The sequence below is a fragment of the Jannaschia sp. 2305UL9-9 genome (assembly GCF_041403465.1).
In the GTDB taxonomy this organism is placed as follows: Bacteria; Pseudomonadota; Alphaproteobacteria; order Rhodobacterales; family Rhodobacteraceae; genus Jannaschia.
In genome coordinates, this window is the sequence record NZ_JBGEHM010000008.1 from 1 (window position 1) to 52,716 (window position 52,716).

A 52,716-nucleotide genomic window follows, 5' to 3' on the forward strand; every position below is an offset into this window, starting at 1 on the left:
CTTGTAGGTATAAGGGATTATACTCGTGCGGTGGATCATACAGGCGATCTGCGTGCTCGCGGCGACGGAATGGCATCAGGACATGGTGCGCGGCCTCGCGCGCTACACACTCGCGGCAGGTGGCGGCAACGCGATGCTCGTCTGCGATCCGGATCGCGTCTTCGGCGCGACCTCCAACGCCTCCCTCGTCGTAACGATGCCCGAGGATGCGGATGCGACCCTCGTCGTGCTGCTCTCCGCGACGGGCGAGCAGGCCGCCCTACCCCTTGTCGAGAGGCGCGCGGCCGAGAAGGACGTCGACCCGGCCGAGTGGCGGCAGATGGTCGAGATCGTCCGGGCGGGCGGGAGCTTCGCCTTCGTGACAGGCGAGGACGCGATGCGTCTCGACGACGTCGCGCCCCTACCCAGCCTCTACTGCTAGCGCACGAAGCTGCGCGCCATCGCCTCGATCTCGACGGCGAGGAAGGGCCGCACGAGCGCGGCCATCTTCTTCTGGCCGAGCGGGTCGTCCATGATCCCGCGCAGATGGTCGAGGTCGGGATCCGAGAGGCGGACGTTGACCTCCAGCCGTTCCTTGCCTTGGGGCTCCTCCACCGGGCCGGTGAGGTCGCGGGCGCGCACGCGGTCGCGGAAGGCGAGCGGTGCCTTCAGGCGCAGCACGTCGAGCACGTAAGCGTCGTCCTTGCCGATCTTCTCGGCCGCCGCCTGGATGGCGCGCAGCGCCTTCGGCGTGAGCGGGACGGCGACGCGGACCTGCGCCTCTTTTGCGGCGGGGCGCCTCCGACGCTCCTGCCCCTCCGGCGCGGTAGGCTCGACTTTCGGCTGCGGCTGACGGCGGGCCTTCTTGGGTGGATCGACGACGGCCGGTGCCTCCGTGACCGGGGGCCCCTGCCCTTCCGGCTCCGCTTTCGCCGGCTCGGGTGTCGCCGCCGTAGCCTCGGCGGCGGGCTTCACCTCGCGCGGAGCGTCGTGCTTCGGCACGACCCGCGCTGCGAGCTCGGCGATGGCGTCGGGATCGGCCTTGGGGCCGAGCGTGTTCGCGGCCGCGAGACGCGGATCGGTCTGGGCCGGCGTCGGGCGGACCATCTTAGGCGGTGTGCGACGGGCGCGGGCCATCACGCGGCCTCCCGCGCGTCGAGGGCCTGCACTTCGTCGTAGAGGCTCGTGAGGAACATCAGCTGATCCTCGACGGGCCCGACATGGAGCCGCCCTGCCCTCGACGCCTTGCGCATCTCGATGGCCGTCGTGAGCGGGCCATAGTCGGCGAAGTCCTGCAGGATCTTCGATTGCGGGATCATCGTCTCTAGGAACGGCAGCTGCGCGAGCTGATCGAGCAGATGCCTCTCGTTCGCCGTGAGGTCCGAGAACGGCACCGCCTTGCGCGCCGAGGCGACGATCTTCTGCGGCACGTTGGTGAAGACGGCGCGCAGGTCTGGCGCGTCCGATTGGTCCTCCAGCCCGTCGAAGAGCTGTCGCATCCATTCGAAAGTCGCGATGGCCTGACGCCACTCCCCGGCCACGGGCCGCGTCGGCACGAGGACGAGGTCCGCGGCGAGGGCGAGCGTCTCGCTGTCGCCGCCCGTGCCGCCGCGCGTATCGATGATGACGAGGTCGACGCCCTCATCCTCCAGCGCGCCGATCCGCTCGTAGAGCTCGTCCGTCGAAGTCGGGCACGACTCGACGGTCAACGCCTCCGGCCACGCCTTGGGCTCAATGCCCTTCCACATCGCCTGATCGAAGGCCTGCCGCCAGCCGATCACCTGCCCGTTGGAATCGCCGTCGATCAGCGCGGTGCGATGCCCCGCCGCCAGGGCGGCGGAGGCCAAACCCATCACCGTCGTCGTCTTGCCCGACCCGCCCTTGGTCGAAACGACCGAGATCACTTTCATGCCTGCCTCCTGCCCGCTTGTCTCGTTTTGGTGCCACCCTACCGCATCCCCGCGACCTCACCAGCCCGCAGAGCAGCAGGACCGCAGATTCACGCTGCCGCGTTGCAAACGTGCCAAAGATCAAGTTCAGCGGAGTCCCAAAACCCAACACGCCAAACTCGCATAGAGGCCACATTGCAGCGTCTCATGGACACAACTAGAGCTGAGGCAGGCATGCCAAGATGGTCACGCCGCAGCGGCATCAAAAGCCAACAAAACAACAACTACGCGTCGCAAAGATAACAAATCACAAGGAAGCCGCTTAACCAGAGACCCGCGAAACAAGAAAGCAGCAAAGGTATACACCCAGAAGGTCACATATCCACGATGGGGCAATCCCTTGGTTGGGGACCGGTAAGGATCAACGATGCCCCTCTCCTACATCTAAAGATGCTCGAATGCGCGCATCATCACATGCCATCTACATCACGATCCACGTTCCCAATAACACACAGACCCAGCTGCCCAACGACAGCATGACCCCAATTCGATGTATCCCATAGTGCCCGCAAAGCCGCGTACCCACTTTGCAGCAATCGCGCACATCACCATATCCAGAAGGCAATCACGAGGTCGGCGACAGCCATGTCCGGCGGGTGCTGGGTCTTCGGCTGGCGCTGACGCGCGCCTCGGCCGCCGGGCGGCGGCCTCGGGTCGACCCCTTGCGGGGCCTCCAGCGGAGTCCCTTCGGGCTTCCGGCCTTCGCAAGCGACCCTTCTTCGAAGGAGCGAAGACCGGCCCGAAGGGACGGTTGGCTGGAACGGTATAAGGTGATATACTTTTGGCACGACGATCCTCCTGACCGGGCGATGCCATGCCGAGCCGACCCAAGATCACCGCCGCCGAACGCGCCGAGGCGCAGCGCCTTCTGGCGTCCGGTCTATCCGTCGGAGAGATCGCGCGCCGGCTGGGGCGACATCGCACGAGCATCGTGCGGTGCCTTGCGCGGGCGACTTCGAAGAACACGACATCGGGCGGGAAGCGGCTCCAGATCCTGCTCTCTGACGAGGAGTTCGCAGCCTTCCGCGCCCGCGCAACGGTCCATGGGCTTACGCTGTCGGATGCCGGGCGGCGGCTCGTGCGCCACTCCGAAGACGTTCTCGATTGGCCCAAGGAGCGCATCGCGGCGGTGGATCGGCTTCGCCGCGAGGTGAACGCGATCGGGGTAAACGTGAACCAGATGGCGCAGCTAGCGCAGTCCGGGCGTCTCGTCTGGAACGCTCGGGACTCGGCCACGATGGCGCGCCTCGGGGCGAAACTCGACGCCGTGACCGAGGAGATGATCCGCGTCGTGAGCGTCGCGCGCACTCGTGGGTTCGCGTCCGCCGTCTGGGACGAGGAAGACATCGCCGCCGAACGAAAGGCTCGGGAGCGCGCCGATGCGTAGCGGGGCGGGCCAGGGGGCGTCGGTCCAAGACGCGGTTCTCGGCGACATCCTTCCCGATCTCGCGCGCCGCCGCGGCGGGGCAGGGGCCTTTGATGCCGGCCAGCACGTCGCCCGCAGGCTCGGTTCGCCCACGCGCAGGCTTGCCAAGGCCTATGTCGGCAACGCGCAGCGGGTGCCCCAGTCGGTGGTCAAGAGAGTCTCCCAGGGCGGCACTCATACCCGCGCCGAACTGAAGCGCCAGCTCGCCTACGTCACCCGAGAGGAGGGCGTACGCGCCACATGGACAAACCAGACCGGGGTCGAGCGGGAGGTCGGCGCGCGCACCATCCCCCGCACTGTCGAGACCTGGATCGCTTCTTGGCGCGGCGCGCCGAAGCGGGGGCATACCGACCACATCATTCTGAGTTTCCCCCGCGGGACTGATCCAGAGCAGGCCGAGATAATCGCGCGCGACTGGGGCAGGGCGGTCTTCATGTCCGGAGATTTCGGCGACCGCTGGCGTTACGTCGCGGGGCTTCACCAGGACACCGACCACGTCCATGCGCATTTCGTGGTCGATAAGCGCGGCGTCGACGAAGGGCGGTTCCTGTCCATCTCGAACAAGGCCGAGCTGACCTACGGCGTCATGCGCGAGCTCCACGCCGAAATCGCGGGCGAGCACGGGCTGGCGCTCGCGGCGACGAGCCGCCTGAGCCGCGGCCATGTCGAGAACGTGCCGCGCGAGGTCGAGTATCGCGCCGCGCATGCCGAAGGGCGCGAGCCGAAGGTCGAGCCTGTCGGCGCAGTCGCGCGGATGCGCCGCGAGGCGGAGGTCTGGGCCTTCGCGCGCGCCTATCGCGATCTCGGGGCGTCGGCCGGGCTGCTCGCGGGCGGGGATCGGAAGTTCATGGATCGGCTGGCGGGGATGCTGACGGCAGCCTCCGACGCCTTGGAGGGAGGGGTGGCGCTGATGGCTTCATCGGAAACGACGGAACAGGCGGGGCAGGGGGCGCGACTGCCCTTTGAGCCTTCGGAGCGACTGGCACAGGCCATTGAGGATATGACTGCCAAGGCGCGAACGGCGTGGGACCAAGTCCAGGACATGGAGCCCGGTGCCGACAAGACGGCGTTGGAGGCCCGGTTCGCCGCGCAGGCCCGCGAGGTCACGGCCATGCCGCTCGCCGATCCCTGGCTGCGCGCCCATGCCGAAGCGGCCGAGCGCAGCGTGGATCCCTACGCCCATCCGCGCATCGCAGCGCTGCATGCTTCTCGCGATGCGGCCCCGGAGGGCTCGGAGTTCGGGCGGCGGATCGAGCGGGCTCTGGACGGCATCACAGAGCGGCTGGAGGCGCGGCTCGCCGAGGATCGCGAGCGCCTCGCCGCCTTCGAGACGAACCCCGAGGAGGTCGCGGCGCGCCATATGCTGCCTGAGCGCTCGGTGGCCCAGCTGTCGGCTTGGCGCGAGCAGTCCAACACGATCGAGACCGTCGCTTGGCTGGAAGAGGAGCGCCGTACGAGCCAGCAGGCGCAGGAGGTCTTGGCTGCCTACACGCTGCCGCGAGAGCTCGAGGAGGACCTCGCGAAGGATCAGCTCTCCCGCGCCGATGCGGGACGCCGTCTATCGGAGATCCCCGCCGTCGAGGCGCTGGTTCGCCGGGTGGGGCGAGATCTCGACCCGGAGGACCGGGATGCGGCGCTCGGCAGCGATACGAGCGCGCTGTCGAAGCAAGTCACCGATCCGACGCTGCGCGCTGTCGTGGCATCAGAATTGCGGCACGGCGCGGCGACGGGCGTGGAGCCGGAGCGGGCCCGCGCCTCGGATGCGGTCGATGACTACCAGTCTATGGCGCGCCAGGCCGATCTTCGCGTGCGAGATCGCAGTCGGACCGTCGGCACCGAGCGGGACGTGGCGGACGATTACGGCCTCTGACACGGGGCTTCCGGGTTCTGGGGTTCTTGGGTTGTTGGGTCGCGGTGTTCGTAGAGTGTGCCGACGAGGAGATGCGTGATGCTCGGACAGATGGAGAGCCGCTGGCGCTACCCGTTGGCGGCGGTGCTCGGAATCGGTGCGGGCGGGTATATCGGCGCGATGGTCGCGACGATCTACGTCGTGCTCGCCCGCCGGGAGCGGCTGGAGACGATCTCCTTCGCGGAGCCCTGGTTCCTGCGCTACGACTGGTGGCAGCTGCAGACCAACCCGGCGATGCTTCAGGCGGCAGTCGTCATCACCGGGGCAGGGGCCTTCGCGCTCGCCGTGGTCGGGCTCACCTCGGCCTATCGCGGCCGCCTCACCGAATACGACGACGCCCATTTCCAGTCGAAGGCCGAGTTGCGCCGCAATCGGATGGTCCGCGGGTTTGAGGCGAACGGCTTCGTCTATGGCAAGCTAGGTAAGCCATCCTCGAACGCGCCCTTCGTCTCGGCGCCGCCCGACCGCTTTCCGCATGCGATGATGGTCGCGCCCACGGGGCGGGGGAAGGGCGTGGGCTTCGTGCTGCCGAACCTGCTTCACCATCGCGGCTCGGCGGTCGTGCTCGACGTGAAGGGCGAGAACTTCGAGAAGACCGCGCATCGCCGCGGCACCGACCTGAAGAACGCCGTCTGGTACTTCAGCCCGTTCGCTTACGTCGACGTGCCGAAGCCGGAAGGGCAGGGGGCGGACGGCCCCGCGCCGGGTCGCACGACCCGCACGCATCGCTTCAACCCGCTCGCCCGCATCGCTGCGATGGACTCGACCGAGGAGCGCTACACCGCGCTCAACGCCCTCGCCGACCTCTTCCTCGTCGTCGAGAGCGATAGCGCCCGCGGCTTCTACCAAGCCGGCAAGCGCCTCTTCGTCGCCTGCTGCCTCTACGGCATTGAGCAGGACCGGCCAACGCTCGGTTATGCCGCCGAGGTGATGGGCGGAGGTGGCGCGCGGGCCGACGCCTATCGCCAGTTCGCCGAGCGCACCGCGATCCCAATCGTCGCGCGGACGTTCAACGAGATGGCCGGCGAGACTCAGAAGATCGTCGACAGCTACGTCTCGGTCATCATGGGCGCGGGGTTCGAGCTCTGGTCGGACCCGTCCGTCGTGCAGGCGACTTCCGAAAGCGACTTCGACTTCGCGAATTTTAGGCGCGAGGCCCAGACCCTCTACATCGCCGTGCAGCCTGAGCACCTGCGCACGCTTGCCCCGCTCGTGCGCCTCCTCTTCGCCGACGCAATCGCCTCTCTCCAGCGCGCCGAGCCCGGCCCGGATGAGCCCCACGCGGTCATGTTCCTCATGGACGAGTTCGACCAGCTCGGTCGCCAGGAGATGGTGCTGAACGCCATCAAGACGATCCGCTCCTACGGCGGGCGCTTCTTCATCATCAGCCAGACGATCCCTGGCCTCGACGCGATCTACGGCGAGGCCGGACGGCGCAGTCTCATGGGCGGCGCGGGCATCCAGATCTTCATGACGCCGCAGGACGATCGGACCGCCGAGGTGATATCCGGAGCGCTCGGCAAGCGCACGATCACGTCCAAGACCGAGAGTCAGTCGCGCATTCTCGACCTCGACGACAGCGCGAACGTCAGCCGTCGCAACGAGGAACGACCCCTGGTCAGCCCGTCCGAGCTGCTACGCTTTCCGTTGGACGAGGTGCTGATCCTGCCCGAGGGGCAGTATCCGATCCGCGCCCGACATATCCGGTATTACGACGATCGGCAGTTCGCGCCTCTCGATCGGGCGCGGCGGGGCAGGGGGCTTCCATGGCCGCCGCTCGGGGTCGAGCGGGTACGGGCGCGCGGTCCGGCGCGGATGATGCGAGCGAGCGAGCAGGCGCCGCCAGCATCAGCTGCGCAGGTCGCTAACGTGCCCCGAACGGAGAACGAGGCCGTCGTCCAGTTAGCTGCGGCCAACTGCGGGTTCGAAGCTGTTGGTACCGCTGCTGCGACGAAGAGCCGGTCGAAGCGCAGGCCCAAGATGAAGGCGGGTGCAGAGCCCGAACTGACAGGGGAAGTCGCGGAGGCGCAGGCGGAGCGGATGGGCTAAAGTCGCGCCAGCGGCTGGAGGGGTAGGGGTTAGACCGTTTCGCTAGCCTCTAGATTTGCGGCTTGGGCCGTTCCGAACTTCAGAAATGACCCCTGCAGAACGGTTTGGGCGTTTCATTGTGCCGTGCCGGATGCGTGCACCTGGCGGAACTGCCTACCGTCCTTTCCGGGCAACGCCACCCTTCTCGCCCTCGTGATCGCTCGTGCAATGCGCGTGGTCGGCCAGCGTCTCGATCACGCTGCATTCCGCGACGGCTCCGCCCTCGTTCGCATGAGCGCAGCTCTCAACCATCCGGACCAGTTCGCGGCGCAGCCCCTCCAGCCGCGCGATCCGCGTTTCGACGTCCGCAAGGTGCCGCCGCGCGATGACGTCGGCCCGGTCGCAGGGCCGGTCGGGATGGTCGGCGAGGTCCAGAAGTTCGCGCGTAGCGTCGAGCGAGAAGCCGAGGTCGCGTGCGTGGCGCAGGAAGCCCAGCCGCCGCCGGGCGGCCGCGTCGAAGAGGCGCTGATTGCCCTCGCTGCGCGCGGCGGGCGGCAGGAGGCCAATCTTCTCGTAGTGCCGTACGGTGCCCACGGCGATCCCGGTCTCGCGGGCAAGCTGGCCCACGGTGAAGCGCTCCGTCATCATTTTTCCTTTGTCCAAGTCTACATCGGGGCTTGAAGCTACAACCGTTATAGCCCCTACCTGTGGTCCCGAACAAGATTCGGGAGACGATCATGAGCGATGGATGCTGCGGGCACGGCCCAGAAATGAAGGACGCCTCGGCCCCGTTCCGGCGCGCGCTTTGGGCGGTGATCGCGATCAACGGGATGATGTTCGCCGTCGAGATGACGGCCGGCGCGCTGGCGGGTAGCCAGGCGCTCAAGGCCGACGCGCTCGACTTCGCGGCCGACACCGCGACCTACGCGATTAGCCTCGCGGTGCTGGGGGCTTCCTTGCGCGTGCGCGCCACGGCGGCGCTGGCGAAGGGCGCGAGCCTGATGCTGATGGGCCTGTGGGTCTTCGGCTCGACGGTGTGGGCCGCGCTCGGGCCGGGCCTGCCGGACGCGCCGGTGATGGGCGCGGTGGGGATGCTGGCGCTTGCGGCGAACCTCGCCTCGGTCTTGCTGCTCCTGCGCTTTCGCGACGGGGACGCGAACGTGCGCTCGGTGTGGCTGTGCTCGCGCAACGACGCCATCGGCAACGTGGCCGTCGTGGCGGCCGCCCTCGGCGTGTTCGGCACAGGCACGGCCTGGCCGGACCTCCTCGTCGCGGGGATCATGTCGGCGCTGTTCCTGTCGGCCTCGGTCTCGATCCTGCGGCAGGCCGTGGGGGAGTTGCGCGAGGCGTCCAGCACCACGAACGGCCACGAGGCCCACGGGGCGGAGCAGCACCCATGACGACGCAAGAGAACCACGCGCTCCTCCGCCCGACCCAGCTCCTCGACTACGACCACCCGTCGATCCGCGACCTGATCGCCGCGCGGGGCTGGGCGGACCTCCCGCCCTTCGAGCGGATCGGCGCGGCCTACGACTTCGTCCGCGACGAGGTGGCCTTCGGCTACAACCGCGACGACGCGGTCCCGGCCTCGGTCGTGCTGGCCGACGGCTACGGGCAGTGCAACACCAAGGCGACGCTGCTGATGGCGTTGCTACGGGCCCTGGGCGTCCCCTGCAGGCTGCACGGCTTCACCATCCACAAGGCGCTTCAGCGCGGGGTGGTGCCTGAGGTCGCCTACCGCATCGCGCCCGAGGAGATCCTGCACTCCTGGGCCGAGATTGAATGGGACGGACGGTGGGTGAACCTCGAAGGGTTCATCCTCGACGCGGCCTTCCTGCGCGCGCTCCAAACGGCCTTCGCGGGGCGGTCCTCGCTCTGCGCCTACGGGGCGGGGACGGACTGCCTCAAGGCGCCGGATGTCGCCTGGACGGGCCGGGACACCTACATCCAGCGCACCGGCATCGCGCGCGACCTCGGCCTCTACGATGACCCGGACGCCCTCTACGCGGAGCACCGGCAGTCCTTCGGCCTCGTGCGGGGTCTGCTCTACCGGCACGCTATCCGGCACTGGATGAACCGGCGCGTGGCTAAGATCCGGCAGGGGCGGGTACCGACGATCCCGGGGGAGGCAGGGTCAGTGGACGCGGGGAAGCATCCCGCGTGAAGAAGGGACGTTCCGCTGCGCACCCTACCGGAGCGCCCGTCGCCGCCCCAACTCGCGGTACAGCGCGGGAGGCGTGACACCGATCCAGTCGGCGACGCCGACCCAGCCGCCTGTTCCCGGCGGGCCGTGCAGGTCGAGATAGGCATCGAGCCGATCGCTGAGCCGACGCACGCGCAGCACTTCGATGCGGGCGCGCAGCGCCTGGACGGCATGGGCGGTCTGGGCCAAGGCGTCTGCCGCCGGAGAGGTCCCAATCCAATCGCGCAGTGCGGCGGCCGGAAGCACGGCGAGGCGCGCGTCCAGATCGCAGACGGCGTCGCAATGGGTCGTCTCCGCCCAGAGCGAGGCCGGGGCGACGGTCTCGCCCGGTCCGGCACGATGAAGCGTGAGCGCCCCACCGTCGGTCAGCATACGGCGCAGGACCACGCGGCCTTCCCGGATATGGAAGACGTGCCGCACCGGATCTCCGCGATGGAACAGAACCATACCGCTGGAAAGCGTGCGTTCGGGCGAGGCGGCGAAGGCGTCATAGAATGCGTCGGACATGATCGCGATCATGTCCGATGGGCGGACCCGCATGCAATCAGAAGCTCGATCAATCACGCGGATGCCAGCCATGCACTTCACGAGAACCACCCTTGCGATCCTGCTTCTCGCCATGCCGGTGATGGCGGACGACACCTCGAAGCATTCCCCCTATGCCGGGGAGCAGGCGCGCGAGATCGCGTCCCTATCCGCCGACGATCTCGCCGAACTGGCCGAGGGCGGGGGATGGGGCTTGGCGCGGGCGGCCGAGTTGAACGGCGTGCCGGGACCGGCGCATCTGCTGGAACTGGCGGAAGAGATCGGGCTCGATGCCAGTCAACGGACCGCCGTCGAGGTGATCCGCGATGAGATGCGCGCCGATGCCATCGCGGCGGGCGAGCGCTTCGTCGCGGCGGAGCGTGCGCTGGACGCTGCGTTCACGGGGACCGTCCCGGACGCCGCGACCCTCGAACGCCTGGTCCGGGACGCAGGCACTGCGCGGGCCGAGCTCCGCTTGGTACATCTCGCGGCACATCTGCGGACGACGCCCCTGCTGACGGCCGCGCAGGTCGAGCGATATGGCGTACTCCGCGGCTATGCCGACGATCCTTGCGACGCCGTGCCCGAGGGCCATGACCCGGAGATGTGGCGGCGCCATAATGGCTGCGGGTGATCCTCAACGTTCCGTAGTGGGAGGGCGCGGCGACCCGTCCCTTGCCGCTGCTCCATACCCTGGGTAGGTATGGGACGTGGTTCGTCTCGCCCTTTCTCTTCTCTTCGCCGCGCTTCTCGCGGTGACCAGCGCCGCCTCGGCAGCGCATGGTGTCGGGCATGGAGCGCCGAACGAACGGCATGACGCCATGTCGATGGCCGACGAACACGATGCCCGTAAGGCCGCCCTGGCCGAATGCTGCGATGCTCTCGGGGCGCAAGGTGGCGCGGGCTGTCTGCTGGACGTGACCGCACCGAATGCGCCCATCGTCCTTTCCGGCACGGCGCACATTCTTCGCGCCTTACCCGCCGACATCATCTTGACACGCGGCGTCTCCACCGCCGTCCCGACCGGTCCTCCGAAGGTCTGAGCGCCGCCCCGCCGGGGCCTTCCGCTCCAACCTGACGACAAGGACCGATCCCATGACCACCCGACGCGACTTCCTCGCCCTCTCCGCCGCCGCTCTGTCGGTCGCGGCCCTGCCCGCCCGAGCGGCCGTACCAATGCACGTCCACACTGCGCCCTCCTGCGGCTGCTGCCATGCCTGGGCCGATTTGGCGCGCGCGCGTGGCTACACCGTCACCGTCTCGGAACTGACCGACCCGCAGGCGGAGAAGGCCGCGCTCGGCGTCCCGTTGGAGCTTGCCTCCTGCCACACGGTCGAGGCGGACGGTTACGTCTTCGAAGGCCACGTTCCCTTCGAGGCGCTGGAGGCCGTGCTTCGGGACCGTCCCGCCATCGCGGGGCTCGCCGTGCCGGGGATGCCGATGGGTTCGCCCGGCATGGGCGACGATCCAAGCGCGCGCTACGACGTGATCGCCTTCGGCGGGGACGCGGGCGCGGGCCGGGTGTTCTACCGTGCGGGCACACCCGAACCCTTCGCGAGCTGACATGCGCCGTCTCGCGCTGATCGGCGCCGGCGGGCTTGTGCTGGTCGGGGCCGTCGCGGCCCTCCTGCTGCGGCCCGCCGGGGCAGAGGGGGTGCGGCTCGTACCGGACGATGCAGCGGTCGTGGCGCAAGGCACGGAGGTCTATGCCACCGAGTGCGCCGCCTGCCACGGCGCGGCCCTGGAGGGGCAGCCGGATTGGCGCGCTCCCGGCCCGGACGGCCTACTTCCCGCGCCGCCGCACGACGCCTCGGGCCACACCTGGCACCACGACGACGCCACGCTCTTCGCGCTGACGAAGCACGGGCTGGCGGGGCTCATGGAGAACGCGCCGCCCTCGGGCATGCCCGCCTACGAGGGCGTGCTGACGGACGCGGAGATCGTCGCCGTGCTCTCCTACATCAAATCGACCTGGCCCGACGACGTGCGGGCCCGTCACGACGATATCAACGACAGGGCCCGGCCATGACCGCGCCCGGAGGAAGACCGATGATCCGAACGACCATCCTTGCGCTGCCCTTTGCTCTCTTGGCCGGGGCGGCCACCGCCCACACGAAAACCGAGGGCACGACCCCCGCCGATGGGGCGACCGTGGCCGAGGTGGAGATGCTGCACATCGTCTTCGACGCGCCGATGCGGGTGATCTCCGCCGCGCTGACCCGTGACGGAGCGGAGGTCGCCATCGAGCGCGAGACGGGCGTGGAGCCGGTGGAGGCGTTCCACGCCGTGCCCGCCGCGCCGCTGGTACCCGGCACCTACCGCCTCGACTGGCGCGGCATGGCCGCGGACGGGCATCCGATGCAGGGCGGCTTCCGATTCACCGTGTCCGAATGACGAGCGCATGACGGGCCTCGCCCCCATCGACGGGCTGGCGCTGCTGGCGGTCGGCGCGAAGGCCGCGGGATATGCGGCCGCGCTGCTCGCCATGGGGGGCGTCCTCTTCGTCGCCGTCTTCCGCCGGATCGCGGACGCCGATGTCCTGCGCCTCGCGCGGCGGCTCGCGGCGGGGGCCGCGCTGGTCGGCCTCGCCGTGCTGGCCGCGCGCTTTGGCATCCGCGCCGCGCGCATCTCCGGCATGGGCTGGGACGGGGCGACGGACCCGATGATGCTCGGCTTCGTCTGGCAGAGCCCGCTGGGCGCCGCCGCGATCTGGCGAGGACTGGGGGAGGCGGCGATCCTCGCCGTCCTACTGCCGGTCGCGGGCCTGTGGCTCGCGATCGGGGGAACCGTCGCGGTGGCCGTGTCCTACGCACAGGTCGGGCACACGCTCGGCGATCCGCGCGCGGCGCTGGCCGTGCTGCTCGTCCTACACCTCCTCGCCGCCGCCTTCTGGGTCGGTGCGCTCGCCCCTCTGCGCCGGGCCGCCGGGGACGTGGACGGCGCGGACCTGCTTCACCGCTTCGGAATCGTCGCTCTTGGCGCGGTGGCTGCACTGGTGGCCGCGGGAACCGCGCTCGCCTGGATTCTGTCCGGCTCGCTTCCGGCCCTGTTCGGCACTGCCTACGGCTGGACGCTGCTCGGCAAAGTCGCCGTCGTGACGGCGCTCTTCGGCCTCGCCGCGCTCAACAAGCTGCGCCTCGTGCCCGCGCTCGCGGCGGGCGATCCGTCCGCGCCGCCCGCCTTGCGCCGGTCCATCGCGCTCGAAGGCGCGGCCGTGATCCTCATCCTCGTCGCGACCGCCACGCTCACGACCATGACGACGCCGCCCGTGAACCTCTGATCCCGGAGTCCCACCATGCCGATCTCTAGACGTGCCCTTCTCACCGCCGGCGCATCCGCTCTCACCGTACCGGCGCTGCCACGCCTTGCCTGGGCCGACGACATGCCGATCCTGCGCGCGGCGCCGTCCAACGCGCAGCTCGCGCCCGAGGGCTACGGCACCACGCCGGTCTGGTCCTATGGTGGCACGATCCCCGGCCGAGAGATCCGTGTGCGTGCCGGCGAGCGGGTCCGGCGCCGCTTCGTCAACGACCTGCCGCAGGACACGGCGGTCCACTGGCACGGCATCCGCATCGAGAACGCGATGGACGGTACGGCGGGGGTCACGCAGGACCCGGTGCCGCCGGGCGGCACGTTCGACTACGACTTCGTCGCGCCCGATCCCGGCACCTACTGGTATCACGCCCACGCGCGGTCGTGGGAGCAGGTGGCGCGAGGGCTCGCCGGGCCGCTGATCGTCGAGGAGGGCGAAGCTTGGGCCGGGCTGGAGGGCGCCGCGACGCGGGAGGCGACGCTGATGCTCGCCGACTGGCGCTTGCAGGAGGACGCCGCGCTGCACGAGGCGAGCTTCGGCGACCTGCACGACTGGTCTCACGCGGGCAGGCTCGGGAATACCGTCACGATCAACGGGGCCATCGATGCGCGCCTCCCCGTCCAGCGGGGCGAGCGGCTGCGGCTTCGCCTGATCAACGCCGCCACGGCGCGGGTCATGCCGCTGCGCTTGCCGGGCCTCGCCCCGGTGCTGATCGCCCTCGACGGCCACACGATCGCGCCGCGGGCGGCCGAAGAGATCGTTCTCGCCCCCGCGCAGCGCGCCGACGTGGTGGTGGACGTGTCCCCCGAGATGGACGCGCCGCTGCCGATCCTGATGGACGCAGGCCGGGACGAGTGGATCGAGATCGGCGCCCTGGTCGACGGCGGCGAAACGCCGCTGCCGCCGCAGGACGGCCCCGTCCGGGCGCTGCCGATGACGATGGATCACGCGCTCGACCTCACCGCCCCGCAGGAGGAGCTGCTGCGCATGGAGGGCGGCGCGATGGGCGGCCTGCGTCGCGCGCGTCTCGGTGGCGTGGACCGCGACTTCCGCGAACTGGTCGCCGCCCGACGGGTCTGGGCGTTCAACGGCGTGGCGGGAGACATGGACGACCCTGCCTTCCGCGCACCGCTTGGGCGGACCATCCGAATGCGCCTCGTCAATGACACCGCCTGGGCTCACGGCATCCACCTGCACGGGCATCATTTCGAGGTGCTGTCGCGCGGTGGTCGCCCGGACCCCCATCGCGACCGCCGCGACACCGTTATGGTGATGCCAGACGAGCCGGTGGAGATCGCCTTCGTCGCCGACAATCCAGGCCGCTGGCTGCTGCACTGCCATATGCTCGGCCATCAGGCCTCCGGAATGCTGACCTGGTTCGAGGTCGGGTGAGCGGTGTGGCCGCTGTTTGCAGGGATCGCCTCCGGGGGCGCGACGATCGGTCTGCTGCGCGCGACGGGCATGGATCGGGACCGCGCGACCGGGCCGCTCCTCCTCGCCGCAATCGCGCTGTTCTATCCGGTCTTCGCCATCGAGAACGGGACCGGATCGGAGATCGCGCTGCACGTCATCATCGCAGCCGCCTTCCTCGGGGCCGCGCTGGCGGGCCATGTGCGCGGTCTAATCGTTGTAGCCATCGCGATGATCAGGCATGGCGCCTTCGACATCGCCGCGCACGTCCTGTCGGACGGTCCCGCCCCGCGATGGTGGGGGCCATTCTGCCTCGGCGTCGATGTGGTTCTAGGCGTGTGGCTTCTGATCGCGCGGCCGTGGCGACGGGAAGGCTAGCCCCGCGCCTTGTCGAGAAGCTCCAGAAGCTCGGTGAACTTGGTCCGCTGGTCGTCCCGGTTGCCCGAAGCCAGAGCGTCCTCGATGCAATGCGCGGCGTGGTCGTCGATCACCAGCTTCTCGACGCCCTTCAACGCGGCGCGGACGGCGGCGATCTGGGTGAGGACATCGACGCAGTAGCGGTCCTCCTCGACCATCCGGGCGATGCCCCGGACCTGGCCTTCGAGGCGCTTCAGGCGCTTGAGCGCGGCATCCCGGTTCTCGTGCATGACCGGACCCTATCCGCTTCGGGCAAGGCAGTGAAGCGCCGCCCTGCGGAACCGAACGCCTGCCAGTCTTGTTCTAATACCCCAAGGGGGTATAAGGAGATCCGATGAAGACCCAAGATCACCACGCCGGATCCTATGCCCGTTTCGCCGCCATGATCGCGACCTCGACGGTCGTGATGTATGGCCTGATGTATCTGAACACCTACGCGCTGGACCATCTGTTCTTCAGCCAGACGCGCATGTGGATGGCACTCTACATGGGCGCGGTCATGGCGATTGTCATGCTCGCCTTCATGCTGGGCATGTATGCCAACCGGACGGTGAACGTCGCGATCTTCGCAGGCGCGGCCGTCGCCTTCGGCCTGTTCCTCTACCTCGTGCGCAGCCAGGACATCGTCGGCGACGTGGCGTGGATGAAGGCGATGATCCCGCATCACTCCATCGCCATCTTGACCTCCGAGCGGGCGAACATCTCCGACCCCCGCGTGCGCGAACTGGCCGACGCGATCATCGAGGCGCAGCGCTCCGAGATCGCGGAGATGAAACGCTACATCGCCGACATCGAGACGAACGGCGACGCCGCGCCCGGCACCCCCAGAACCGAACCCTGATCCGAAGGAGCCCTGACATGCCTAAGGACGCCCGCGACGTCTCAGAGGTCTCGACCGATCCTGCCACCTCCGCCACCGGCAAGAAAGCCGTACTCTACCGTATGGCGCTACCGGACCATCTGTGCCCTGCCGGACAGAAGTCCCGATGGCTCTTGGACAGCAAGGGCTACGAGGTCGACGACCGCCTTTTCCGCACCCGCGCCGAGGTCGACGCCTTCAAGGCCGAACACGGCGTCGCGACCACCCCGCAGACCTGGATCGAGGGCGAGCGGGTCGGCGGCTACACCGACCTGCGCGAACGGCTCACCGACTGGGATCCGAATGCCACGACCTACAAGCCCGTCCTCTACCTCTTCGCCGTGGCGGCCGCGACGGCGGTGGCGCTCAGTATCGGGTTCCTAGGCGGGATTGGCTGGCAGACGCTCGGCTGGGCCATCTCGATGATGATGATCCTCCTGGGCATGCAGAAGCTCCGCGACATCGAGAGCTTCTCCACGATGTTCCTCAACTACGACGTCCTCGCGCGGAAGTGGGTGCCCTATGCCTACATCTATCCGTGGGTCGAGACCTTCGCGGGCGTGCTGATGATGGGGATGCTGCTGACCTGGCTCGCGGCGCCCGTCGCGCTCTTCATCTCGACCATCGGCGCCTGGAGCGTGTTCAAGGCCGTCCTTCTCGATAAGCGCGAACTCAAATGCGCCTGCGTTGGCGGCGGGACGAACGTACCCCTGGGCTTCGTCAGCCTGACCGAGAACCTCGCCATGATGGGCATGTCCATTTTCATGCTCTGGATGCTGCTGACGTGAGGTCCTCGTCGGCGTCCGGCGCGACCGTATGAGCGGGTCGCGGCGTAGCCTACTTCTCGGCGGCCTCGCCGTCGCAGGCGCCTACTTCCTGCTGCGTGACGGTATCCCAGCCCTCCGATCGCGCTTCGCGTCCCTGGAGTTCACCGCGCTCGACCGCCCCAGCGGGTTCCGGCGCATCGCGGGCGGACAGACCAGCTCCGGCGGGTTCGATCCGTTCGTCGGGCTGGATGCGGACCCCCAAGGCCGTCCCGACACGTCGGAGGCGCAAACCGCCGTCGAAGCCAACCTCTGCGGCACCCTCTTCGCGGGATGGTCGGGCGATCCAGACGTCGTCCCGATCGCGTCCTTCTCCGACTACAACTGCCCGATCTGCCGGATCACCACACGCCGCCTCGCTCAATTGGACGACGTCGCGGAGGGCGGCGCGCGGATCACATGGCACGAACTGCCCATCCTCGGCGAGACATCCCTCCTCGCCGCGCGGGCGGCACTGGCCGCGGATCGGCAGGGCGCCTACGCCGCGTTCCACGACCGCCTGCTGCGGAGTCCCTTCCGGGCGACGCCGGAATACCTCCAAGCCGTGGCCGCTGATCTCGATCTCGACCATGATCGGCTCGCCGCCGATATGACGAGCGAGGCGGTCTCGGACCGGATCGCGCGCGGCCTGGCGCTGCGCACGCTCTTCGGCTTCGCGGGTACGCCGGCCATCGTGATCGGGCGGACGGTGATTGAGGGCGACGTCGATGAAGCGACGCTCGCAAGGCTCGTCGAGATGGAACGGGAAGAAGGACCGCCGCCAGCGTGTCTCCGCGCTTGATGGCGCTTGAGAAACGTTTCTCCGGGTATGCTTTGGAACGAATAGCGAAGAGCAACAGGGTAAGCCGCTAGCTTGTCCATGCATCCGGCATGAACGTGCCGCGGGAGGCGAAGTCGCCCGAGTTATCGGGGGTGAGCACGGCGCCTTCGCCTTCCTCAAGTGCGATGCCCGCGACCTCGGCGATGTTGGAGCGGTGGGCGACGATGACGCGGTTCGTGCCGACCCCAGGAGACTTAGTGACGAGGTCGCGGAGGAAGGCGATGCGCTCGGCTCGGCCTGCATCGTCTGACAGGAGGCCGATCAGGCGCATATCCTCGCGCGCGCGGCCGAAGCTGATCCGCGCATGGTCGGCGCAGCGGGCGAAAGGGGAGGCCCACACTTCGCCGACCGGAATGTCTAGGTCCTCCCACGCGGTGCCGATGACGCGGGCTTGGCGCTCGCCCTCTGCCGAGAGGAGGCGCTGACGCTCGCGCGGCCATTCGATGCGGTCGATGCCAGACCATCGAGTCGCAGCATGGCGGAAGTAGACGATGTGGCCACCCTTACGCAGGGCGGGAATGACATTGGAGTGGTGGGCGCGGGCGGCGCGCGGCAGAAGAGCGAGCGCAGCGGAGGCACCGAGGAAGCGCCGGCGGTCTATTTTGACGCAGCGTTTGTGGACCTGGGACATCACATCTCCTAAGGATTGAGTTTTGCGACCATGACGAACAGCTGCGCCAGGATGCATGCATATGGATCATCGAATATGGGGTTCTATCCACAGCGAGGAATGGCACCGGCTGGAGAGGAAGTGTCGCTCACTCAAGCCATAATTATGTGCGGGTATTGCAAGTAGAAGGGTCGAGCCGATTGTCAGCGAACACGCTGCTTGCCGGCGCGATCGCCTAAACTGCACCTCAAGCTCTTGGTCACTTACGTTTTCTCATGATCCTCCATTGCGTCTTCTTGAACCTCCGCGGTCCGGTCTCCTCTATCGTAGGCGTCGTCGAACGGTTGGCCTCGTTCTGCGAGGGATTCCCCGGCATCCTCGCATTCGATCACGGCCCGAACCGAGACTTCGAGGGAAAGTCGTCGTCTCACCCCTACGGCTTCGTCGTCCGTTTCAGAGCCCGCGAGGACGCGGACCGATATGCGGCGCACCCTGAGCACCTACACATTGGACGCGATCTTGTCGCCGCCTGCGTCGGAGGCGCCGAGGGTATCCTCGTCTATGACTTGGACGTTTGAGGACGAAACCGTTTCGCCTCGTTGAGCCTCACAATAGCGCGTCTCTGACGCTACTTCCGGATGCGGACGAAGGAGTTCGACCATGACCGCATCCCACCCGCTCGACGCGTCCCGCTGGATCGACCATGTCGTCCTTGCAGCGACCGACCCAGACCGCCTTGCTGACTTCTACGCGTCGTTCCTCGGCCTCGAAGTGGAGGAGTCCCGAGGGGACCGGACCCTGCGCACCCGTAACGGGCAGCCGCTCGTGAAGATCACGGAGGCATCTCGTTCTCGACCGACCGAGCGCGTTCCGGGGCTGTTCCACACGGCGTTCCTCCTCCCATCGCGCGGCGATCTCGGGGCATGGTTGGGCCGTGCTCTCCGATCACGTGCTCCGCTGATCGGCGCATCCGACCACGGGGTGAGCGAGGCTCTTTACCTGTCCGACCCGGAGGGGAACGGGATCGAGATCTATGCCGACCGCCCGGTTGCCAACTGGAACGATGCGAGCGGCGCGCTGCACATGCCGAGCGAGCCCTTGGACGTCGACGCGCTCCTCGCTGCCGAGACGGGAGCCTACGATCGCGCTCCAGATGGCACGGCAATCGGTCACGTTCACCTCTCGGTTCCCAACCTGACCCCGGCGGAACTCTGGGCTTCCGGAGCGGGCCTTTCGGTCACGACACGCTATCCTGGCGCGGCGTTCCTGTCCTGGGACGGCTATCACCACCACGTCGCGGTTAACACATGGGGCATGCGACCGGCGGCCCCGATCCGGCCGACGGGGACACCGGGCCTCGCCGGGATCGTGATCGGGGACCGCGTCGGAGCGGCGGGACCGTCCGACCTTCTCGGCGTGAAAGTCGTCTACGAAGCCGCCGACGGCGTGGGCCAGTCCGTCGAAGCCATCCACTCCGCCAGATAGTCGATCATCGCCCGCGTCTTCGGCGCGAGGTGCCTGTTCGCGAGATAGACGACATGGACGTCGAGCGAGAGCGACGCGTGCTCCGGCAGCAGCCGTACCAGTTCTCCTCGCGCCACCATGCGCGCCACGACGTAGTCGGGGCAGAGGGCCACCCCCGCGCCGTCGCGGGCTAGGTCGGCGACCACGCGCGCGCTGTTTGCGGCGATGCCTGCGGACACGCCGACGCGCCGCGTTTGCCCGTCGCAGACGAAGGGCCAAGCCCGGCCCGTTCGCAGGTTCGCATCGTGGATCGCGGGCAAGCCTGGCAGGTCGTCGGGAGTCGCAGGCGTCGAGTGGGCCGCAAGAAAGCCCGGAGAGGCTATGACCCAGAGCGCGGTCCGGGCGAGGCGCTTCGCGACAAGGCTGGAATCCGGCAGCGACCCGATCCGCACGGCGAGGTCGAACCCGTCCTCTGCGAGATCCACAAAGCGGTCACTCAATCGCAAGTCGATCTCGACATTCGGATGTCGGGCGCGAAAGCCGCGCAGCAGGGATGGCATGAAAAGATCGCCGAAGGTCGACGGGGCGGACAGGCGAAGGCGCCCCCTGAGCGCGCCGTCCTCCGGCCCGAGGTCCGCCTCCAAGGCGGCGACCCGCTCGAGCACGTCGCGCGCCCCATCGAGGTAGCGCCGACCCTCGTCCGTGAGGCTGAGCTTGCGCGTCGTTCGGTGCAGGAGTCGGGTTCCGAGCGCGGCCTCCAACTCGCCCACATGCTTGCTGACGACCTTGTTCGACGCGCCGAGCCGGTCCGCGGCCGCGGTGAACGATCCCGCCTCGGCGGAGGCGATGAAGGCGCGCATCAAATGCAGCCGATCCATTATGCCATAACCCAGAGAATATCCTTCCATCTCTATGGCAGTTCTCGGCGACGCCGGAAAGGGGCATCCTTCTCTGACCGGCGGGGCATTCCTCCCAACCCGCCCCGTCGGTCCGAAAATGGAGAGAGTCATGAAATCCTATCTGCTGACCGGCGCCGCACTTTGCGTCCTCGCGCTACCCGCCGCCGCGCAGGACGCGCCTGCCGACATCGTAAGCCCGATCGACGGCGACTACCTCGCCAACGTCGTGTCCCCCGAGGACGCCGAGACGGCGGGCGACTTCGCCTACGACCCGCCCACTCCCGAGAACAGCATCATGCTGTTCATCGATCACCAGATCGGGCTGATGGCGGGCATCCGCGACTTCACCTCGCTCGCCCAGTACAAGAACAACGTCGTGGCGCTGGCCAAGACGGCGGATGCGCTCGACATCCCCGTTCTGCTGACCACGTCGAACGCCCAGTGGCAGAACGGCGACATCCTGCCCGAGCTGCGCGAGATTTTCTCGGACGAGCCGATCTACCGTCGCACGGGCATCATCAACGCCTACGCGGACCCCACCTTCCGCGCCGCCCTGACCGACCTGATGGAAGAGACGGGCCGGACCCACGTGATCGTCTCGGGCGTGACGCTCGGCACCTGCGTCGCCTTCCCCGTGTTGTCGATGCTCAATGACGGGTTCGACAACGTCTACCCCGTCGTGGACGCCTCGGGGGCCTGGTCCGAATACGAGGCAACGGCCGCGATCTCGCGGATGGCGCAGGCCGGCGCCGAGGCGCAGTCCGTCTTCGCGCTGGCGGCCGAGCTCCAGGCCGACTGGCGGCGCGAGACCGCGACCGCGATGCTCGACCCCTTCGTCAACCATCTGCCCGAATACGGTTTCGTCCTCCAGAACTTCTGGAACAACGCGGGTGAAGAGCCGGCCGTGGCCGATCCGTTCGGCTACGTGACGAACTGATCCACATTCCATCCGCCCCGGCCTGCACGGGTCGGGGCGCATCCCCCAGGAGATAGACCCATGAACGTCGCCATTCTCGGCGCGGGCAACGTCGGCACCGGCCTCGCCCGCGCTCTCTCGACCACCCGTCACGGTGTCGTCCTTGCCGGACGCGACCCCGCGAAGGCTCGGAAGGCCGCGGACGCCGCCGGCAGCGAGACCCATCCCGTGCAGTCCGCAAGCCTCTCCGACGCCATCGCGCAGGCCGAAATCGTGATCCTCGCTCTGCCGTTCGATGCCGCGGAGGACCTTGCGAAGGATCACGGTTTCGCGGGGAAAATCGTCATCGACCCAACCAACCCGGTCAAAGACGACTTCTCCGGGCTCGCCCTCGGTTTCGACACTTCCGCCGCCGAGCGCATCGCCGCCGCCGCGCCGGAGGCCCGCGTCGTGAAGGGCTTCAACACGCTCTTCGCGCAGGTCTACGAGAACGGGCCGGATATGGGCGGCACGCCCGTGCCGGTGTTCCTTGCCTCCGACGACGATGCGGCCAAGCAGGCCGCGATGCGCATCGCGGGAGACGCGGGGTTCGATGCCGTCGACTCCGGGCCCCTGTCCAACGCGCGGTATCTCGAGCCGCTCGCCTATCTCAACATCCAGTTCGGCTACATGCTGGGCCGCGGCACGCAGATCGCGCCCGCCTGGCTGTCGCGCTGATCCCGATCAAGGAGAAGATCGATGATCGACATCAAGACCGCCCCCTATGCCGCCTTAATTCTGCGTGTGGCCATGGGCGTCATGTTCATCGCCCATGGGCTGCTCAAGCTGCTCGTATTCACGCCTGCGGGCACCGCCGGCTATTTCGTGTCCCTCGGTCTGCCGGAATGGCTCGCCTACGCCGTGATCGCCGCCGAGCTCGCCGGAGGCCTGCTGCTTATCGCCGGCATCGGCGTCAGGGTCGTGTCCCTGGCCCTCGTCCCGATCCTCGCGGGGGCCTCGGTGCTGGCCCATGGCGGCAATGGCTGGATGTTCGCCAACGAGGGCGGTGGCTGGGAATTCCCGGTGTTCTGGGGCGTGGCCCTCGTCGTTCAGGCAGGTCTGGGCGCGGGCGTCTTCGCCGTCCCGCTGCCGAAAGCCACCGCGACCCCGCGTGCCGTTGCGGCCGAGTGATCGCCTGACGTCGCGCCGTGGATCGGCGCGATGTCCCCTCCCAGAAGGATCGACACGATGCTCATTGAAGGCAAATGGTCCGGGGCGTGGCACCCGGTGCAAGCGAAGGACGGCGAAGGGCGGTTTCTTCGCCAGACCTCGGCTTTCCGCAACTGGATCACCCCGGATGGACGCCCCGGCCCCACGGGCGAGGGCGGCTTCGCGGCCGAGGCGGGACGCTACCGCCTGTTCGTCGCGCTGATCTGCCCTTGGGCCTCTCGGACGCTGATCGCGCGGGCCCTGAAGCGGCTGGAGGGGCTCATCGACGTCACCGTGCTCGAGCCGTTCCTCGCCGACGAGGGCTGGGGCTTCGGCGACTTTCCCGGTGCGGAACGCGACCCGCTTCATGGAGCGGACCGCATCCACGAATACTACACGCGGGCCGACGCTCGCTACACGGGCCGCGCGACCGTGCCAGTTCTGTGGGACACGCAGCGCGACACCATGGTCAGCAACGAGAGCGCCGACATCCTGCGCATGTTCGACGGGGCCTTCGACGGGATCGCGCCAGAGACGCCGAAGCTCTACCCCGCCGACATCGCGCCGGAGATCGAAGCGCTGGAGGCCGAGCTCTATCCGGCATTCAACAACGGAGTTTATCGCGCGGGCTTCGCATCTTCGCAGGCGGCCTATGACGAGGCCGTCGCGGACGTCTTCGCGACGCTCGAACGGTTAGAACGGATGCTGTCGGACGGACGGCCCTACCTCTTGGGGGATGGGGTAACCGGCGCGGACGTGCGCGCCTTCGTGACCCTGGTGCGTTTCGACTTGGCCTATCATGGCCTCTTCAAGTGCGACCGGGCGCGCATCGCCGACTACCCCGGCCTGTCGGCCTACGCGGACCGCATCGCCGAACTGCCGGGCGTGGCCGCGACGGTCTCGGCCGAGCACATCCGGCACGGCTACTACTCGATCCGCGCTCTCAACCCCTCGGGCATCGTGCCCGTGGGCCCGGACCGGTCCCCGGGGGTCCCGTCGTGAACGCGCCGCGCGCAATCGTCCTGCTCCATGGGTTCGGCTCCAGCCCCGATGACCTGATGCCCTTGGCCCGCCATCTGGGCGTCGCATCAGGCCTTCCGGTCTCGACGCCCGAGGGGCCGCTTTCCGCCGGGTTCGGGCGGGCGTGGTTCCCGCTTGAGGGGGTCACTGAAGCGAACCGCCCCGAACGGATCGCGGAGGCAATGTCGGCCACGCTCGGTCTCGTGCATGCGGCCATTCCCACAGGAACGACGCTGCGGGACGTCGTGATCGGCGGCTTCAGCCAAGGGGCGATCATGGCGCTTTCGGTCTTCGCCGCCGGGCATGAGTTCGCGGGTGTCCTCGCCTTCTCCGGGCGCCTCGCTGCACCTCCGACCGGCTCGTTGCGGTCGACCCCGGTCGTGCTCGCTCATGGAGAGGAGGATCGCGTCATACCGGCCGACGAGGCGCGTCGCACCGCGAACTGGCTGACCCGCGCCGGCCTGCGACCCGATCTCGTCATCGAGGCGGGGCTGGGGCATGCGGTTGGCCCGAACGGGTTCCAGGCCGCCAATCGGATGCTTGAACGATCTTTGCGGGTATCGCCCTAGACCGAACGCGGCATCGCTTCCGGGGCATGAGCCGAGGCATGATGGGCTCGACAACCGGAGTTGCCCATGCCTCGCCCTGCCGCCCAAATCGACGCCATCGAAACTCGAATCCTCGATCTGCCCACGATCCGCGGCCACGTCCTCTCGATGACAACAATGCACGTGCAGACCATCGTGCTCGTAACGCTCCGTTTCGCCGATGGCTCGATCGGTCTTGGTGAGGGGACGACCATCGGCGGACTCTCCTACGGTGCGGAGAGCCCTGAGAGCATTCGGTCAGCCATCGACACCTATCTTGCCCCTATCTTGATGGGTCAGGATGGCGACGCGGTTGCCGCGCGCATGGCTGCGATCGATGCGCATCTGGTCGGCAATCCCATCGCGCGCTGCGCGGTCGAAACGGCTCTGTGGGACGCGAAAGCCTCTCGGCTCGACCTGTCGGTGGCCGATCTCTTCGGCGGCCCGGTCCGGCACGGCCTTCCCATCGTCTGGACACTTGCCAGCGGCGATACGGCTCGGGACATTGAGGAGGCAGAGAAGATGCTGGAGGCGCGACGCCACCGTGACTTCAAGCTCAAAATCGGCCGCCGCGATGTTCGCGAGGACGTGGCGCATGTCGCGGCCATCGTCCGAGCCGTCGAAAATCGCGCGAGCGTGCGTGTGGACGTGAACCAGCACTGGAGCATAGATCAGGCCCGCTGGGGTCTGGCCGCGCTCGAAGAGGCCGGGGTGACGATGGCGGAGCAGCCGGTAGCGGCCACGGACTTGCCCGCGATGGCCGATCTTTCGCGGCAATGCCGCCTTGCGATCCTAGCCGACGAGGCGCTGCGCGGCCCTGGCGATGCCTATCGTGTAGCGCGCGGACGAGCGGGCACGGCACTCGCGGTGAAGGTCGGGCAGTCCGGCGGGCTCGTCCGAGCCCGGGAGGTCATGGCCATCGGGCAGGCGGCCGGGCTTTCACTTTATGGCGGTACGATGCTGGAGACCGGCGTCTGCACGGCCGCGGCCATGCAACTATTCTGTACGGGACCCGACCTCGAATGGGGCTGCGAGCTGTTCGGACCGCTCCTGTTGACCGAGGACATCCTCGCCCAACCTTTGCAATATACCGACTTCGAGATTCGTCTGCCGGACGGTCCAGGCATTGGCGTCGCGCTGGATCTCGACAAGGTCGATGCGTTTGACCGTGAACGAGGGAGCACCCTGCACCGTATCACCGCTTAATTTCAGCCTAACGGCCGCCGCGCGACCTGCTGGGCAATACGCAGAAAGGCATGCAAGTGCACGCCCTGCTCGTCTATTCGGTGGGCGACGGCGAGTTCGGTCGTCCCCAGTGTCGGTGACAGGGTATGGAAGCGGATCCCGTTGCGGGGCGTGTCCGCGACGGAGCCTGGCACGACGCACGACCCTTCGCCGATCGCAACCAAGCTAAGGGCAGTCTGCAGATCCATCGTATGGACCGGGTCCATCGGCTCGATCCCCACCGCTCGCAATCCCGCGAGGACGGTGTCGGCGTAGCTCGGACGCGGCCATTCAGGGTAAAGAATGAACGTGTGATCGGGCATGCGGCGCAGGTCGACCGTGGCGGGCAGGTCTACGGTATCGGGTGCCGCCAGCATCAGCGGTTCCTCGATCAGGCGGCGCGACGTGATCTCTGGATCCTCGATTGCAGGGCGCGCCAGCCCCGCGTCGATCTCGCGACGCACCAAGGCACGATGGAGCCCGGCATTGTTCATCGGGCTCAGACTGAGATGGACGCCCGGGTGGTGCGCGCGGAAGGACTTCACGATGTTTGGCAGCAGCCCGAAGGTCGAGGAGCCCACGAAGCCGATCCGCAGCCGGCCTGCAGCGCCTTCACCCAGACGGCGTGCCTCGAGAAATGCGTCATCAAGGTCCGTGAGAATGGCCGCTGCGCGGCTCGCCAGTCGTTCGCCTGCTTGGGTCAGCGAGATGGCGCTACGCCCGCGCACGAAAAGGGGCGCGCCGATATGCGCCTCGACCTGCTTGATCTGCCGCGAAAGAGGAGGCTGAGCCATTCCCAACCGCTCGGCCGCTCGGCCGAAATGCAGTTCCTCCGCCAAGGCGACGACGTAGCGAAGCTGATGTAAGGTGATGCGATCGGGTGCCATAGAACGAGAATGCGCGAATACGGCCCTGCCGGGAAGGGCAGAGCCGCAGCCTTCAGGCCGCTTCGATTGATCCGATGCTTTCGAGCAAATCCTTCTCGTCGAGTCCACCCTCGCGGAGCTTGAAGTCGAAGCTGCAATGCAGATCGGTCTCATGCTCATTGGTCGGCGCAAACTTCGCGACGAGACTTTCCTTCACCGCGAAGACGCTGTCATTATCAAGCCAATCGCTGTCAGCGTCGAACACCTGGCTCACAAGGGTTCCGTAGCCCGGCTTCGAGACTATGAAGTGGATATGTCCGGGTCGGTTCGGATGATGCCCCATCGCGCGCAGGAGCTCACCAGCCGTCACGTCGTCGGGGATCGGGTAAGGCACGGGGCGCACGGCTACGAAGGCGTAATGCCCGTCCGCATCCGTCTCGAACCGGCCACGCAGGTTATAGTCGGGCTGATCGTGGTCGTGGTTCTCATAGAGGCCGTTCGGCGCATCCTCCCAGATGTCGATGGTCGCGCCCTCGATGGGGGCGCCATTGGTGTCGAGCACCCGACCCTCGAAATACACCGTCTCCTCGTTGTCATAATGCTTGAGGATGGTCGAGGCACCCTTGGGCAGGACAGGGGGATTCTCGCGGTAGAAAGGCCCGAGCACCGTGCTCTCCGTCTCGCCGCCATCGGCGGGGTTGGTCAGCATGTCGACCAGAACCTCAATACCTAGAATGTCCGCCAGAAGGATGAACTCCTGCCGCTTGCCGTCGCAGGTCTGGCCCGCCCGGGCGAGAAAGTCGCAGGCATAAAGGAACTCGTCGTGCTGCAGCTTCACTTCGCGACAGAAGTCGTGGAAGTGCCGGATCAGGCCGCTGAGGATTTCGCGCTGCCGGTCCGAGATCGGCCCGTTTCTGCCGAGCGCTTCCGTCACGACGTCGGTTATGTTGTCTTGGGTCACGAGCTGCATGGCCCTCTCCTCCCTGATGGTTCGATCACGCCGGCTTCCCTCCCTTGGGTGATCCGGCTTGTAGACAAGGTTTCGCTCCGAGCCTCCTCCGATCCCATGCCTCTAAGGGTATCGTCCCATACCGCGCATGCCGTGGTCGAGAAATGGGTATGGCCCAATACCAAAGAGCGCATTGCGAGGGCGGCACCTTGGCAGCCACCACTTCCCAACGGTCGCAAGGCAAGCAGGAGGAAGCCATGCAGGACATATTGGAAGGCATGGCCGCCGCGCTGGAGCGACGACCGCACCTGCTCAGGCTAGGCAGGCTCGTTCAGGACACGGTGCTGATCCGGCTGGACGACGGCCGTGAATGGTTTCTGCACTACCGGGACGGTCGCATCGCACACATAGAGGAAGGGCCATCCCGGAAGACTCCATGGCGGTTCGGTATCGTCACCGACCGGGAGGCCTTGGACGCGTTCTGGCAGCAAACCCCCAAGCCGGGATTTCACGACATCTTCGGCCTCGCCAAGATTGGCCGCGCCCGGATCGAGGGGGACGTCTTGGCGCTGGTGAAAACGCTGCGCTTTCATAAGGAAGTCCTAGCGCTTCCACGGGGGGTGCGATCGTGACCGGGCCCGCGTTCGAGCCTATCCACGGTCGCTACCTCACGGTCGATACAGCCGAGGGCCCACGACGTCTCCACATCGAGACGGCCGGGCAGGGAAGGGACGTGCTACTCCTGCACACGGCTGGAGCGGATACGCGCCAATGGCGCCACGTCTTGTGTGACGAGGATCTCTGCAAGGATAACTGCTTCTGGGCCTTCGACATGCCATGGCACGGCAAATCCCTGCCTCCGGACGGTTGGCAAGAGCGGGAATACCTTCTGACAACCGAAGGCTATATCGACACGATCCTAGCGGTAATGGATGCGCTCGGGCTCGACCGACCGATCCTCGCCGGGTGCTCCATGGGGGGGCGGATTGCGCTGCAGCTGGCGCTCCGCCATCCGGATCGTTTCGCAGGCTTCATCGCGATCGAAGCTTCGGACTTCCAGCCTGCTTGGTACGACATTGATTGGTTCGACCGTCCCGACGCCCACGGTGGACAGATGGGCGCCGCTCTCGTCTCAGCGAACATATCCCCCCACGCGCCGGAGCCGGATCGTTGGGCGACGCAGTGGGGCTTCATGCAGTCGGGACCCGGCGTGTTCCGCGGGGATCTGAGCTTCTACACGCGCGATGACAGCCTCGTCGGCAAGCTGGGCGAGATCGATACGACGCGGGCCCGCGTCCACATCCTCGTCGGTGCTTACGACCTGACCTGTACGCCCGATGACGCCGAGCGCACCGCCGCCGCGATCCCGGGAGCGACCTGCACCGTGATGCCGGAGCTGGGGCACTTCCCCATGTCCGAGCACCCCACGGCCTTTCGACCCTATTTGGCCGACGCACTCGCGCGGATGGCCTAAAGCCCGCCCGCCGGGAGGGGCGGGCACTATGAGTTCAAGGGAGGAATAACCATGACGACCATGACCCGCCGCCGCTTCGGCGCATCGGCTGCCGCACTCGGCGCTGCCGCCGTCCTACCGCGACCCGCGCTCGCAGCCGGACGGACGGTTCGCATCGGCTTTGTAACGCCGCAGACCGGTCCGCTCGCCGTTTTCGCCGAACCGGACGCGTTCGTGCTCAGTCAGTTCCGCAATGGCCTGTCGGATGGCCTGGACATCGCCGGCACCGTCCACCCGGTCGAGATCATCGTGCGCGACAGTCAGTCGTCCTCGAACCGCGCGGCCACCGCCGCGCAGGAGCTGATCCTCGACGAGGGCGTGGACCTGATCCTCGCCACAGCGACGCCCGACACGACGAACCCCGTCGCCGACCAGGCGGAGCTCAACGAGGTGCCCTGCATCACGAACGACACGCCGTGGCAGCCACACTTCTTCGGCCGCCAGGGCGATCCAGAAGTCGGCTTCGACTGGACGTTCCATTTCTTCTGGGGGCTCGAAGACGTCATCTCGGTCTTCACCGGCATGTGGGATCAGGCCAATACGAACAAGGTCGTCGGCGCGCTCTGGCCCAACGATCCCGACGGCAATGCCTGGGGTTCGCCTGAGATCGGCTTCCCCCCGGTACTGGAGGCCAAGGGTTACACGCTGGTGGATCCCGGCCGCTATCAAGTCTTGTCTGACGACTTCTCGGCGCAGATTGCGACCTTCAAGGCGGCAGGCGTCGAGATCCTGACCGGCGTGGTGCCGCCGCCGGACTTCTCCACCTTCTGGCTGCAAGCGGCGCAGCAGGGGTTCGCTCCGAAGGTCGTGACCTTCGGCAAGGCCTTGGAGTTTCCGCAAGTGATTGAGTCTCTGGGCGACCGTGGCGAGGGCCTCACGACCGAGGTCTGGTGGTCGCCCCAGCATCCCTTCTCCTCCAGCTTCACAGGTCAGAGTTCCGCCGAATTGGCCGCGGCCTACGAGGCGGCGACGGGTCGCCCGTGGACCATGCCGCTGGCTTTCAAGCATTCGCTCTTCGAGGTCGCCGTGGATGCGCTGCGCCGGACGAAGGACATCGATGACCCCGCCGAGATCCGCAACGCGATCCGCGCCGGGCGATACGAGACCATCGCAGGCGGCTTCGACTTCCAGTTGGGTCCCGTGTCCGGCATTGCCAAGACGCCCCTCGTGGGTGGCCAGTGGCGCCTAACCGAGGATGGTCCCCGGATCGAGGTCGTCGAGAACGGAGATCACCCGTCCATCGCCGTCACCGCCGACCTTCGTCTGCTTGACTGAGGTGGCCCCGGCCCGGCGGTCACTCCCGCCGCCGGGCCACCCTGTCCATGGAGGCGATACGATGAAGATCCTCGAGGCGATTGACCTGCGAAAGGCCTACGGCGCACTGCAGGTGACCAACGACGTTAATTTCTCTGTCGATGCAGGCGAGGTACTCGGCATCATCGGCCCCAACGGTGCGGGGAAGTCCACGGCGTTCGGGCTGATTGCGGGTGCGATTCCCACCGATGCCGGATCAGTCTGGCTGGATGGACGAGACGTGACGCGTCTGGGTGCCGCGAGCCGGTGCAGGGCGGGAATCGGGCGGACCTACCAGATTCCCCGTCCCTTCGGTGGCCTCACGGTCTACGAGAACGTCCTGCTCGCCGCGCAAGCCGGCGGGGGCGACCCGAACGCCGTACCGGACGTGCTTCGTCGCCTTGGCCTCGCTGCGCTGGCAGGGCAGCGAGCGGGGACCCTGCGCCTCTTGGATCGCAAGCGGCTCGAGATGGCCCGCGCCATGGCGACGGCGCCCCAGGTGCTGCTGCTTGACGAGGTCGCAGGCGGCCTGACGGAACCGGAATGTGCGGTGCTTATCGAGACGGTTCGCGAGTTGCGCGGAGATGGCCTGGGCATCGTCTGGATCGAGCATGTGGTTGGTGCGCTGCTAGCCGTCGCCGACCGACTGCTCGTCCTCGACCAGGGGCGCGTCCTTGCGGAGGGAGAGCCGCAGGCGACCTTCCACGCGCCCGAGGTCCGCTCCGTCTATATGGGGATCGCGGCATGACCCTTCTGCAGATCCGCGACCTGTACGCCGGCTATGGCGACTTCGAAGCGCTCCACGGCGTCGACCTGCAGATGGCCAGGGGCAGCGTGACCGCCTTGGTGGGCGCGAACGGCGCCGGCAAGACGACATTGCTGCGAGCGATCACCGGCCTAGTGCCGACGAAAGATCAGAACATCTGGTTCGACGGCGCGCCGGTCGGCGGATGGCCGGCTCATCGGATTGCCCGCGCGGGCGTCGCGATGGCACCCGAGGGGCGGCGACTGTTCCCCTCCCTGACCGTGGCGGAGAACCTCGATCTGGGGCTCGCGACGGGACGGCGGGGGCCGTGGACCCTTGACCGCGTGAACGCGCTCTTCCCGATCTTGGCAGAGAAGGCCGCGATGCCGGCAACCCGCCTATCCGGCGGCCAGCAGCAGATGGTCGCGATCGGACGTGCGCTGATGGGGAACCCGAAGCTCCTCCTCCTCGACGAGGTGAGCCTCGGTCTCGCGCCAACGGTGGTTGCCGACATCTATGCCGCCTTGCCCAGCATCGTGTCGGAGGGCGCGACCGTGCTTCTGGTGGAACAGGATGTAGGTCTTGCCCTGCGGAATGCCGACCGCGTCGCCGTCATGCGGGACGGGCGCGTGGTGCTGGAGGATGTGGCCGATCCGTCCCGACGCGACGCAGTGGCCCAAGCCTATTTTCCCGCAGCCGAGGAGGCCGCCTGATGGATTGGATCAACGCGATCGTGCAGGGAGCGCTGCTCGGAGGTCTCTACGCGCTTTTCGCCGCCGGACTGAGCCTGATGTTCGGCGTGATGCGCTTCGTAAACCTCGCGCATGGCGACTTCATCGTCCTCGCCGCGTTCGGGGCTCTCGCTCTCGTGGAGACGACTGGCTTTTTCCCGTTCTGGACCCTCATCGCGCTCGTGCCGATGTTCGCCCTCGGCGGCTACCTCCTGCAACGAAGCGTCTTCAACCGTATCACGGGGCAGGATCTGCTGCCCGCGATCCTCGTGACGTTCGGCCTCTCGGTAATCCTGCAGAACGTAATGCTGGAAGCCTTCTCCGCGGACAGCCGCCGGATCCCCGCGGGAGCGCTCGATACCGCAGCTCTCGCGCTGCCGGGGGGCATCGGGGTGGGGATCGTCTCCCTGTTGATGTTCTTAGCCGCCGTGGTCTCCCTCGGGTCGCTTGACCTGTTCATGTCGCACACCCGGTCCGGGCGTCTTCTGCGCGCTACGTCCGACGATCAGGAGATCGTCGGCCTCATGGGTGCAAATCGGGCGCATCTCTTCGCGCTCGCAACGGCGATCGCGGGCGCGCTGATCGCGCTCGCCGGCGTCTTGATGGCGGTGAAGACGAACTTCGACGCCTCTGCCGGGCCCGTCCGTCTGCTCTTCGCCTTCGAGGCGGTCATCATCGGTGGGCTGGGATCGCTCTGGGGCACATTGCTCGGAGGAATCCTTCTTGGAGTCGCTCAAGCCGTTGGTGCGCAAATCGACCCGGGCTTCCAGATCCTCGCCGGCCATCTCGTCTTCCTCCTCGTGCTGGCGCTGCGGCCCGAGGGCCTGATGCCACGAAAGGCCTGACCCGATGATCCCTCGCTTTCTCCTTATCGGCGCGATCGTCGCTGTCCTCGCCGCTGCGCCGTGGTGGGCCGATCGCGGGACCATACGGCTCCTCGTGGAGGCGTTGACCCTCCTCGCGCTGGCGCAGCTCTGGAACCTCTTGGCAGGCTACGCGGGTCTCATCTCCGTCGGACAACAGGCCTTCGTCGGGCTTGGCGGATACCTTCTCTTCTCTCTCGCGATGTTCGCGGGCGTGCCGGTGCTCTGGGCACTTCCCCTCGTCGGAATGCTCTGCGCTTTGATCGCCCTGCCTGTCGGCGCGCTCGCCTTTCGATTAACGGGTCCCTATTTCGCGATCGGCACTTGGGTGATCGCGGAGGTCTTTCGCCTCGGCTTTGCACAGGTCGGATCGTTGGGCGGCGGATCGGGCATCTCGCTGCCCGTGGGTCTCGTGCGCGAGATAGCCGATGGGCGCGGGGCCCGGGAAGCGCTGATCTATTGGCTCGCGCTCGGGCTCGCCGTCGGCGTTACCTTGTCGGTTTGGGCTGCTCTGCGCGCACGAACTGGTTTGATGCTCGGCGCCGTTCGCGATGATGCCGAGGCCGCTGCTGCGCTCGGTGTGCGCGTCCTGAGGGTGAAGTTCGGCGTCTACGTTGCGGTCGCAGGAGCAACGGGTCTCGTCGGGGCCCTCGCATTCCTGCAACGGCTTCGGATCACGCCCGAAGCGGCCTTCTCCGTCACGGACTGGTCGGTCGTGGTGATCTTTGTCGTCGTCATCGGCGGTATCGGGGCACTGGAGGGACCGATCCTCGGGGTGGTTCTATTCTTCGCACTGCGCGAGGTGCTGTCCGACCTGGGAAGCTGGTATCTCGTGATCCTTGGCATCACCTCCATCGCCGTCATGCTCGTGGAGCCAAAGGGTCTTTGGGGGCTTCTGACCCGGCATCGCGAGGTTCGTCTGTTCCCGATTTCCGCACCTTTGCCTCGGAGCTTGCGATGACCACGCCCGCCATCATCTGCGTCGCGATCACAGGCTCCCTGCCGCAGAAGTCCGATAACCCGTCTGTGCCGATCACCGTGGCGGAGCAGGTGAAGAGCACCCGAGAGGCCTACGAAGCCGGCGCCACCATCGCGCATTGCCATGTGCGAGAGGACGACGGCACGCCGTCCTCGAATCCCGGTCGTTTCGCGGACCTCAAGGCGGGGATCGAGGCGGCCTGCCCAGGCATGATCGTGCAGCTCTCGACAGGGGGCCGCTCGGGGGCGGGCCGAGCGCGGGGCGGGATGATCCCGCTGCGCCCCGACATGTGCTCGCTCTCCGTTGGGTCGAACAACTTCCCGACGCGGGTCTACGAGAACCCGCCCGACCTTGTGGACTGGCTGGCCTCCGAGATGGCCGCCCACGACGTCGTCCCGGAGGTGGAGTGCTTCGACCTCTCCCACCTCTACCAAGCAGCCGCCATGCACGGCGACGGGCGCCTGCCGCGAACCCCCTACTGCCAGTTCGTGATGGGGGTGCGGAACGCCATGCCCGTGGACCGGGTGGCCTTCGACGCGATGCTGGCCTCCAAGCGCCACCTCTTCGGCGACGCGCCTTGGTGCGCCGCAGGGATCGGCGCGGGACAAGCAGTGCTCAACGACTGGGCGGCCGAGGCGGGGGGCCATCTGCGTACCGGGCTGGAAGACAACGTACGCCTCGACAAGCACACCCTCGCGCCGTCGAACGCGGCGCTAGTCGAGCGGGCTGTGGAGATCGCCGCCCGACACGGGCGCCGTCCGGCCACGGCGCACGAAGCGCGTGCGATCCTCGGAATCGGAGACGCGCCATGAATAAGGTCCACCCCGACGCCGCATCGGCGCTGGACGGATTGCTTTCCGATGGAATGCTCATCGCCGCCGGGGGCTTCGGCCTGTGCGGCATCCCGGAGCTGCTGCTGTCGGCCATCCGCGACGCGGGCACCAAGGACCTGACCTTCGCGTCCAACAACGCGGGCGTGGACGACTTCGGGATCGGCATCCTGCTGCAGTCGCGGCAGGTGTCGAAGATGCTGTCGTCCTACGTGGGAGAGAACGCCGAGTTCATGCGCCAGTATCTCGCGGGCGAGCTGGAGATCGAGTTCAACCCGCAGGGAACCCTCGCCGAGCGGATGCGCGCGGGCGGCGCGGGCATTCCGGGCTTCTACACCAAAACGGGCGTCGGCACGCAGGTGGCCGAGGGCAAGGAGCACAAGGACTTCCCCACCGGCCCGGACGGCGCCGACGAGACCTACATCATGGAGCGCGGCATCTTCGCGGACCTCGCCATCGTGAAGGCGTGGAAGGCCGACACGACGGGCAACGCGATCTTCCGCAAGACGGCGCGCAACTTCAACGTGCCCGCGGCGATGTGCGGGCGCACCTGCGTGATGGAGGTCGAGGAGATCGTCGAGCCCGGTGCGCTGGACGGCGACGCCATCCATCTGCCCGGCATCTACGTCCACCGCCTGATCCAAGGCACGCACGAGAAGCGCATCGAGCAGCGCACGATCAAGGAGAACGCCAATGCTTGATGCGGAGCAGATTGAAGGTTGGTGCCGTATGTTTACCGACATACAAACGACGGTCCTCCGGGAGAACGGCGAACAGGGTGCAACCGAGCCGGTCGACGGATTGGCCCTTGGGTCGGTCCCTTGTGAAGAGGACGAGCGCTGATGTCTTGGACACGCAACCAGATGGCCGCCCGCGCAGCAGCGGAGCTGGAAGACGGCACCTACGTCAACCTCGGTATCGGTATCCCGACGCTGGTCTCCAACTACATTCCCGAGGGCGTCGAGGTGACGCTGCAGTCGGAGAACGGGATGCTCGGCATGGGGCCCTTCCCCGTCGAGGGCGAGGAGGACGCGGACCTGATCAATGCGGGCAAGCAGACGATCACCGAACTGCCGCACACCGCCTACTTCGATTCCGCCACCTCCTTCGGCATGATCCGGGGCGGCAAGATCGCCATGGCCATCCTCGGCGCGATGGAGGTGGCCGAGAACGGCGACCTCGCCAACTGGATGATCCCCGGCAAGCTAGTGAAGGGCATGGGCGGCGCGATGGACCTCGTGGCGGGCGTGGGCCGCGTGGTCGTGGTCATGGACCACGCCAACAAGCACGGGCAGTCCAAGGTCCTCAAGGAATGCACCCTGCCCCTGACCGGCGCGGGCGTGGTGGACCGCATCATCACCAACCTGTGCGTGATGGACGTGGTGGAGGGCGGGCTGCGGTTCGTTGAACTGGCCCCCGGCACAACCGAGGAAGAGGTACGCGGGGTGACGGAGGCGACGCTGATTTCGATATAACAGCAGAAGCACATTGATGGTGACGAATTGAGAGTTTCCGGCACAAGAGCTCTTGTTCTTTGCGTCAGTAAGATTTGATGCCGATTACGACGAGCGAGATCGAAAGAGAGCGATCGGATCAACTTCTAAAGCGTCGGCAACCTTCTCGATCATGTCGAGGGATGCTGCGTACTTCCCGTTCTCGATCTTGCCCATGTAACCGCGGTCAACCCCAGCGGCATGAGCCAATACTTCTTGGCTCCAGCCTTTTTCTCGCCGGAGTTCTTGAATGTTGAGACCAACTCTTGTTCGCAACTGCATCTCTGATGCAGGGCAAACATGCGGTGTATCTCACCACGGCATATACTCTACAATCGTGTCCGTCCACCCGTTTTCTCGACGCCAGGTGCAATCCGTCGGCATGGTCCGAAGTGCGGAGATACCGAACCGCAGATCTCAAAATGTGTATAGGGTTATACATAGATTATTCGTGTTAACCCATGTGTCAGCATGGAAAGCGTCATCCCTACGAAGAAGCGACAACGTCTGTCACGCGAGCGTGTGCTCGACGCAGCGATCGCACTCGCTCGGTCGGACGGTCTCTCCGGCGTCAGCATGCCGAGCGTCTCACGGTCGCTCGGGACGACGCCCATGTCCCTCTACCGGCACGTCGAGAACAAGGACGCGCTTGTCCTCGGGATGCTTGATAGGGCCACGAGCATGGTAGAGGTCCCAGCTGGGCGGGACGAACCGACCGACGAGATCATAGCCGTATTCGAGGCGATCCATGGGATGCTTCGGCGAGATCCCTGGACCGTCCAGCATTTCCTGCAAGGATACGGCGGGTCTGAGCCCGTACGAACGCTTGTCTCGCGCAGCCTAGTGGCGCTGAACAGGTTAGGGCTGGAACGAGGCGATGCATGGCAGGCGCACCAAGCGCTTCTGCGCTACACGTATGGAGAGGTTCTGGCGTCCGAGGCCTCGACGAAGGAGAGCCTCCAATACGACGACGCAGATGATGCCGCTACAAAGGCTGATGAAACAATCCGCGAGTTCGAGGACGCCGTCTCACCCGAGCAGTCCGGCATGCGCTATCGGGAGACTTTGCAGCGCTATCTTCGCTCTGTGCTCGGCGAAGTCGGCTCCGACTGAACATCTCTGCCATTGGCAGGATCGCTGCCTACAATCCAGTGGCGTCCGTGAAGTGCACCTCCGCCACGCCGCGCTGTCCGTCTAGCCGCCCCAACTGGACGATCACGTCGATCGAGGTCGCACAGTATCGTCGGACCTCGGCATAGGTCATTTGCGTTCCGGTCGCCGTGACCATCAGGGCGAGCCGGTCGATCGCGCGGACGGCCGTGTCGGCGTGAATCGTCGTGAAGCTGCCGCCATGGCCTGTGTTGATTGCATCGAGGAAGGTCCGCGCTTCGCCGCCGCGCAACTCGCCGAGAATGATTCGGTCGGGGCGGAGGCGCAGCGTTGCCTCCAAGAGCTTGGCGGGCGTCGTCTCGCCCGTGCCAATGCGCTCGGCGCGCAGGCAGACGGCGTTCGGCTGGTCGGGAAAGAGTTCGTAGGCGTCCTCGATGGTGACGATGCGTTCGTCCGGGTGGACGAGGTCGAGGAGGCCGCGGGCGAAGGTCGTCTTGCCGGTCGAGGTCCCGCCCGAGACGACGACATTCAGCCGCCGCTCGACGCAGGCCGCCATGGCGTCGGCGATGTCGCCTGCGGCGGCCATTCCTCCGATCTCGGCAGCCGCACGGCGGCGGTCCGCTTCGAGGTCACGCAAGCCCCCGTAGAGCAGACCGACCGATCCGAGGTCGATCCGCCGTTTGGTATAGGCCCGAAGGGTGATCGCCGGACCGCCTTCCACCACGGGCGTAGCGACGACCTGCGCGCGCAGCGCCCGGCCCGCGAGATCGATTTTGCCGGAGACGAGGGGCTTCTTGTCGGACACCGCCGAGCCGACCTCGGAGGCGACCGACCCCGCAAGGTTCCGCGCAGCCTCGGGCGTCAGTTGCAGGCCTTCCGCCAGCGCCATGTACGCCGCGCCCTGCCGTTCGTACCAGACCCGGCCGTCCGGGTTGATAGCGACCTCGACGATCCCGTCCTCCTCGAGGAGCGGGGCGAGGGGGCGCAGGTAGGTGACGAGGAAGGAGGTGGGGGCGTTCATCGGGGATTACTTCAGAGGCAGGCCGGTCCCGAAGCCTGACGCCCCGACGAAGGCAGGGTCCAACTGCGAGAAGAGTTCGATGTCGCGGTCCACGATCACTGTCACGGCGGAACCGATATCCACGCGGATTACCGGGGGCAGGGTGGCGTACTGCTCCACGGCCGAACTGGTCGCGCCCACGAGGTTGCCTGTTACGTCCTCGCCGATCTGGACCTCGACCTCGCTGTCGGCGTTCGCCGCCGCAATGGCCGGCGCGGCGCTCACGAGGCTGATCAGGGCCGCGCCACCGAAGCGCTGGAAGAACCGGCTGTCGACGTCGCCGGTGAGGCCGGAGCGGCCCTGCGCGTCGCCGCCGAAGGCCGAGATCCGTACGCTCTGACCGTCGGGCGTGACGATGCGCTGCCAACCGACAAGGATACGCGACTGTCCGAGGCTCACGTCTGAGGAATACTGGCCAAAAAGACGCGAGCCGGGCGGCACGAGGACCTGGCTGCCGTCGAAGGACCAGATCGGCCGCGTGACCATCGCCACAACGGGGCCGGGCAGGGCGGAGTCGATGGCCGTCTCGAGCGAGGCCTCAATGAGCGTGCCCTGCAGGACCGTGTTCGACGGATTGGCGATGAACTCGGCGACGGAGGCCTCCGTGCCGCCGCCGACCGCAGAGACGAAGCCGCGTTGCAGTTCGTCGCGCGAGGGCAAGCGGCCTTGGCCGAACGGTCCGTTCGCCGCCGTCAGGCCGCTATCCGTCGCCGCGCCGGGGCTGCCGTTAGCGCTGGCGCCGATCGCGCGCTGGTCGAAGATGACGCCCGGGGACTCGATCCGGGCCTCGCGCAGCGCTTGCTGCTCGGCGCGCCGGGCCTCTAGCTCGGCACGGCGCGACGACTCGTCCGCGAGGGCGGCACGACGCTGCTCCTCCTCGATTCGCGCAAGGCGCTGCCGCTCGGCCTCCATCTGTCGCTGCCGTTCGAGGTCCAGTCGCTGCGCTTCGCGAGCCAGTTCGGCCTCCAGCGCACGAGCCTCACGGGCCGCTTCCTCCTCCCGGCGAAGTTCGGACTCGAGGCGAAGGCGGCGTTCGGTCTCGGTTGCGTCGGGGCCCGCTGGGCGGGCCTGTAGCAGCGCTTCGAGCCGCTCGTTCTGCTCGGCCAGGGATCGGATCAGCCCGTCCTGCTCGGAGGCACGGTCCTCGGCCTCGGCGGCCTGCCGGGCGAGCTGGTTCTGGAACTCTCCTGTTAGCTGCTCAATTGAGGCGGCGTTCTGCTCCTGCGCCTCGGCCAGGGCGGCGGCGAGCTGCTGAGCGAGCGTCGCCTGCTCGGCCTCGGCTGCCTCGTTCAGCCCACGCAATTCGTCCTGCAGGGCGGCAATGTTCTCCTGCAGGGCGGCGTTACGGCGCTCCAGTTCCTCCGCCTGTGCGTCGAGCTGGTCGGTGATCGGGCCGATGTCGAAGCTCTCGCGCTCGACGATCACGGTCGTGTCGCCGTCCTCCGGGGCGATGCGGCCAATGCCGCGCCCGTCGTCGCGCTCATCCTGGAACTCATCCGTGCCCGAGGTGATGATCCGAGGAGGCCCCTCGGGGAAGACGATCGGGTAGGCAAGCAGGCCGATCACGACGAGCAGCGCGAGCCCTAGCAGGCCTTTGGCCCAGGCGGGCGTGCCGCCTGTCCGGCGGCGACGATCTTCGGTCTCAGCCATCGTCAGAACTCCAGCGCGGCGAGGGTGACGACTTCGACCTCGGCGCCGGTCTGGCCACCCGCCACCCGGGCGATGCAGAGGTACTCGTCGCCGACCCGCAGCGTGTAGGACGGGTGCAGCCCCGCGACCTTCACCACGCGGCCCTGCATGGAAGAATTGGTCGTCACCTCACGGCCCGACGCATTCACACGGAAGATCGACGGCCGGATGTCAGGCGGGAACTCGAAGAACGTGTTCCGCCCGTCGTTCCAGACCCGCAACGGCCGAAATGAAGTCTCGCCTGAGAAGGCGTAGCCCGTGTCGCGAATCCCGCCGAGGCCCGCGACGCGCTGCTCACGAACCGGGCGATCGTCTGGAAAGTCTATGACCACGCGGAAGGTGTGGTTGCGGCCGCGGCCTTCGGTCAGCGCGAAGGCGATGGCGCGGCGCGAGGTGTAGATCGTCATGTTCGTCGCGGCGCCCTGGACGACCGGCTTCACCGAGACGGTGTGCCGGTTCGAAAGCACCTCGACCTCGAAGCTCTCGCTGTCGCCGAGCAGTACCTGGTTGATCCGCTCGCCGCGACCGAGTTCGATGGCGGTGTTGACGAGCACATGCGTGTCGACGCGAATGACGTCCACGGGGTTGTAGGCGACTTGGCGGACGCGGGCGTCTTGGCCTAAGGAGGTCGGCGCACGTTCGGCTAGGGCGCTGTCGCCGAACACAAAAACAGCCCCAACCGTCAATCCAATAATGTTTATTATGTAACGCAGCGTCATTTGTGTTCAGCCTCCCAGCGTCTCGGCATCGACCTGATAGGTTGTCACGCGGAAACCGAGCGGGTTCTCCCAGACGCGCTCCAGCCGCCGTTCGCGGCGCGGATCGAACTTGAAGCCGACCGTCGCGACGAAGGCGCGCGTGACCGGCTGCGACCGTGCGCGGCGGAGCGTCTTCTCGAAGCGGACTTGTGCCACCGTCGGCTCAAGGAAGTTGATCGCCCGGATGCGAACTGAGACTTCGGCACCGCTACCGTAGAGCCGTGGCGGGTAATCCGCGTTGTCGGTGTCGTCCGTCCACAGCCGTTGTAGCGAGGCCCGCGCCGGTCCGGTCGAGCGACGCTGCACGCCTTCAAGCCGCTCCTGGATCCCGGCACGGATGAAGCTCTCGCGATCCGTGACATATCCGACGAGCAGCGCCTCCTTCACCGCCGTCTCCTCGCTGATCCCGACCGGCTGGACCTGCACGATGCGCTCGGCGTCGCCGGTCGTGCGATCGACGAGCACCGTGAAGACCTCTGTCTCGCGCAGCGGCATTATCACGATGATCGCGACGGCCAGCAGTGCAGCCATCCCGGTCGCGACGCTCGCGACCGTCCAGGCGATCCGGGCACTGCGGCGCGGTCCCAGCACTAGATCGACGTCGAACCCGTAGTCCGTCATGTTCCCGTCCCCCTCTCTCGTCTCATTGGCCGCGCGCCGCACGCTCGCGCTGCTGCACCGCCAAGAGGTGCTGCACGCGCGTCGCGCCGGTATATCCGGCCTGCTGTGCCTTAGTCGTTGGTGCGTTCGCATCGCGGCCTTGCGCGGCTTGGATGACGCCGGACATGACCCCGGCGCTTGCCCCGACCCCTTTCCCGGCGGCACGGCTGCCGCGGCCCGTGGCCGCCATCGCCTGACGCTCGGTCCGCGAGGCGATGGCCCCGAGCGCAATCCCTGTCTGGGCGAGCGACTGCGCGAAGCTCGGAACGAGGACCATCAGCCCTGCGCCCAGCATCATCACGACGATGAAACCGGTAATGTCGCCGATGGTCTCGACCGAGGCGGTGTCGGGCACGATGGTCTCGCCCGCGGTGATCGTGAACCCGGCCATCGCGGCCGTCAGCATCGGCACGAAAGCGAAGCCGAGCGCGAGCTTCACGAAGGCCTCGAAGAGCGGCGCCGATTGCTTGAAGAGCGTCGTGGCGATGGCAAGCGGCGCGACCATGATCAGTACGCCAAGCATCAGCTTCGCCGCCGAGATCACGACGATGCTGACGACCGCCATGAGCGCCGCGATCACGAACATCACCACGCCCGCGATGGCGCCGGCGAGGAAGCCGCCGTTCTCGCTGACGGCGTTTCCAACGTCGAGCGCACGCTCGTAGAGCTCATCGAGTCCGGCGTAGAGGTCCGTGCCCGCGTCCCCGGTGATCTCGCCCAGGACGGTCGCCCCGAACCGTGCCGGTGCGCCGGTCAGCGCGTCGTAGACGGCGAAGAAGTTGCCAAAGCTCGAGACGAAGATGACGATCGCGACGAGGCGCACGATCAGCCCGAGTCCGTTCTGCAGCGTCATCGGGATCGCCTGGATGGCGAGGTTCAGGCCCACGAGCACCACGACGAGCACGCCGCCAATCTGCACGACGGGCAGCACGGCCGCGCCGACGGCATCGTAGGCGCTCGCCCCAATGGAGGCGACGGTCGCATCGACCGCGGTCAGGACATCCTCGATAACGGCCATCTCAGTCCTCCCGGCAGGCCGTGCCGTAGAAGTCGGCGTAGATTGCCCGCGCATCGCGGCCGGCCTCTTGTGCGAAGCGCCGTAGAGGGACGACATCGTCGGGGCCGACCTCCGCGGGCGCCTTACCGATGACCGCTTGGGTGAACTGCTCGAATGTCACGACGCTGCGGGGGCATGCGCATATTTCCTGCTCCGCCGCCGCCAGCCGCGCGAAGAGGCCGAAGGACTCGTTCACCCTGCCCCAGTGCGCCCAGTGGCTTTCGAAGACCTCGAGCCGTGGCGCTTCCTGCTCGCAGAGCGGCCCGGCCGCGGTAGCGAAGAAATGCATCCCGCGCGACCGCATCTCGCGCATCAACTCAACCAAACGGTCGCCATCACCGGCCTCGGTCACCTCGACGGCAAGGTCGGTCAGCTGGTCGGCCGAGAGCTCCGTCACGTCCTGCGCGAAACCTATCGTCGGAGCAGCGATCACTGCCGCTGCAATGAGGAAGCAGCGCATCATTCGCCTCCCTCGTAGTCGCCGCCGAAGTCGAAGAAGGCCCGCTGCCGCGCCTGCTCGGCCGCCCAGTTCACGCCGGTCTGCCCGGTCGCGAGCCCGGCCGCCGCGTTGAGCCGCCACATCTGGCCCAGCATGAAGTTCGTTTCCGCCGCCATGCGGGTGTTCAGGTCGACGCTCTCCTTCAGCGTCGCCTGATCGCCGATCGCGTCCACGAGGCCGTCGATCCGCTCCAGGCTCGCGGCCGCCTCCTCGTAGGCCATCTGCGAGGCCGCCATCGCCGTGGCGTTGGTCGCCGCCGTCTGGGCGATGATCTGGCCCTGCCCGCCCTCGTCGTTCGACAGGCCCGCGAGGGTCGGCTGGTCGAAGCCCGCCGTCTCCAGCGTCTCGCGCAGCGCCTCCTGCGCACGGCGCTCGCCCATCGTCACCTCGTCGTCGAGCAGGCTGTCGAGGATGTCGTCCCAGTCGCCGACCGAGAGGCTGCCGATCAGCCCATCGAGGTCCGCGATCTTCGCGGCGCGCGAGCGCAGATCCTCTGCGGAGTTGTAGAGGTCGGCGATCCCGTTCAATCCCGAGATCGAGCCCAGGATGCCTTCGAGGTTGGTGATCTGCTCAAGACTCAACTCGACCTGACGGCGCAGTTCCTCGATCTGAGCGAGCTGGTTTTCGGCGTCGCGCAGCGCGGCCTGCAACTGCTCGATGTTCTGCGCCAAGTTCGAGCCGTCGATAACCGGCACGCCCTGCGCGCCTACGACCGTAGGAAGGGCGGCGAGCAGCGCCGCCGCGATCGTGCCTCTGACGGTCATCCGTCGTACCTCCAGAACTGTGTTTGTTCGAGCTGGTCCGCCGCCTCGGTCAGGCCGCGCGCGGCCTCGACGCGGACGGCGGCCACGCGCTGGCGCAGGTGCAGCGCCAGGATGCGGGCCCGCTCGGCCGCCATGTACGTATTGTGGTCCACCGCCTCCTTCGCGGAGGCCGGCTCGGCCCGGCGCAGCAGCTCGTAGGAGCGGCGCATGGCGGCATCGAGCTGCCCGCCCATATGTGCGCCGTAGCCCATCGACGCATCCGCCCAGTTGCCCCAGGCGGCGTTCGCCCCGTCGACGCCGGTCAGCGTGCCGACGGTTTCGAGCGAGGTGATCTGCGACAGGTACTCGTCGTAGTACTGCCGGATGCGGACGACGTAGTTCTGCGTCTCCTCGAAGGGCGGCACGCCCCCGTAGCGGTTCACGTTGCCCGGGCCCGCGTTGTAGGCGGCCAATGCGTAGTCGATCCGCCGGTAGGTGTTCAGCTGCGTGAGGATGTAGCGGGCGCCGCCGTCGAGGTTCTCCCACGGGTCGCGCGGGTTCACCCCGAGATCGGAGGCCGTGCCGGGCATCAGCTGACAGAATCCCATCGCACCTGCATGGCTGACGGCCGCGTTGTTGAAGCGCGACTCCTGCTTGATCAGCGACTGGAAGAGGATGCGCCACGTGACCGGGTTCAGCCCGCCCGCAGCCACGCCGGGATGGTCCTGATAGCGGCGCGCAGTCTCGATGATCATCCGCTCGACGGAGGCGCCCTCGCCGAAGAGACGGTCCGCGTCTGGGTGAACGTCGTCGATCGGGTACGCCGCGTCGGCGCTCGGGAAGTCCTCCCCTGCCCCGGTTTCGAACCCCGACACGTCCCAGGTGCCCGTCGTCTCTCCGAGGAAGCGCTCATAGGCTTCGAGCTGCTGCTGCTCGAGGTCGCTTTGCTCCTCGCGCGTCTCCAGCTTCGTGCCCTGCTGGATCGCGTCGCGCGCCGCCTCCTCGATCCGCGAGAGCGCGTTCGCCAGCCGGCTGCCGTCGATCACGGGCACGCCCTGCCCGGCTGCCCCGAGCGGGACGAGCAGAAGGGCTGTCGCGGTGGCGAGGGCGAAACTGCGCGTCATTAGATCAGAACCGCTGGAAGTCGCAGTCGTCGGACGCGGCGGGTTCGCCAGACCCACGAGTGCTGACGAAGGCCAGGGCGGTGCCGCTCGACGGCTCCGCGCCGAAGCAAGGCGACCGCTTGCCGGTCGGGGTGCCCGCGCAGCCTGCGAGGGCCGCCGCGCAGGCGAGAAGCAGGAGGGCCCGCATCACGTCATCTCCTTCCAGAAATCGGGGTTCTCGCGCCAGCCGTAGGGCGCGCGGTCCTCTCCGGACCGCCCGCCGCCGAGCACCGTCAGCAGCGGTCCGAGGCCGCTCAGATCCATGTCTACGAAGACGCTGTCCGCGCCCGAGCGCACGAGCGCCGTTCGCATTCCGGCGATGCCTTCGGAGAGGAAGCCCGCCTCGCGCTCGTTGAGTCGCAAGATGCGGTAGTCCTCTGGGTTCGCCCGGGCGTTCGGGAAGAGCAGCTGTGTCGCAACGCTCTCGGCGATGATCTGTCCCACCTTCGAGCGCTCCAGGTGGCCGGTCGTCTGGGTCAGCATGACGACGACGCAGTTCTTCTTGCGCATCGTCACCAGCCAGTCGTGCAGGCGGCGCTCGAAGATCGGATCGTCGAGCATCTTCCACGCCTCGTCGATGACGATCAGCGTGGGCCGCCGGTCCTCGATCACCCGCTCCACTCGTCGGAAGAGGTAGGCCAGCGTCGCCGACCGTTCGGCGTCGAGGTCCAGGATCTCGCTCATGTCGATGCCGAGGACATCCTCCCCAATCTCGATCCGCCCGCCCTCGGCCTTCGAGAAGAGCCAGCCGTATCGGCCCGTCGCCGTCCATTCGCGAACGCGGGCGACGAGGTCGCCGTCGTCGTCCGTCGAGGCCACGAGGCTCTCCAGTCCCGCGAAGCTGCGCAGCTCCGGCTCGGCCTGCACGATCTGGCGCACAGCCTGGCTCAGCGCGACGGTCTGCGCCGTCTCCAGCGGCCGGGTGCGTGACAGGATGTCGTTGAGCCAGTCCGTCAGCCAAGCCGCCCCCCGCTCGTCGACCTCGGTCAGGAATGGGTTCAGCCCCGTCGCCTCGCCTACGCGGATGGACCCGTAGGCACCGCCCATGGCGCGCAAGGCCATCTCCAGACCTTGGTCCTTGTCGAAGGCGATGATGCGCGCGCCGACCCGCCGGGCCTGCGCCATGAGGAAGGCTGTGCCGAGAGTCTTGCCCGAGCCCGTCCGGCCTAGCACCAGCGCATGCCCCGGCGGTGGCTCGTCGCCGCGCCGTCCGGCTTCGTGGAAGTTGAAGCGATAGGCCGAGGCCGCGACCGTCGGCAGGACCGTGACGACCTCGCCCCAGGGCGCCTCGTCCCTCGTCCGCCCGGGGCGGGTGGCGTGGAAGGCGGCGGCGTCCGCGAAGTTGTCGGCCGAGACGAGAACCGAGCGCGTCCTGTGCGACCAGTTCCCCGGCGCCTGCGCGAAGAACATGGTCGAGGCCACGCCCTTCACGAAGCCGTAGTCGGCCCGCTCGCGGATCACGGTCGCGCCGGTCTCCTGCGCGGCGCGCCAGACCTCGGAGGCCGCACGCTCCAACGCCTCCTCGCTCTCGGCCGTCACCATGACGGAGAAGTGGTGGACGCCGTAGCTCTGCCGCCCCGAAGCGACGTTGTCGGCCGAGATCTCCAGCGCCTCCGCGTCCGACTGCGCTGCGTCATCCGTCGCTTTCATCTGGCGGCGCGCGAGCTTCATCTTCTCGACGACGAGGTTGCCCCGAAGCGGCGTGAAGCTGTTCGTCACGGTCAGATCGAAGGGCAGCTCCAGCCCGTCGAACATCGTCGCGGCCGTCTGCGGCATGTAGGCGTGCAGCGAGAACAGCGCGCCGAACCGCTTGCGCTGGCCGTTGTCGATCTCGACCGCCTTGCCGCGGAAGGTGAACGTGCTGTCCACGATCGCGTCTGCCACGAACTGCCCTGGCAGGGCGTAGCGCTTCTGGTAGGCCTGACCTTGGATCGCGCCGAGCAGTCCGAGCCATTCGCCGGAGGAGACCGTCAGGCGGCGGTAGCCGCCCTCGCCCACCGTCCGCTCCAGCAGCCGCATCGCCTCATCCAGGCGCTCCAATCGATCCGCCATCTCCGCCCGGAACTCCGCTCGCTCGGCTTTCGGACGGAACAGCTTCGTCACGCCCATCCGGTCGGCGATGGACGGGCGCATCAGGATGGAGACCATCAGCACGCGACGCTTCAGGTCGCGCCGCCCGATCTCGCGCCGCCAGCGCCGATCGACGGCCGCGGTGAACGGATCCTCCTCGGCGGGCGTGACGGCGAGGTCCGCCGGCACCGTCACCTTGCTTACGTAGAAGCCGAAGCGCTCCCCGAGCGAGCTGGTGAGCCGCGCGAAGTCGATGGCCTGCCGGTCGACGTCCACATCCTCGGAGGTGAAGCTGTCGAGCCCGCCGATCACGGCCGACGCCATCAGGTCGCCCTGTCGCAGGAGCAGCGCGTCGTCGGTGACGGCCGAGAGATACGGCAGGTGCGCCCCGGCAGGGTCTTCTTTCAGGATCGCCTTGCCTGCAAGTTGGGGCGCGGCCTTGTTGGGAACTTGGATCGCGGGGCCGTATGCGTCCCCGTCGTGCTCGCCCTTGTTCCGCGTCGGCGGCGTCGCGCGATAGACGACGGAGCCGATTTCGAAGAGATGCGGATTGCGGTCGGCCACGACCCAGAGGACCGGCCAACCGACGAGGAAGAGCAGCAGGAAGCGGATGTCGTCCGACAGCACGAACGGGATCACGCTGACGAAGATCAGCCCGATGAAGTAGCCGATCGGCAAGCCGAAGAACTTCGGCGGCCGGGTCAGGCCCAGGAATACCGGTGTCGTCCGCATCTGTCCCTCCCGCAGAGTGGCGGGGACGAGCGTCGCGCCCGTCCCCGGCCCGTCGATCAGTCTCCGGGTGCCGCGAAGCCGTCGATGATGGTCTCGGCCGAGAACACCAGGACGACGCCCGCGAGGATGGCGAGGAACCACTGCCAGTTGAGGCGGCCCGAGAACATCGCGAAGCCGGCCGCGACCAGCGCGAGCACGGCGACCAGCCGTCCGATCGGGCCGGTCAGCGCAGTGACGACTGTTTCGAGCATGTTCTCGACGGGATCGAGATCTTGGGCGATCGCTGGCTCGACGAGAGCGAGCGAAGCGAGGCCGCACATCGCGGCAAGCCTGAGAGAGCGCATGAAGATCATCTCCTAAGACGTTGAGGCGCTGTAGATTGCGAGGACGCGCCGCACATGCGCCTGCGTCTCGCGGTAAGGTGGGATGCCGCCATAGCGCGCGACCGCTTCGGGCCCCGCATTGTAGGCGGCGAGGGCCAGCTCGGCGGAGCCGAAGCGTTCCATCTGCGCGAACAGGTAGCGAGCGGACCCGTCGAGGTTCTCGGCCGGATCGTGGGGATCGACGCCTAGCTCCGCGGCGGTCTCGGGCATCAGCTGCCCAAGGCCGACCGCGCCGACGGGCGAGACCGCGCTCTGCCGGAAGCCGCTCTCGACGGCGACATTGGCGCGGAAGAGCGCCATCCATTCCCCGCCGCTCAAGCCAGCCCGGCGCAGGCCGGGATGGGCAGCATAGCGGAGTGCCGTGTCCGCGATCGCGGCCTCGATGTGAGCTGGTGCGCGGCGCACGATCTTCCCGCGCGTCGAGACGCTCGATACCGTCGTCTCGACGGGGGTGTTCGCGCTATCCGGCTCGGTCTCGCGTGGCGGACGGTCGAGATCCAGCACGCCCGCAACGAGACCGCTGCTCGCCCGCTCGCGATTGCCGAATTCGCCCGACGTCAAATCGAGCACGTTCGCCGCGACCGGGCTTCCGGCCGTCAGGAGAGCGAGCGCTGCCGCCTTATCCAATGTTCTCCGCGTGCACCTGTCCACGTGCCCACACCCCCATCTGTCCCTCCGACAGGGGTATCTGCGGCAGGTCGATGCCCAGATCGGTCGCGAGCCGCACAAGCCCGTGCACCGATCGAATGACCTTCGGCTCTCGTGAACGCTGCGTAACGAGCAATTCGCGCACGCTCTTCGCGTCTTCGTCGGTCGAGCAAACATAGAGCCGCCACTCGCCACACCAGACGCTCCCTTCACGCCAAGCCGAGGTCAGGCATTCGACCTCAATACGTCCCCCGTCATCGAGCGCCTCTTCGACATCACAGAGAGTTCGCACGGGTGTTTCGATCGCCATTCGCTCGCCAAACCCGACCGGACGACCGATCAGGGTCCCTCAAAGTTCGCTTGGCAATCTCCCGTCTGCGACACCTGCAGATTGCGCTCGACAGGATGTGTAAGGGGTTATACTTAGACCTGCAAGCGGAACCGATTGTCGCAGTGCCGGGCCATTTTTCATTGGGCGGGAATGCGCCTTCCGACGTCGGAAGGCGCACGATCACCCAGTGTCCGTGCGTATGGCCGGTTGACGAACACAGTTCCTGGCGAGGACAACATGAGAAACAGTCGTGCAGTCGACCTTCGCGATCCTAATCATGCTGATAGCCGCGCCGACGGCTGCTCAACCTTTCGATCGCTTCGACGGCACGCCCTACTGCCTCCCGCCCGTCCGGCCCCTCCTACCAATCTCCGCCGATCTACTTCGCGAATATCGCGTCGAGTTGGGAACCGAGTTCTCAGAGTACTTCGATCTCGCCGGAGCCTACCTGCGCTGCCTCGATGCGGCGGGGGCCGCGACGCGCCAAGAGATCGTAGCCGCCATCGCCGACTACGAGCGTCTCGAAGGGGAGAATCCGCCTTGATACGAAAATTAGCCGGTGTGGCGGGGAATAGGTGTTACAACCCGACGGCAATCACCGCCAATTGTGGTGTGGTATCGAAAGGAGTCGGCCGAGTCTGGACGAGTGCGCGCAGGCGCGTCAACGCTACCTTGGCGGCTGCGACCGTGACGCTCCTGCCAGGTACGGCATCCGCCTACCAGATCGACTGCGCGATCCTGCTCTGCCTCTCAGGCGGCTGGCCGACCTCGGCGCCCTGCGCCGCCGCGCGTGCCGAGTTCATTCGGCGCGTCACGCCTTGGCCGATCGAGCCGCCCTTACAGATCTGGCGTTGCCCGATGCGGGCGGCCTACGAGGCCGACGACACGTCGTCCAATCTCGACTGGCTGTTGGAAGCCGCGTCGGACGAACCCGAACGGCAGTCCGTCCCTGGCGATGCCCGCAACTGGTCGGCGGCTCCGATCCCCACCGTTGCTTACAGCGCGGTCGAAGACTTCGCCCTACGGCTCGCCCAAGGGGTCTCGCAGGGAGCCGACATCGACATCAGCGATCCCGCCTTCGACTTCGTCCGCTCGATCCGCGTCTACCACGTCAGCTACGCGCGACAGCGGGAGAACTGGGAAGGCGACTGCAACCGCTCCGCCTCCGTCCGCCTCGGCACCTATGGGCCGCAGGGCGAGTTCGCCTGGCGCTCCTCGACACCCGACGCGCTGCCGACCGCGCACTCTGGCCTCGAGAACTATGGGCGTCACTGCCCTCAGATCTGGTCTCATCGCTCGGTCTTCGTCGATTGGCGAGACTACGAGGGTAACTATGGCTTCGAGCAGGTGAACTACTAGGGTTGCCCCGCTAAGGCCGACCGCGCTTCTCGAACCAACGCCGGCAAAAGCCCAAGAACGCCTTGTCGGGATATTTTGGCGCATCGAGACCGCCATCCACCATCCAACCCAGCCATTCCTGCTGCAGGTGGTATACATCCCATCCAGGTGCGAGGTCGCGCGCCTTCTCGAACGTATCAGGCTCCAGATGAATCACCGGACGTGCCTCATCCGGAGCCACCTCATGCATGGAGCCACGGTTCACGAACACGACGACGTCCGTGTCTCCATTCAAAGCGACCGAATAGTCGGGCAAGTGATCGTGTTCGACGAGGTGTCTGATCGAGCGTCGGAACTCCTTCACCGAAGACTTCGACCCCGACTTCTTGTGGAGGTTCTCCAAGCTGATCGACCACGTCTGCTGACGCCCGCAGTGCTTTCTCGCGATCTCGTAAACCCTGCGCTCAATTGGCTTGCGAAGACGAAAGTAGTCCTTGTGAAGCGTCAGCACTTCCTGCGCGCGAATCGCGTTGAACACCCAGTCGGACAGCTTGACCTCGCACCAGAGCAAACGCCCATCGTTCCCGTGCTTACGCCGGATCGACGCCGCATCGATGAGACCGAAGGTATCGTACTGCTCTTCATCACCAGTCTTGATATTGGTACTGATCCTCGTTCCCGCGAGGCGATCGATCGCTTCGATAAGAGCGGCGTAGTCCTTTCCCGCAGTGCCCCGGTTCGTGAAGACCAAGAGCTCCCGCGAGTTGAGGCGTATACGGTGAGACACCGGTTGCTCATTTCGTAAAGCATGCATGATCTGACTGATACAGTAGATCAGGATGTCCTTGTCATAGATTGTCGCTAGACCCTTCACCGATGGAGTGATCTCGACCCAGTGTCCATTGTGCTCATACCGCCGGATGGCAGTCTCGGGTTTCTTCGAGAGTGAGTAGAACGGATGCTCCATCTGAGGCATCACGTCCTTCAGGACAGCCCCAGCAACGTCACAGATGAACAGGTCCTCCCGCGTATGACGCGCAGGAAGAAGCTGGTCGTTCACTTGTGGAGCATCTTGCGCCATGAACGTGATATTCGGGGTATCACACACCAAGTCAAGAGATTCGGGGAATCACCCACCGCAGGAGCGGGTTCGGGGTTTTACCCACCGAGGTGAGGTCCCCGATCAGGATTCGGGGTTTTACCCACCGCGCCAAACTTTCGGGGTATTACACACATCTTTTCGGGGCTTTGCCCACCAAGATTCGGGGTAACACACACCGATCATCACAGAAAATATAACGGGATCAAGTTCTTAACGGAGATCTTCGGTTCGTAACACCCTTTTAACACCTATATAACACCCATGATCATTTGAACTTGGACATCGAGATGCTCGGTCGGACGCGAGATGTAGCTCTACGTCGTTGCTTCAGCGGGCGAGCAGCGCCGATCCCGGATGCTAGCTTTGCCGCGGCGGCCTTCTGGCGCCGACCGTGTCTCACAACGTAATCGAAAGAGCCGAGAGCCAAAGCTTCGTCGACCGGGACGCGACGATCGCCGTCATTGCGATGAACGAGCCTAGCCGGATAACGTCAGGCCTGGCTGGTCAGTTAGAAGTGCATGCCGAAGCGAGCGGTGCGTGGCGCTTCCTCGTAATCTCGCAAGATCCGTCGAGGCCGCGTGGGTTCAGAACTGATTCCGATCCGGTTTCCTTCCTTACGAAGGTGGGGATCGACGAGATCGCTGTCCCGATGCGCAAGGGAAGCGAGTCTCGCCTCGGTGCAGAGCCGATCGGGAGCGTTCAGTTCGGACCGCTTTGCAGGGGACCGACGGATAAAGGATAGGAAGAGAGGAAAAGGCTGCCGCCTTCCCGGGTGTTCTAACACCCGGAGGAGGAGAGGCCGATGGCCCGGACCCCACGCAAGACCCGCAGCCGCAGCACCCAACCCAAGGTCGACGCGGCCCAGCTAATCACCGACGAGATCGTCGCCCTCCTTGAGAAGGGTACCCTGCCCTGGCGGCGACCGTGGCACATGGCGGGGGGCGGCGTGTCGTTGCGCCATGGGGGCGAGGGCTACCGGGGGATCAACGCGTTCCTCCTCGGCGTGCGCGCGGCGCTGATGGGCTATACAAGCCCGTACTGGATGACCTTCCAGCAAGCGCGGGCGATGGATGCCTGTGTTCGGAAGGGCGAGCGGTCGAGTGTGGTCGTCTACTACGGGACGGCTCGGGCGAGGGGGGTAGAAGGCGACGCCGGTCCGGACCGTTCCCAATCTGACGAAGGCACGGATGGCGGGGACAGCTACCGCTTCCTCAAGTCCTACCGGGTGTTCAACGCGGCCCAGATCGACGGGCTGGACGCGCGCTTCCACCCGGAGCCGGAGGGCGATCCGGCGGACGGTCCACGACCGATCCCGGCCTGCGAGGCGATCTTCGACGCCATCGGCGCGGACGTGTCCATCGGCGGCGACCGGGCGTGCTACGTCCCGGGCTCGGATCGCATCCACATGCCGCCCCTCGAGCGGTTCGAGAGCGCGGAGCGATACTACGCGACCCTGGGCCACGAGCATGTCCATCGAACGAAAGCGAAGGACCGGCTGGACCGTTCGTTCGGCGCATCGACCTTCGGCAACGAGGCCTACG

At 67.0% G+C, this 52,716-nt stretch carries 63 protein-coding genes (1 of these 63 only partly in view); 39 read left to right on the forward strand and 24 right to left on the reverse strand.

Features of this window, described 5'->3' with window-relative positions; genetic code table 11:
* The first annotated feature begins 25 nt into the window (after positions 1 to 25).
* Complete coding sequence (locus tag V6N07_RS17630; protein ID WP_371158228.1) at positions 26 to 421, forward strand: hypothetical protein; 396 nt, start codon at positions 26 to 28, stop codon at positions 419 to 421.
* On the opposite strand, the gene V6N07_RS17635 is transcribed toward V6N07_RS17630, so the two are convergent.
* A complete protein-coding gene (locus V6N07_RS17635; RefSeq protein WP_371158230.1) occupies positions 418 to 1,086 on the reverse strand; it encodes a hypothetical protein in 669 nt (222 codons plus the stop codon). The two genes, V6N07_RS17630 and V6N07_RS17635, sit on opposite strands and share 4 nt — an antisense overlap.
* A 29-nt stretch (positions 1,087 to 1,115) precedes the next feature.
* Positions 1,116 to 1,889: an AAA family ATPase gene (locus tag V6N07_RS17640; RefSeq protein WP_371158232.1), complete on the reverse strand. Its 774-nt coding sequence runs from the start codon at positions 1,887 to 1,889 to the stop codon at positions 1,116 to 1,118.
* 853 nt (positions 1,890 to 2,742) lie between these two features.
* Between V6N07_RS17640 and V6N07_RS17645 the strand changes: the two genes are divergently transcribed.
* From V6N07_RS17645 to V6N07_RS17655, 3 genes are all read left to right on the forward strand, one after another.
* Complete coding sequence (locus V6N07_RS17645) at positions 2,743 to 3,315, forward strand: helix-turn-helix domain-containing protein (protein ID WP_371158234.1); 573 nt, start codon at positions 2,743 to 2,745, stop codon at positions 3,313 to 3,315.
* The gene (locus V6N07_RS17650; protein ID WP_371158236.1) at positions 3,308 to 5,224 is read left to right on the forward strand and encodes a relaxase/mobilization nuclease domain-containing protein; all 1,917 of its coding nucleotides are present in this window, start codon (positions 3,308 to 3,310) and stop codon (positions 5,222 to 5,224) included. Before V6N07_RS17645 ends, V6N07_RS17650 begins: the two co-directional genes overlap by 8 nt.
* Positions 5,225 to 5,302: 78 nt before the next feature.
* Entirely contained in the window at positions 5,303 to 7,312 is a 2,010-nt protein-coding gene (locus tag V6N07_RS17655) for a type IV secretory system conjugative DNA transfer family protein (RefSeq protein WP_371158238.1), read from the forward strand.
* A 153-nt stretch (positions 7,313 to 7,465) separates the two neighbouring features.
* Here the strand turns inward: V6N07_RS17655 and V6N07_RS17660 are convergent, their stop codons facing one another.
* Complete coding sequence (locus V6N07_RS17660) at positions 7,466 to 7,939, reverse strand: helix-turn-helix domain-containing protein (RefSeq protein WP_371158240.1); 474 nt, start codon at positions 7,937 to 7,939, stop codon at positions 7,466 to 7,468.
* 89 nt (positions 7,940 to 8,028) lie between these two features.
* Here V6N07_RS17660 and V6N07_RS17665 point away from each other — a divergent pair, with 89 nt between their 5' ends.
* Both V6N07_RS17665 and V6N07_RS17670 read left to right on the forward strand, forming a co-directional pair.
* Positions 8,029 to 8,691: a cation transporter gene (locus V6N07_RS17665; RefSeq protein WP_371158242.1), complete on the forward strand. Its 663-nt coding sequence runs from the start codon at positions 8,029 to 8,031 to the stop codon at positions 8,689 to 8,691.
* Positions 8,688 to 9,455: a transglutaminase family protein gene (locus tag V6N07_RS17670; protein ID WP_371158244.1), complete on the forward strand. Its 768-nt coding sequence runs from the start codon at positions 8,688 to 8,690 to the stop codon at positions 9,453 to 9,455. The genes V6N07_RS17665 and V6N07_RS17670 overlap by 4 nt, the downstream gene beginning before the upstream one ends.
* A 24-nt stretch (positions 9,456 to 9,479) precedes the next feature.
* Here V6N07_RS17670 and V6N07_RS17675 read toward each other — a convergent pair whose 3' ends face one another.
* Positions 9,480 to 10,034, reverse strand: a complete 555-nt coding sequence (locus tag V6N07_RS17675; RefSeq protein WP_371158246.1) for a Crp/Fnr family transcriptional regulator — start codon at positions 10,032 to 10,034, stop codon at positions 9,480 to 9,482.
* 37 nt (positions 10,035 to 10,071) lie between these two features.
* On the opposite strand from V6N07_RS17675, the gene V6N07_RS17680 reads away from it, so the two are divergent.
* From V6N07_RS17680 to V6N07_RS17715, 8 genes are all read left to right on the forward strand, one after another.
* On the forward strand, positions 10,072 to 10,653 hold the full coding sequence (locus V6N07_RS17680; RefSeq protein ID WP_371158248.1) for a Spy/CpxP family protein refolding chaperone: 582 nt from the start codon (positions 10,072 to 10,074) through the stop codon (positions 10,651 to 10,653).
* A 76-nt stretch (positions 10,654 to 10,729) separates the two neighbouring features.
* Entirely contained in the window at positions 10,730 to 11,062 is a 333-nt protein-coding gene (locus V6N07_RS17685; protein ID WP_371158250.1) for a hypothetical protein, read from the forward strand.
* Positions 11,063 to 11,195: 133 nt separating this feature from the next.
* Complete coding sequence (locus V6N07_RS17690) at positions 11,196 to 11,582, forward strand: DUF411 domain-containing protein (RefSeq protein ID WP_371158252.1); 387 nt, start codon at positions 11,196 to 11,198, stop codon at positions 11,580 to 11,582.
* Between the two features lies 1 nt (position 11,583).
* Entirely contained in the window at positions 11,584 to 12,048 is a 465-nt protein-coding gene (locus tag V6N07_RS17695; protein ID WP_371158254.1) for a cytochrome c, read from the forward strand.
* Between the two features lie 20 nt (positions 12,049 to 12,068).
* Positions 12,069 to 12,413, forward strand: coding sequence for a copper resistance protein CopC (locus tag V6N07_RS17700; RefSeq protein ID WP_371158256.1), 345 nt, complete (start codon positions 12,069 to 12,071; stop codon positions 12,411 to 12,413).
* A gap of 7 nt (positions 12,414 to 12,420) precedes the next feature.
* Positions 12,421 to 13,299: a CopD family protein gene (locus tag V6N07_RS17705; RefSeq protein WP_371158258.1), complete on the forward strand. Its 879-nt coding sequence runs from the start codon at positions 12,421 to 12,423 to the stop codon at positions 13,297 to 13,299.
* Between the two features lie 15 nt (positions 13,300 to 13,314).
* Positions 13,315 to 14,724, forward strand: coding sequence for a multicopper oxidase family protein (locus V6N07_RS17710; protein WP_371158260.1), 1,410 nt, complete (start codon positions 13,315 to 13,317; stop codon positions 14,722 to 14,724).
* 3 nt (positions 14,725 to 14,727) lie between these two features.
* Positions 14,728 to 15,120, forward strand: a complete 393-nt coding sequence (locus tag V6N07_RS17715; protein ID WP_371158262.1) for a hypothetical protein — start codon at positions 14,728 to 14,730, stop codon at positions 15,118 to 15,120.
* Here V6N07_RS17715 and V6N07_RS17720 read toward each other — a convergent pair.
* On the reverse strand, positions 15,117 to 15,389 hold the full coding sequence (locus V6N07_RS17720; RefSeq protein ID WP_371158264.1) for a metal-sensitive transcriptional regulator: 273 nt from the start codon (positions 15,387 to 15,389) through the stop codon (positions 15,117 to 15,119). The two genes, V6N07_RS17715 and V6N07_RS17720, sit on opposite strands and share 4 nt — an antisense overlap.
* A gap of 104 nt (positions 15,390 to 15,493) precedes the next feature.
* Here V6N07_RS17720 and V6N07_RS17725 point away from each other — a divergent pair, with 104 nt between their 5' ends.
* The 3 genes from V6N07_RS17725 to V6N07_RS17735 are packed head-to-tail and all read left to right on the forward strand — an operon-like array spanning position 15,494 to position 17,623.
* Complete coding sequence (locus tag V6N07_RS17725) at positions 15,494 to 16,000, forward strand: DUF305 domain-containing protein (protein WP_371158266.1); 507 nt, start codon at positions 15,494 to 15,496, stop codon at positions 15,998 to 16,000.
* Positions 16,001 to 16,017: 17 nt separating this feature from the next.
* A complete protein-coding gene (locus V6N07_RS17730; protein ID WP_371158268.1) occupies positions 16,018 to 16,806 on the forward strand; it encodes a MauE/DoxX family redox-associated membrane protein in 789 nt (262 codons plus the stop codon).
* A 28-nt stretch (positions 16,807 to 16,834) separates the two neighbouring features.
* The gene (locus V6N07_RS17735; protein WP_371158270.1) at positions 16,835 to 17,623 is read left to right on the forward strand and encodes a DsbA family protein; all 789 of its coding nucleotides are present in this window, start codon (positions 16,835 to 16,837) and stop codon (positions 17,621 to 17,623) included.
* A gap of 67 nt (positions 17,624 to 17,690) precedes the next feature.
* Here V6N07_RS17735 and V6N07_RS17740 read toward each other — a convergent pair whose 3' ends face one another.
* Positions 17,691 to 18,293, reverse strand: a complete 603-nt coding sequence (locus V6N07_RS17740; RefSeq protein WP_371158272.1) for a histidine phosphatase family protein — start codon at positions 18,291 to 18,293, stop codon at positions 17,691 to 17,693.
* Positions 18,294 to 18,547: 254 nt separating this feature from the next.
* Here V6N07_RS17740 and V6N07_RS17745 point away from each other — a divergent pair, with 254 nt between their 5' ends.
* Together V6N07_RS17745 and V6N07_RS17750 are read left to right on the forward strand one after the other, a co-directional pair.
* Positions 18,548 to 18,850 carry a Dabb family protein gene (locus V6N07_RS17745; RefSeq protein ID WP_371158274.1) on the forward strand — a complete coding sequence of 101 codons (303 nt, stop codon included), beginning with the start codon at positions 18,548 to 18,550 and terminating at the stop codon, positions 18,848 to 18,850.
* Between the two features lie 82 nt (positions 18,851 to 18,932).
* A complete protein-coding gene (locus tag V6N07_RS17750) occupies positions 18,933 to 19,757 on the forward strand; it encodes a VOC family protein (protein WP_371158276.1) in 825 nt (274 codons plus the stop codon).
* On the opposite strand, the gene V6N07_RS17755 is transcribed toward V6N07_RS17750, so the two are convergent.
* A complete protein-coding gene (locus tag V6N07_RS17755) occupies positions 19,700 to 20,614 on the reverse strand; it encodes a LysR family transcriptional regulator (RefSeq protein ID WP_371158277.1) in 915 nt (304 codons plus the stop codon). The genes V6N07_RS17750 and V6N07_RS17755 overlap by 58 nt on opposite strands.
* Before the next feature lie 130 nt (positions 20,615 to 20,744).
* On the opposite strand from V6N07_RS17755, the gene V6N07_RS17760 reads away from it, so the two are divergent.
* The 6 genes from V6N07_RS17760 to V6N07_RS17785 all read left to right on the forward strand — a co-directional run bounded on the left by V6N07_RS17760 (position 20,745) and on the right by V6N07_RS17785 (position 25,552).
* Entirely contained in the window at positions 20,745 to 21,572 is an 828-nt protein-coding gene (locus tag V6N07_RS17760) for an isochorismatase family protein (RefSeq protein ID WP_371158278.1), read from the forward strand.
* Positions 21,573 to 21,632: 60 nt separating this feature from the next.
* Positions 21,633 to 22,268, forward strand: coding sequence for an NADPH-dependent F420 reductase (locus tag V6N07_RS17765; RefSeq protein ID WP_371158280.1), 636 nt, complete (start codon positions 21,633 to 21,635; stop codon positions 22,266 to 22,268).
* Positions 22,269 to 22,289: 21 nt separating this feature from the next.
* The gene (locus V6N07_RS17770) at positions 22,290 to 22,721 is read left to right on the forward strand and encodes a DoxX family protein (protein WP_371158282.1); all 432 of its coding nucleotides are present in this window, start codon (positions 22,290 to 22,292) and stop codon (positions 22,719 to 22,721) included.
* 57 nt (positions 22,722 to 22,778) lie between these two features.
* A complete protein-coding gene (locus tag V6N07_RS17775) occupies positions 22,779 to 23,741 on the forward strand; it encodes a glutathione S-transferase family protein (protein ID WP_371158284.1) in 963 nt (320 codons plus the stop codon).
* The gene (locus tag V6N07_RS17780; RefSeq protein ID WP_371158285.1) at positions 23,738 to 24,328 is read left to right on the forward strand and encodes an alpha/beta hydrolase; all 591 of its coding nucleotides are present in this window, start codon (positions 23,738 to 23,740) and stop codon (positions 24,326 to 24,328) included. Before V6N07_RS17775 ends, V6N07_RS17780 begins: the two co-directional genes overlap by 4 nt.
* 66 nt (positions 24,329 to 24,394) lie before the next feature.
* Positions 24,395 to 25,552: a muconate cycloisomerase family protein gene (locus tag V6N07_RS17785; RefSeq protein ID WP_371158287.1), complete on the forward strand. Its 1,158-nt coding sequence runs from the start codon at positions 24,395 to 24,397 to the stop codon at positions 25,550 to 25,552.
* Between the two features lie 2 nt (positions 25,553 to 25,554).
* Here V6N07_RS17785 and V6N07_RS17790 read toward each other — a convergent pair whose 3' ends face one another.
* Together V6N07_RS17790 and V6N07_RS17795 are read right to left on the reverse strand one after the other, a co-directional pair.
* Positions 25,555 to 26,457, reverse strand: coding sequence for a LysR substrate-binding domain-containing protein (locus V6N07_RS17790; RefSeq protein WP_371158288.1), 903 nt, complete (start codon positions 26,455 to 26,457; stop codon positions 25,555 to 25,557).
* 52 nt (positions 26,458 to 26,509) lie between these two features.
* The gene (locus tag V6N07_RS17795; RefSeq protein WP_371158289.1) at positions 26,510 to 27,406 is read right to left on the reverse strand and encodes a dioxygenase; all 897 of its coding nucleotides are present in this window, start codon (positions 27,404 to 27,406) and stop codon (positions 26,510 to 26,512) included.
* Positions 27,407 to 27,642: 236 nt separating this feature from the next.
* Between V6N07_RS17795 and V6N07_RS17800 the strand changes: the two genes are divergently transcribed.
* From V6N07_RS17800 to V6N07_RS17845, 10 genes are all read left to right on the forward strand, one after another.
* Positions 27,643 to 28,017: a hypothetical protein gene (locus V6N07_RS17800; RefSeq protein WP_371158291.1), complete on the forward strand. Its 375-nt coding sequence runs from the start codon at positions 27,643 to 27,645 to the stop codon at positions 28,015 to 28,017.
* Entirely contained in the window at positions 28,014 to 28,859 is an 846-nt protein-coding gene (locus V6N07_RS17805; protein WP_371158293.1) for an alpha/beta fold hydrolase, read from the forward strand. Before V6N07_RS17800 ends, V6N07_RS17805 begins: the two co-directional genes overlap by 4 nt.
* Before the next feature lie 51 nt (positions 28,860 to 28,910).
* Positions 28,911 to 30,173, forward strand: a complete 1,263-nt coding sequence (locus tag V6N07_RS17810; RefSeq protein WP_371158294.1) for an ABC transporter substrate-binding protein — start codon at positions 28,911 to 28,913, stop codon at positions 30,171 to 30,173.
* A gap of 61 nt (positions 30,174 to 30,234) precedes the next feature.
* Positions 30,235 to 30,939: an ABC transporter ATP-binding protein gene (locus tag V6N07_RS17815; RefSeq protein WP_371158296.1), complete on the forward strand. Its 705-nt coding sequence runs from the start codon at positions 30,235 to 30,237 to the stop codon at positions 30,937 to 30,939.
* Positions 30,936 to 31,649, forward strand: a complete 714-nt coding sequence (locus V6N07_RS17820) for an ABC transporter ATP-binding protein (RefSeq protein ID WP_371158298.1) — start codon at positions 30,936 to 30,938, stop codon at positions 31,647 to 31,649. The genes V6N07_RS17815 and V6N07_RS17820 overlap by 4 nt, the downstream gene beginning before the upstream one ends.
* Positions 31,649 to 32,512, forward strand: coding sequence for a branched-chain amino acid ABC transporter permease (locus V6N07_RS17825; RefSeq protein WP_371158300.1), 864 nt, complete (start codon positions 31,649 to 31,651; stop codon positions 32,510 to 32,512). The genes V6N07_RS17820 and V6N07_RS17825 overlap by 1 nt, the downstream gene beginning before the upstream one ends.
* 4 nt (positions 32,513 to 32,516) lie before the next feature.
* Entirely contained in the window at positions 32,517 to 33,491 is a 975-nt protein-coding gene (locus V6N07_RS17830) for a branched-chain amino acid ABC transporter permease (protein ID WP_371158302.1), read from the forward strand.
* Positions 33,488 to 34,321, forward strand: coding sequence for a 3-keto-5-aminohexanoate cleavage protein (locus V6N07_RS17835; RefSeq protein ID WP_371158304.1), 834 nt, complete (start codon positions 33,488 to 33,490; stop codon positions 34,319 to 34,321). Before V6N07_RS17830 ends, V6N07_RS17835 begins: the two co-directional genes overlap by 4 nt.
* A complete protein-coding gene (locus V6N07_RS17840; protein ID WP_371158306.1) occupies positions 34,318 to 35,040 on the forward strand; it encodes a CoA transferase subunit A in 723 nt (240 codons plus the stop codon). Before V6N07_RS17835 ends, V6N07_RS17840 begins: the two co-directional genes overlap by 4 nt.
* 141 nt (positions 35,041 to 35,181) lie before the next feature.
* Complete coding sequence (locus V6N07_RS17845; RefSeq protein ID WP_371158308.1) at positions 35,182 to 35,814, forward strand: 3-oxoacid CoA-transferase subunit B; 633 nt, start codon at positions 35,182 to 35,184, stop codon at positions 35,812 to 35,814.
* Positions 35,815 to 35,898: 84 nt separating this feature from the next.
* Here V6N07_RS17845 and V6N07_RS17850 read toward each other — a convergent pair whose 3' ends face one another.
* Positions 35,899 to 36,114: a helix-turn-helix domain-containing protein gene (locus V6N07_RS17850; RefSeq protein ID WP_371158310.1), complete on the reverse strand. Its 216-nt coding sequence runs from the start codon at positions 36,112 to 36,114 to the stop codon at positions 35,899 to 35,901.
* Positions 36,115 to 36,303: 189 nt separating this feature from the next.
* Between V6N07_RS17850 and V6N07_RS17855 the strand changes: the two genes are divergently transcribed.
* Entirely contained in the window at positions 36,304 to 36,945 is a 642-nt protein-coding gene (locus V6N07_RS17855; RefSeq protein ID WP_371158312.1) for a TetR/AcrR family transcriptional regulator, read from the forward strand.
* Positions 36,946 to 36,973: 28 nt separating this feature from the next.
* Here V6N07_RS17855 and V6N07_RS17860 read toward each other — a convergent pair whose 3' ends face one another.
* From V6N07_RS17860 to V6N07_RS17920, 13 genes are read right to left on the reverse strand one after another with little or no spacing between them, the layout of a single operon-like run.
* Positions 36,974 to 37,963, reverse strand: a complete 990-nt coding sequence (locus V6N07_RS17860) for an ATPase, T2SS/T4P/T4SS family (protein ID WP_371158314.1) — start codon at positions 37,961 to 37,963, stop codon at positions 36,974 to 36,976.
* A gap of 6 nt (positions 37,964 to 37,969) precedes the next feature.
* On the reverse strand, positions 37,970 to 39,652 hold the full coding sequence (locus V6N07_RS17865; RefSeq protein WP_371158316.1) for a TrbI/VirB10 family protein: 1,683 nt from the start codon (positions 39,650 to 39,652) through the stop codon (positions 37,970 to 37,972).
* Positions 39,653 to 39,654: 2 nt separating this feature from the next.
* Positions 39,655 to 40,410: a TrbG/VirB9 family P-type conjugative transfer protein gene (locus V6N07_RS17870; RefSeq protein ID WP_371158318.1), complete on the reverse strand. Its 756-nt coding sequence runs from the start codon at positions 40,408 to 40,410 to the stop codon at positions 39,655 to 39,657.
* A gap of 6 nt (positions 40,411 to 40,416) precedes the next feature.
* Positions 40,417 to 41,070, reverse strand: a complete 654-nt coding sequence (locus V6N07_RS17875; RefSeq protein WP_371158320.1) for a virB8 family protein — start codon at positions 41,068 to 41,070, stop codon at positions 40,417 to 40,419.
* A 22-nt stretch (positions 41,071 to 41,092) separates the two neighbouring features.
* Positions 41,093 to 42,127, reverse strand: coding sequence for a type IV secretion system protein (locus tag V6N07_RS17880; RefSeq protein WP_371158322.1), 1,035 nt, complete (start codon positions 42,125 to 42,127; stop codon positions 41,093 to 41,095).
* 1 nt (position 42,128) lies between these two features.
* Positions 42,129 to 42,629 (reverse strand): hypothetical protein, encoded by a 501-nt coding sequence (locus V6N07_RS17885; RefSeq protein WP_371158324.1) that lies wholly within the window; start codon positions 42,627 to 42,629, stop codon positions 42,129 to 42,131.
* Entirely contained in the window at positions 42,626 to 43,429 is an 804-nt protein-coding gene (locus tag V6N07_RS17890) for a type IV secretion system protein (protein WP_371158325.1), read from the reverse strand. The genes V6N07_RS17885 and V6N07_RS17890 overlap by 4 nt, the downstream gene beginning before the upstream one ends.
* Complete coding sequence (locus V6N07_RS17895; protein ID WP_371158327.1) at positions 43,426 to 44,532, reverse strand: lytic transglycosylase domain-containing protein; 1,107 nt, start codon at positions 44,530 to 44,532, stop codon at positions 43,426 to 43,428. The genes V6N07_RS17890 and V6N07_RS17895 overlap by 4 nt, the downstream gene beginning before the upstream one ends.
* Before the next feature lie 4 nt (positions 44,533 to 44,536).
* On the reverse strand, positions 44,537 to 44,719 hold the full coding sequence (locus V6N07_RS17900) for a hypothetical protein (RefSeq protein WP_371158329.1): 183 nt from the start codon (positions 44,717 to 44,719) through the stop codon (positions 44,537 to 44,539).
* Positions 44,719 to 47,373 (reverse strand): VirB3 family type IV secretion system protein, encoded by a 2,655-nt coding sequence (locus tag V6N07_RS17905; protein ID WP_371158331.1) that lies wholly within the window; start codon positions 47,371 to 47,373, stop codon positions 44,719 to 44,721. The genes V6N07_RS17900 and V6N07_RS17905 overlap by 1 nt, the downstream gene beginning before the upstream one ends.
* 56 nt (positions 47,374 to 47,429) lie before the next feature.
* Positions 47,430 to 47,717 (reverse strand): TrbC/VirB2 family protein, encoded by a 288-nt coding sequence (locus tag V6N07_RS17910; protein ID WP_371158333.1) that lies wholly within the window; start codon positions 47,715 to 47,717, stop codon positions 47,430 to 47,432.
* Positions 47,718 to 47,729: 12 nt separating this feature from the next.
* Positions 47,730 to 48,383 carry a lytic transglycosylase domain-containing protein gene (locus V6N07_RS17915; RefSeq protein WP_371158335.1) on the reverse strand — a complete coding sequence of 218 codons (654 nt, stop codon included), beginning with the start codon at positions 48,381 to 48,383 and terminating at the stop codon, positions 47,730 to 47,732.
* Positions 48,376 to 48,714, reverse strand: coding sequence for a hypothetical protein (locus V6N07_RS17920; RefSeq protein ID WP_371158337.1), 339 nt, complete (start codon positions 48,712 to 48,714; stop codon positions 48,376 to 48,378). Before V6N07_RS17920 ends, V6N07_RS17915 begins: the two co-directional genes overlap by 8 nt.
* A 271-nt stretch (positions 48,715 to 48,985) precedes the next feature.
* On the opposite strand from V6N07_RS17920, the gene V6N07_RS17925 reads away from it, so the two are divergent.
* Both V6N07_RS17925 and V6N07_RS17930 read left to right on the forward strand, forming a co-directional pair.
* Positions 48,986 to 49,279 carry a hypothetical protein gene (locus V6N07_RS17925; protein WP_371158339.1) on the forward strand — a complete coding sequence of 98 codons (294 nt, stop codon included), beginning with the start codon at positions 48,986 to 48,988 and terminating at the stop codon, positions 49,277 to 49,279.
* 128 nt (positions 49,280 to 49,407) lie between these two features.
* Positions 49,408 to 50,094 (forward strand): hypothetical protein, encoded by a 687-nt coding sequence (locus tag V6N07_RS17930; RefSeq protein WP_371158341.1) that lies wholly within the window; start codon positions 49,408 to 49,410, stop codon positions 50,092 to 50,094.
* A gap of 10 nt (positions 50,095 to 50,104) precedes the next feature.
* Here the strand turns inward: V6N07_RS17930 and V6N07_RS17935 are convergent, their stop codons facing one another.
* The gene (locus tag V6N07_RS17935; RefSeq protein ID WP_371158343.1) at positions 50,105 to 51,154 is read right to left on the reverse strand and encodes a replication initiator protein A; all 1,050 of its coding nucleotides are present in this window, start codon (positions 51,152 to 51,154) and stop codon (positions 50,105 to 50,107) included.
* Positions 51,155 to 51,977: 823 nt separating this feature from the next.
* Between V6N07_RS17935 and V6N07_RS17940 the strand changes: the two genes are divergently transcribed.
* On the forward strand, positions 51,978 to 52,716 hold the 5' portion of the coding sequence (locus V6N07_RS17940) for an ArdC family protein (RefSeq protein WP_371158345.1). The gene runs 278 nt beyond the window's last position; the window shows 739 of its 1,017 coding nt (coding positions 1-739); its start codon is at positions 51,978 to 51,980; the stop codon falls past the right edge of the window.

What these genes read in the sequence shown, in the direction of transcription:
- V6N07_RS17650 (WP_371158236.1), top strand. Translation starts at nt 3,308, where the DNA reads ATGCGTAGCGGGGCGGGCCAGGGGGCGTCGGTCCAAGACGCGGTTCTC.
- V6N07_RS17725 (WP_371158266.1), top strand. Translation starts at nt 15,494, where the DNA reads ATGAAGACCCAAGATCACCACGCCGGATCCTATGCCCGTTTCGCCGCC.
- V6N07_RS17705 (WP_371158258.1), top strand. Translation starts at nt 12,421, where the DNA reads ATGACGGGCCTCGCCCCCATCGACGGGCTGGCGCTGCTGGCGGTCGGC.
- V6N07_RS17655 (WP_371158238.1), top strand. Translation starts at nt 5,303, where the DNA reads ATGCTCGGACAGATGGAGAGCCGCTGGCGCTACCCGTTGGCGGCGGTG.
- V6N07_RS17635 (WP_371158230.1), bottom strand. Translation starts at nt 1,086, where the DNA reads ATGGTCCGCCCGACGCCGGCCCAGACCGATCCGCGTCTCGCGGCCGCG.
- V6N07_RS17795 (WP_371158289.1), bottom strand. Translation starts at nt 27,406, where the DNA reads ATGCAGCTCGTGACCCAAGACAACATAACCGACGTCGTGACGGAAGCG.
- V6N07_RS17770 (WP_371158282.1), top strand. Translation starts at nt 22,290, where the DNA reads ATGATCGACATCAAGACCGCCCCCTATGCCGCCTTAATTCTGCGTGTG.
- V6N07_RS17860 (WP_371158314.1), bottom strand. Translation starts at nt 37,963, where the DNA reads ATGAACGCCCCCACCTCCTTCCTCGTCACCTACCTGCGCCCCCTCGCC.
- V6N07_RS17660 (WP_371158240.1), bottom strand. Translation starts at nt 7,939, where the DNA reads ATGATGACGGAGCGCTTCACCGTGGGCCAGCTTGCCCGCGAGACCGGG.
- V6N07_RS17735 (WP_371158270.1), top strand. Translation starts at nt 16,835, where the DNA reads ATGAGCGGGTCGCGGCGTAGCCTACTTCTCGGCGGCCTCGCCGTCGCA.
- V6N07_RS17755 (WP_371158277.1), bottom strand. Translation starts at nt 20,614, where the DNA reads ATGGATCGGCTGCATTTGATGCGCGCCTTCATCGCCTCCGCCGAGGCG.
- V6N07_RS17675 (WP_371158246.1), bottom strand. Translation starts at nt 10,034, where the DNA reads ATGCGGGTCCGCCCATCGGACATGATCGCGATCATGTCCGACGCATTC.
- V6N07_RS17710 (WP_371158260.1), top strand. Translation starts at nt 13,315, where the DNA reads ATGCCGATCTCTAGACGTGCCCTTCTCACCGCCGGCGCATCCGCTCTC.
- V6N07_RS17810 (WP_371158294.1), top strand. Translation starts at nt 28,911, where the DNA reads ATGACGACCATGACCCGCCGCCGCTTCGGCGCATCGGCTGCCGCACTC.
- V6N07_RS17680 (WP_371158248.1), top strand. Translation starts at nt 10,072, where the DNA reads ATGCACTTCACGAGAACCACCCTTGCGATCCTGCTTCTCGCCATGCCG.
- V6N07_RS17665 (WP_371158242.1), top strand. Translation starts at nt 8,029, where the DNA reads ATGAGCGATGGATGCTGCGGGCACGGCCCAGAAATGAAGGACGCCTCG.
- V6N07_RS17830 (WP_371158302.1), top strand. Translation starts at nt 32,517, where the DNA reads ATGATCCCTCGCTTTCTCCTTATCGGCGCGATCGTCGCTGTCCTCGCC.
- V6N07_RS17845 (WP_371158308.1), top strand. Translation starts at nt 35,182, where the DNA reads ATGTCTTGGACACGCAACCAGATGGCCGCCCGCGCAGCAGCGGAGCTG.
- V6N07_RS17910 (WP_371158333.1), bottom strand. Translation starts at nt 47,717, where the DNA reads ATGCGCTCTCTCAGGCTTGCCGCGATGTGCGGCCTCGCTTCGCTCGCT.
- V6N07_RS17865 (WP_371158316.1), bottom strand. Translation starts at nt 39,652, where the DNA reads ATGGCTGAGACCGAAGATCGTCGCCGCCGGACAGGCGGCACGCCCGCC.
- V6N07_RS17905 (WP_371158331.1), bottom strand. Translation starts at nt 47,373, where the DNA reads ATGCGGACGACACCGGTATTCCTGGGCCTGACCCGGCCGCCGAAGTTC.
- V6N07_RS17875 (WP_371158320.1), bottom strand. Translation starts at nt 41,070, where the DNA reads ATGACGGACTACGGGTTCGACGTCGATCTAGTGCTGGGACCGCGCCGC.
- V6N07_RS17790 (WP_371158288.1), bottom strand. Translation starts at nt 26,457, where the DNA reads ATGGCACCCGATCGCATCACCTTACATCAGCTTCGCTACGTCGTCGCC.
- V6N07_RS17800 (WP_371158291.1), top strand. Translation starts at nt 27,643, where the DNA reads ATGCAGGACATATTGGAAGGCATGGCCGCCGCGCTGGAGCGACGACCG.
- V6N07_RS17870 (WP_371158318.1), bottom strand. Translation starts at nt 40,410, where the DNA reads ATGACGCTGCGTTACATAATAAACATTATTGGATTGACGGTTGGGGCT.
- V6N07_RS17820 (WP_371158298.1), top strand. Translation starts at nt 30,936, where the DNA reads ATGACCCTTCTGCAGATCCGCGACCTGTACGCCGGCTATGGCGACTTC.
- V6N07_RS17775 (WP_371158284.1), top strand. Translation starts at nt 22,779, where the DNA reads ATGCTCATTGAAGGCAAATGGTCCGGGGCGTGGCACCCGGTGCAAGCG.
- V6N07_RS17695 (WP_371158254.1), top strand. Translation starts at nt 11,584, where the DNA reads ATGCGCCGTCTCGCGCTGATCGGCGCCGGCGGGCTTGTGCTGGTCGGG.
- V6N07_RS17885 (WP_371158324.1), bottom strand. Translation starts at nt 42,629, where the DNA reads ATGATGCGCTGCTTCCTCATTGCAGCGGCAGTGATCGCTGCTCCGACG.
- V6N07_RS17880 (WP_371158322.1), bottom strand. Translation starts at nt 42,127, where the DNA reads ATGGCCGTTATCGAGGATGTCCTGACCGCGGTCGATGCGACCGTCGCC.
- V6N07_RS17740 (WP_371158272.1), bottom strand. Translation starts at nt 18,293, where the DNA reads ATGTCCCAGGTCCACAAACGCTGCGTCAAAATAGACCGCCGGCGCTTC.
- V6N07_RS17760 (WP_371158278.1), top strand. Translation starts at nt 20,745, where the DNA reads ATGAAATCCTATCTGCTGACCGGCGCCGCACTTTGCGTCCTCGCGCTA.
- V6N07_RS17835 (WP_371158304.1), top strand. Translation starts at nt 33,488, where the DNA reads ATGACCACGCCCGCCATCATCTGCGTCGCGATCACAGGCTCCCTGCCG.
- V6N07_RS17690 (WP_371158252.1), top strand. Translation starts at nt 11,196, where the DNA reads ATGCACGTCCACACTGCGCCCTCCTGCGGCTGCTGCCATGCCTGGGCC.
- V6N07_RS17640 (WP_371158232.1), bottom strand. Translation starts at nt 1,889, where the DNA reads ATGAAAGTGATCTCGGTCGTTTCGACCAAGGGCGGGTCGGGCAAGACG.
- V6N07_RS17720 (WP_371158264.1), bottom strand. Translation starts at nt 15,389, where the DNA reads ATGCACGAGAACCGGGATGCCGCGCTCAAGCGCCTGAAGCGCCTCGAA.
- V6N07_RS17890 (WP_371158325.1), bottom strand. Translation starts at nt 43,429, where the DNA reads ATGACCGTCAGAGGCACGATCGCGGCGGCGCTGCTCGCCGCCCTTCCT.
- V6N07_RS17900 (WP_371158329.1), bottom strand. Translation starts at nt 44,719, where the DNA reads ATGCGGGCCCTCCTGCTTCTCGCCTGCGCGGCGGCCCTCGCAGGCTGC.
- V6N07_RS17670 (WP_371158244.1), top strand. Translation starts at nt 8,688, where the DNA reads ATGACGACGCAAGAGAACCACGCGCTCCTCCGCCCGACCCAGCTCCTC.
- V6N07_RS17825 (WP_371158300.1), top strand. Translation starts at nt 31,649, where the DNA reads ATGGATTGGATCAACGCGATCGTGCAGGGAGCGCTGCTCGGAGGTCTC.
- V6N07_RS17920 (WP_371158337.1), bottom strand. Translation starts at nt 48,714, where the DNA reads ATGGCGATCGAAACACCCGTGCGAACTCTCTGTGATGTCGAAGAGGCG.
- V6N07_RS17750 (WP_371158276.1), top strand. Translation starts at nt 18,933, where the DNA reads ATGACCGCATCCCACCCGCTCGACGCGTCCCGCTGGATCGACCATGTC.
- V6N07_RS17840 (WP_371158306.1), top strand. Translation starts at nt 34,318, where the DNA reads ATGAATAAGGTCCACCCCGACGCCGCATCGGCGCTGGACGGATTGCTT.
- V6N07_RS17745 (WP_371158274.1), top strand. Translation starts at nt 18,548, where the DNA reads ATGATCCTCCATTGCGTCTTCTTGAACCTCCGCGGTCCGGTCTCCTCT.
- V6N07_RS17645 (WP_371158234.1), top strand. Translation starts at nt 2,743, where the DNA reads ATGCCGAGCCGACCCAAGATCACCGCCGCCGAACGCGCCGAGGCGCAG.
- V6N07_RS17850 (WP_371158310.1), bottom strand. Translation starts at nt 36,114, where the DNA reads ATGCAGTTGCGAACAAGAGTTGGTCTCAACATTCAAGAACTCCGGCGA.
- V6N07_RS17855 (WP_371158312.1), top strand. Translation starts at nt 36,304, where the DNA reads ATGGAAAGCGTCATCCCTACGAAGAAGCGACAACGTCTGTCACGCGAG.
- V6N07_RS17935 (WP_371158343.1), bottom strand. Translation starts at nt 51,154, where the DNA reads ATGGCGCAAGATGCTCCACAAGTGAACGACCAGCTTCTTCCTGCGCGT.
- V6N07_RS17785 (WP_371158287.1), top strand. Translation starts at nt 24,395, where the DNA reads ATGCCTCGCCCTGCCGCCCAAATCGACGCCATCGAAACTCGAATCCTC.
- V6N07_RS17765 (WP_371158280.1), top strand. Translation starts at nt 21,633, where the DNA reads ATGAACGTCGCCATTCTCGGCGCGGGCAACGTCGGCACCGGCCTCGCC.
- V6N07_RS17700 (WP_371158256.1), top strand. Translation starts at nt 12,069, where the DNA reads ATGATCCGAACGACCATCCTTGCGCTGCCCTTTGCTCTCTTGGCCGGG.
- V6N07_RS17895 (WP_371158327.1), bottom strand. Translation starts at nt 44,532, where the DNA reads ATGACGCGCAGTTTCGCCCTCGCCACCGCGACAGCCCTTCTGCTCGTC.
- V6N07_RS17815 (WP_371158296.1), top strand. Translation starts at nt 30,235, where the DNA reads ATGAAGATCCTCGAGGCGATTGACCTGCGAAAGGCCTACGGCGCACTG.
- V6N07_RS17730 (WP_371158268.1), top strand. Translation starts at nt 16,018, where the DNA reads ATGCCTAAGGACGCCCGCGACGTCTCAGAGGTCTCGACCGATCCTGCC.